Below are 57,671 nucleotides of genomic sequence, written 5' to 3' on the forward strand. Positions count from 1 at the left end.
ATTCCCCTAGGGACTACTAAAAAGCATTCAGATTTGGATGCTTTTTTTATTTTGAAATAGTTTAGTTTATATTGATTTATTGCGATCAATAAAAAAGCGTTTGAGGAAATAAACTTCAAACGCTTTTTGCTTTTATAAAAGATCCTTTTATAGCTTTGGAATAGCTTCTATCAATTCTTTGGTATAGTTTGTTGTCGGATGCGCATAAACCTTGTCTGCATCGTTCAATTCTTTCATTTCTCCGTGTTGCATCACCAATAATTGATCGCTCATATATTTTACAACCGCCAAATCGTGCGAGATAAATATATAGGTAAATCCAAATTCTGTTTTCAAATCATTTAATAAATTCAAAACTTGTGCCTGAACAGAAACATCCAACGCAGAAACAGATTCATCACAAATGATAAATTTAGGATTTAAAACCAAAGCACGAGCAATCCCGATACGTTGACGTTGCCCACCAGAGAATTCGTGCGGATATTTGTTCAAATCTTGATCTGATAAACCCACTTTTTGTAAAAGAGATGAAGCCGTTTTTAATCGCTCAGCTTTATTCAGACCAATTTTATGCACTTGCATTGGTTCTGTAATAATTTGCGCAATGGTTTGGCGAGGATTTAAACTTGAATATGGATCTTGGAAAATAATCTGAATTTCTCTTCTTAATTTACGAATTTGCTCTTTTTTTAGTTTCGTAATATCTATACCATTATAATAAATTTCGCCGGCAGTTGGTTTTTCTAATAACAAAACCGTTCTACTCAAGGTTGTTTTTCCAGAACCCGATTCGCCAACCAAGCCCATTGTTTCACCTGGATATACTTTGAATGAAATATCATCGACAGCTTTTACATTCGGGATTGTAGCGTTTCCAAATAGAGTCGAAGGATAGAAATATTTCTTCAAGTTCTTAACCTCTAAAATTGGAGGATTTACATAAATTTTTTCGTGAAAAGCTTCTCGTTCTTCTTCTGTATAGATTTCAGTTTTGAAATTTGGATTTTCTAAGAAATCTTTCACCGTAGGTAAACGTTTTGCGCGTTCATCCAATCGAGGTCGACAAGCAATTAAACCTTTTGTATAATTTTCTTTCGGATGATTAAAAATAGTTTCCACATTTCCTTGTTCTACAACATCACCACGAAACATCACCAAAACTTCTTCGCAAACATTTGCAATTACGCCCAAATCGTGAGAAATAAACAACATGCTCATGTTATTTTTTTCTTGTAATTCTTTCAATAAATCTAACGTTGCTTTTTGTACCGTAACGTCCAAAGCTGTTGTTGGTTCGTCAGCAATCAATAATTTCGGCTCGCAAGAAATCGCCATTGCAATCATTACACGTTGCTTTTGTCCACCAGATAATTCGTGCGGATAGGCTTTATAAATACGTTCGGGATTTGGTAATTTTACTTGTTCAAAAAGATGAAGAACTTTCTTTTTAGCTTCTTCTTTCGATAAATTTTGATGCAAACGAATCTCTTCTTCCACTTGTTCCCCGCAACGTAAACTTGGATTTAGAGAAGTCATTGGTTCTTGAAAAATCATTCCGATTTCATTTCCTCTTATTTCCTCCAGTTCTTTAGGCGAAAGTTTAAGCAAATCGATCATTTTATCATCTTGACGAAAAAGAATTTCACTTTCGGGATGAATTGTCACATTAGGAGACAATAAACCCATAATTGCCAATGAAGTTAATGACTTTCCAGAGCCGGATTCTCCAACAATTCCTAATGTATCACCTTGTTCTACTTTGAAATTGATGTTATTCAAAACTTGTTTATCTCCAAAAGAAATCGATAATTTTTTGATCTCGATAATATAATGTAAATCTTGCTTTTGCATGGCAAATTGTTGCTTGATAAATGAAGTGGAAATTTAGTGATTTTTTAATCATTTTCTCGAATCAATAATTTCTAAGATTTTGTATTTATAAATTTTGTAATTTTGCTACGAATCAAAACGTTGTGATTTTTATTTTTTTTTATTAATTTAGATGTATTGATTTACTGGCTTATAAAAACTTATAACAAGTCAGTTTTTTAAATTCGAAGAATGGATACATACTCCCAGATTTCGACATTGTTTTTAGTCGCTAATCACAATGTCGCCGATGAAATTTCTGTAGCAAAACTTTTGCTTACAATTTTCCTTGTTTTATTAAATGGTTTTTTCGTTGCAGCCGAGTTTGCAATTGTAAAAGTACGTTCGTCACAAATTGAAGTTAATCAAGATATTAACGAAAGAACTTCAAATGCTGCAAAACGAATCGTTAATCATTTAGATTCTTATCTTGCCGCAACACAATTAGGTATTACATTAGCTTCGCTTGGTCTTGGTTGGGTTGGAGAAAGCTCTTTAACACCTGTAATCGTAAAACTTTTTGAAGTAGTTGGTTTAACTTCTCCTTCTTGGACAGCGATTGCGCATAATGTTGCATTCCCAGCAGCTTTCGTTATCATTACTATTTTGCACATTGTTTTTGGTGAGTTAGCGCCGAAATCTATTGCGATTCAGTATCCAACAAAAACTACTTTTACAGTAGCTTGGCCACTTCGTGCATTTTATTTTGTTTTCAAACCGCTTATTGTGTTAATGAATGGTTTTGCAACTGTTATTTTGCGTGCGGTTGGAATTCATCCTATTCATGGAGGTGAAATTCACACAGAAGAAGAGTTGAAAATGATTATTACAGAAAGTTCTGAAGGTGGAGCAATTGAGGAATCTGAACGTAATTTAATTCAAAATGTGTTTGAGTTTGATGATCGTCGTGTGATGAATATTCAAACTTTACGAAAAAATGTTTCTGCAATTAATATTAATACTTCTGTAAAAGATGCATTAGATTATGCGATTAACGAAGGTTATTCGCGTTATCCAGTTTACGAAGAAGAATTTGATAATATAAAAGGTGTCATATACGCAAAAGATTTAATCAAGCAATTGTTAGAAAATCCAAATCAAACTGAAATTGAAGGATTGTTGCGTGAGCCAATTTTTATTTCAGAAAATGCGTTGATTAAAAATGTAATGAAACAATTTCAGAAAAAACATATGCAAATTGCAATTGTAACAAATGAAGTTGGTGAAGTTGCAGGGATTGTTTCGATGGAAGATATTTTGGAGGAATTGGTTGGAGAAATTCAAGACGAATATGATAACGAAGATCCAATTGTTTCTCGTGTTTCTGAAGGCGTTTATAATATAAACGCACACAATGCGATTAGCGATATTAATCGTTTAGTGCCGTTTAGATTTGAAGAAAGCGAACATTATGATACGTTGGCTGGTTTGATTTCTGAATGTTATCCTGATAAGGAATTAACGGAAGGAGATTTGATTGATTTGGAAGAATATACAGGAACAATTATCAAAATGTACCGAAATTCTGTTGAGCAAGTACAATTGAAAGTGAAAGATGAATTGATTGAAAACTTCCGGGATGAACCAGATTCTGCAGAAGATGATGAAAATTAATCATTAAAAAATATAGAATAAAAAATCCGCTCAATGAGCGGATTTTTTTGTTTTTATAAATCTTCTTTTCGTTGTAAAGGTTGATCGTAGCGCATTTTACGAAAAACGTTAATCAAGGTTACAACATCTTTTTCGCAATAATCTTTGATGCGTTCTACATTGTTTTCATCGTAATAAACTCGTGCAACTTGCGAACCATCAATATCATCTTTTGGTGTTGGTATTTCGAAAACATTTGCCAATAAATCTAACGATGTAAAGTTCTTATAATCGCCAAATTTCCATAATTCCATTGTGTCTAAATGCTGAACTTCCCACGGTTTTTTACCAAATAATTGCAAAATAGCTGGAATTTCAATTTGATTAATCATCATTCGGCGAGCGATGTACGGAAAATCGAATTCTTTTCCGTTGTGTGCACATAAAATATGATCAGGTTTAAAAAAGTTTTCAATCAACATTGAATTAAAATCTTCTAACAATTTCTTTTCATCATGTCCATAAAAACTTTTGATATGAATAAAAGAATCTTTGACCACAATTCCGACCGAAATACAAACTATTTTCCCAAATTCAGCCATAATTCCAGCGCGTTCGTGGTAAAATTCTTCAGGAGAAATTTCATTATTATTGCGTTGATAAGCCGTTTTCTTTTCCCAAAGCGCTTGTGTTCTTTCAGACAAAAGATTCCAATCATCGGTTTGTGGAACCGTTTCGATATCTAAAAATAAAATTTTACTGTAAGGAATTCGTTGGATCATTTTCTTTCACTTTTTGATTAATTCGCATCGCTTCGTTTACCAATCGGTAAACATCGCCATCTGCAATTGGACGATTATTTGGTTGATCATTATGCGTTTTTCCAGTTCGAACAACAACTAATTTTTCTGAAGGAATTACAATGATACGTTGTCCCAAATGTCCTAACATTGCATAAAAAGGCGTTTTGTAATTGTAATCCATCCAAACTGAATAACCATAAATTTGTGGTTCATTTGGTCCAAACGCTTTTTTGTTTGGTAAAACCATTTTCTGAACAAATGCTGAATCCAAAATTTGTTTTCCGTACCAATTTCCATCATTCAATAATAATTGTCCAAGTTTGGCAAAATCTCGCGCTGTCGCATTGAAACAACAATAGGTTTTCTCCATTCCTTTCGGATTATCTTTCGACCATTGCGCATCTAATTCCATCCCCATTGGTTGCCAAAATTCTTCTTGAAAATATTGTGATAATGATTTGTGTTTCAACGCGCGTTCAATCACAATTCCTAATAATTGCGTGTCACTCGATTGATATTTGAAATGTCCGCCAGGTTGAGAAACAAATTTTCGATCTAACATTTGTTTAACGATATCATCGCCATAATACGCTTTAGCAGTAGGATTGAGTGGGAAATAATAATCTTCGTCCCAATCATAACCAGATGTCATTGCAGATAAATCGCCAACGGTACATTCAGCTCCAAATTTATCATCTTTAAATTCAGGAATGAAATCTGTTATTTTTTGATCTAAACCTTTGATATAACCTTGTTCAATCGCTTTTCCCAACATCATTGTCGTGAATGTTTTAGCCATCGAAAAAGAATTGGTAATATCATTTAGTGCATATCCATTAAAATAGTATTCGCTCAAAATTTGATTATCTTTTATAATAACCAGTCCAGCAGTTCCGAAATCGTTCATCTCTTTTTCGAAGTTAGCTGACAACGGAAATTGATTATAATCTAAATGTTGATGCCAAACTCGCGGTGCACCTGCCAAAATTACATTGTTATCAAAATCTTTGTAATCGTTGATATTTGCAGTGCTTTCACCTTTCATATAGGTTAATTTTACGCCACGAAAAATGTAGTCATTCCCTGTTGCATAAAGAATTAGGATTAATACACAAATGATTATGATGAACCATTTTATTATTTTCCAAAGTATTTTCATTTCAAAAATTTAGAATCTTTTACTAAAATAAGCTTTTACTATTAAATAATGTTAAAATTCTATCATTTCGGAATCATATTTGTTGAGTTATTGTGTATCTTTATACAAGAAAATTAAATCTAAAAAATAAATATTATGGCTTTTGAATTAGCAAAATTACCTTATGCATTTGATGCATTAGAACCTCATATTGACGCAAAAACAATGGAAATTCACCATGACAAACACCATGCTGCGTACACAAATAACTTGAATGCTGCTATTGAAGGAACTGATTTAGCAAATGCTACAATCGAAGAAATTTTAGCAAAAGGAACTGACAAACCAGCTGTTCGTAACAATGGTGGTGGTTTCTATAATCACAATTTATTCTGGGAAATTTTAACTCCAGGTGGTGCTAATCAACCAACTGCAGAAGTTGCTGATGCAATTAACGCTGCTTTTGGATCTTTTGAAGCTTTCAAAGATGAGTTTTCTAAAGCTGCTGCAACACGCTTTGGTTCTGGATGGGCTTGGTTAATCGTAAAAGATGGAAAATTAGTTGTAACATCAACTCCAAATCAAGATTCTACTTTGATGCCGGTTGCTGATGTACAAGGATTTCCAGTTTTAGGATTAGATGTTTGGGAACACGCTTATTACTTAAATTACCAAAACCGTCGTCCTGATTATATCGAGGCTTTCTTCTCTGTAATTAACTGGGATAAAGTTGCGGAAAGATTTGCATCTGCTAAATAATAAGGTTTAAAAAAATTAAACAATACAAGACTTGTGTAGAAATACGCAAGTCTTTTTTTATCTTTGAACTATGGGAATAATTATTTTAGAAAATATAAAAATATATTCGAATCACGGATGTTTAGATGAAGAAGCACGTATTGGTTCTGATTATTTGGTTGATTTGGAAGCGCATGCAGACTTTACGAAAGCAACAGAATCGGATGAATTGATAGATGCTTTGGATTATGTTTCGTTAAATAAAATTGTGAAGGAAGAAGTAGGTATTCGTTCAAAACTTTTGGAACATGTTTGTAAAAGAGTCTTAGATCGTATAGGTCAAGAACTTACGAATGTCACGTATGCAAAAGTAAAATTATCTAAGCTGAATCCTCCTATTGGTGGGCATGTAGAAAAAGTGAGTGTTATTTTAGAAAAATCGTATTAAACTTTTTTTTTCTGAAATTATTGCTATATTTGCAATCCAAAACAACGGGAATGGTTCCTTGACCGAGAGGCTAGGTAGCGGTCTGCAAAACCGTCCACAGCGGTTCGAATCCGCTAGGAACCTCAAAAAGCACTAATCAATTTGATTAGTGCTTTTTTTATTTTCGTCCATTTATTTTTCCACAAAAAAACCTCACAATAGGTATCGAAAAGCTTTTAAATCTATCAACTATTAACTGCTTTTGATAGTTATTATCTTATGCAATATTGTGAAAACAACAATATTATATATAAGGATGATTTTAGTTGTTTTGAAGTCTGTTTGATTTTTATATTAAGTCATTTTGTAAGAAGCATAAAAATTTATTTTTTACAATTTTTTTCATCTTCTGAAAATCAGGTTGTGCGTTTTAGTACAATTATTATGTTAAAAATAGTTAAAACGTCATGTTTAAAATTTTACTTAATTATTTCATTAAATAATAAACAAAATCATTCATTATTTATGTTAAGTAAATTCTAATTAAAATTGAATGAAAGTTAAAATAATCTCGAAGTTAAAGATGTCAAATATCATTGTAGCATCAATTTATATTAAACATGAGAAAAAAATTAACTTCATTAAGCTTATTCGCTTTTCTTGGTTTTGCTGCATTTTCGTATGGGCAAACGAAAGGAATTATAAATGATGGCAATGGTTTTCCAGAAGCAGATGTGCAAATTAGAATCAAAGGTTCAGACAAAGTAGCTTACACAGATGAAAATGGAGAATTTGATATTGATGCTAAAATTGGTGATATTTTAATCATTAATGGAAAAGATTATGTTGTTTCGAGCAATCATTTAGGTGTTATTAAATTACAGTCTAATACTACTGTAGATCTTGCAGAAACGGTTGTAACCGCTTTTGGTGTACAGAAAAAGGAAACTGTAGTTGGTTCTGTGGGAACTATAAAAGCTGAAGATATAGAAAACAGACCTTTATCTAATGTGGCAAAAGCTTTAGATGGTGCTGTAGCTGGCGTACAAGTTTCAACTGGTTCTGGTCAGCCTGGTTCTGGATTGGAAGTGCAAGTTCGAGGAGTAGGTTCTTATAACTTATCTAGTTCGCCATTGTATGTTGTAGACGGGGTTATCTACACAGGAAGTTTACAAGATTTGAATCCAAATGATATCGAATCATTGACCGTTTTAAAAGATGCTGCTTCAACTTCTTTATATGGAGCATCAGCTGCAAATGGAGTTGTTATGGTGACAACAAAAAAAGGTAAAAAAGGTAAAGGATCTTTTAGATTATCTTCAAATACAGGAGTTGTAACGAGAGCTATACCAGAATATTCGAGAGTTGGAGCAGGAGATTATTATGTTGCTACTTGGGAATCTATGCGAAATGGCTATTTAGCTTCAAATTCTTCTGCAACATTAGCACAAGCGAATGCTTATGCTTCAACGAATTTAATTACAAATAATCTTAAAAATAATATTTACGGAGTTGCCGATAATCAAGTTGTTGTAGATGGAGTTTTAACTTCATCTGATGCTTTATACAATGATTTTGATTGGCAAGATTATATCTCTCGTGTAGGGTCTTTTCAAAAGTATGATATAGATTATTCGGGTGGTGATGAGAAGACAACATATTTTGCAGGTTTTGGTTATAATAAAGAATCTGGTTATGTGATAAAATCTGATTTCGAACGTTATAATGCACGTGTAAATGTAGATTCTCAAGTTACAGATTGGTTAAAATTAGGAACTAATTTATCAGGAAGTTTAATTAAATCGAATCAAGCTGATTCTAGTGGAGGTTCTTCTTATATCAATCCATTTTATTTTACACGAGCAATGGGGCCAATTTATTCGCCTTATTTGTATGATGCAAATGGACAACGTGTTTATGATACAGAAGGAAATCCTGTTTATGATGGAAACGAATCTCGTGGTAGAGGTTCTAGTGCAAGTTCTGGACGAAATGTGTTGCAAGAAACTTTGTTGAATAATCAATATCAAGATTCTAATTCTATTAATTCAAGATTTAATGCAGAGATTAAACTTGCAAAAGGTTTAACATTTACTTCAAACTTATCATATGATGTAAGAAATTACAAATACAAAGAATATGGTAATAAAGAAATTGGAGATGCGTCTGGTACTGCTGCTTTAGAAATTACGGAATATAAGTATACAGGTACAACATTCAATCAAATCTTAAATTATAGAAAATCATTCGGTTTACACAACTTCGATGCAATCTTAGGTCACGAAAGTTTTGAGAGAAAAACTGATTATTCTAATATTCGTAAAACTGGAGAAACTGTTTCTGGTATTTATGAACTAGTCAATTTCTTGAATACAACAAGTGCAACGGGGTACAATTACATCATTAGAAAAGAAGGATATTTTGCACGCGTTAACTATGATTATGCAAGCAAATATTTGTTGTCTGCTTCTGCTCGTTTAGATAAGTCATCTCGTTTTTCGGATGAAAATAATCAAGGTATTTTCTGGTCTGTAGGTGGTGGATGGAATATCCACAAAGAAGATTTCTTAAAAGATTCATCAGTTATTAATGAATTAAAATTACGTGCTTCTTATGGACAAGTTGGGAATGATGGCGGAATTGGCGAAGAACCAGGTTATGAGGTCGATTTAGATTTATATTCTTTGGGATATAACAATGGGACAGAATCGGGAGTCTTACTTGGTCAAGTTGGTAATTCTAACTTAACATGGGAATCTAAAAATTCGTTTGATGTAGGATTAGATTTTGCATTGTTCAGAAATAGAATTTCAGGATCATTAGAATATTATTTACAAGATGTAAAAGATATGATTTTCGCTGTTCCTGTGCCAAATTCTGCTGGAGTTCCAGGAAATTCTATTTATCAAAATATTGGTAAAATGAGAAATCAAGGAATCGAGCTTTCATTAAACTTTGGGATTGTTAGAAATGATAAATTCTCATGGGATTTAGGTCTGATTGCTGCTCATAACGAAAACGAAATGTTGAAAATGGCTAATGGAAAAGATGATGCAATTATCAATGGAACAAAACGTATTGCAGAAGGTCATTCTTTGTATGATTTCTGGTTGCGTCAATGGTATGGTGTAGACTCTTCGGATGGAGCAGCTTTGTATGTTCAAGATCCAACAAAAGCAGACGATTCTAATACACGTACAGTTAACGGAACTAAAGTAACTACTAATTATGCGAATGCATTGTATGATTATTCAGGATCATCATTACCAGATGTTTATGGTAGTATTACAAATAATTTCAGAGTTGGAAATTTTGATGCTTCAATTATGTTGAATTATCAATTAGGAGGAAAAACATATGATAGTAATTATGCGTTATTAATGAGTTCTTATCCACAAGGACAAGCAATTAGTACAGATATGTTATCAGCTTGGAAAAGTCCAGGAGATGTTACAAATGTGCCAATTATGAGTACTGCGAATACAACAAATGCTTCTGCTGCTTCGTCAAGATGGTTGGTTAGTTCAGATTATTTAACAATCAAAACAGTACAATTAGGTTACAATTTCGATAAACGAGCAATTGAAGGAATTGGTTTAAGCAATTTGAGAGTTTATGTTTCTGGTGAGAATTTATATTCTTGGACCGCAAGACAAGGTTTAGAACCAGCGCAGTCATTCAACGGTACAACAACTTATCGTTACACTCCGTCTCGAACAGTAAGTTTAGGACTAAATGTTTCTTTCTAAAAAAATGAATTTACAATGAAAAAGATAAAATTATTACTAGTAGTTATTGGATTATCATCATTTTCGTTATCATCATGTAATGATGATTATTTAGATGTTGTTCCGACATCCTCAGTAAGTGATCAAACAATTTATTCTACAGCAGATAACTTAATGGCTGCAATAAATGGAATGCATAGAAATATGTATGTTAGACAAAATGAATCTCAAGGTAATAATGGTTATACAGCACAACTGATTATTACAGATGTAATGGGAGAAGATGTTGTATTTCCTTCTACTGGAAATGGCTGGTTTGTAAGTGAATTAAGATGGATTTCTCAAAGCAACAATTCTTCTACAACTTCATCTTATCCTTGGACATTTTGGTACGAAATGATCAAAAATGCTAATAACATTATTACATACGGAGATGATGCATCGGGAGATCAGGATATAAAAGATCAAGCTATTGGAGAAGCCTATGCTTACCGTGCATTTGGATATTTTCAATTAGTTCAGTTGTATGGTAAAAGATATGTAGCAGGTGCCGCAAATTCTGATTTAGGAGTTGTTTTAAGAGATGATCCAAAAGATGTTGATCCAAAAACGCGTGCAACTGTACAAGAAGTTTATACTGAAATTTGGAATGATTTAGCCAAAGCAGAAACTTATTTAACAGGAAAAAAAGCGTCTAATGCTTCACATTTTTCGATCGAAAATGTAAAAGGTATTATGGCAAGAGTTGCTTTGGTTCAGCAAGATTATGCAAAAGCTGCTGAATATGCTAACGAGGTAAAATCACAATTTTCGTTAATGTCACAAACGCAATACAAAGCTGGGTTTAATGATTATTCAAATCCAGAATGGATGTGGGGCGTAACAATTCAAGAAGATCAATCCGACTATTTCGGAAATTTCCATGCTTATATGTCTCGAAATTACAATTCATCTCAAATTCGTACTGCTCCAAAAGTGATGAATACCAATTTGTACAATGCTTTTCCAACAACAGATGTTCGTACGCAAGTTGTGGATCCGACAGGAAAGCATACAAGTTTAGATTTACCGTCTAACTATTCACTATTTGCATATACATCTCAAAAATTTTTAGCACAAAGTACATCAAGTTCTTTAGGAGATGTACCGTTTATGCGTGTGGCAGAAATGTATTTGATAGAAGCAGAAGCGTTATATAAATTAGGAAAAGAAACAGAATCTAAAGCAGTATTAACAACTTTAGAAAAAGCAAGGGATACATCTTTCACAGGATTTACAACTTCTGGGGATGCATATTATCAACAGATTTTACTGAATAGACGAATCGAATTATGGGGAGAAGGATTTAGATTCTTCGATTTAAAACGATTAGGTCAAAAATTAGATCGTACAGGAGCAAATCACAATGCAACTGTTATTAACAACGTTTATACAATAGAGCCAACAGATTTAAAATGGCAATGGATAATTCCTGTCGCTGAAATCAATTCGAATCCGTTGTGTGAACAGAATCCATCGTGATAACATTTTTTATATATATCTTCTCCTCATAGAGAAATATAACATTTTTAGAGGTTTTCCATTTGGAAAGCCTCGATTTTATTTAAAAAAAAATTATGTATACTAAAATATAGTAAACAAAAAAAAACTCAAGTGATTCACTTGAGGGTTTTTGTTATTTTTCTGCTTTTATGGTATTATTTAAGCTATTCTTTTGATTTTTTTGACGCTCTTTTTCTTCGTCAGATAATTTATCTTCAAGATTTATTTTCACATCATTCAGCATTTCTTTGAATTTTTCAGGTTGCATCATATAATATTTGTAACTCTCAGAAAATTGATGAAATGTGATATCATAATTTTTCATAATATCTACCGCATCTTTTGCTAAATCGATACTTTGATCTTGATTTTGAATAGGAAACATCTGCAATCCTTGTTGACTAATATATAAATCAGTAAGAATATCAATCATTTCAGATTTACCGATGAGATCTTTTGGTTTGTCGTAATTTTTTGGTGCGCAACTAAAAATACTCAAAAAAATCAGTGATAAAAAGATCAAGTTTTTCATAATTTGCCAAATATTTTTCTTAATCGTAACGAAATTACACCAAAAACGGCTTCTCCAATAATATCAGAACTAATTTTTGATTCGCCTAAAGTTCTGTCTGTAAATATAATTGGAACTTCTTTTAGTGTAAATTTTTTAATCCAAGTTTTGTACTTCATTTCAATCTGAAATCCATACCCTTTGAATTGTATTTTATCCAAATCCAGAGACTTCAACACGTTTGCTCTATAACCAACAAACCCTGCTGTAGCATCATGAACAGGTAATCGCGTGATGATGCTCACATATTTCGACGCAAAATAAGACAATAAAACTCTGTTCATTGGCCAATTCACAACATTTACACCATTAGAATAGCGTGAGCCAATAGCTAAATCGGCACCATCTGCTAAAGCTTGGTATAAGCGAGGTAAATCATTTGGATTATGCGAAAAATCGGCATCCATTTCGAAAATATATTCGTATTTATTTGCTAAAGCCCACTTAAATCCATGTACATAAGCGCGTCCTAAACCATCTTTTGTGGTACGAATTTCTAAATGCAAACGTCCATTAAACTCAGGAATCAAACGTTTTACAATATCATTCGTTCCGTCTGGAGAACTGTCGTCAACAATAAGCACATCAAATGCTCCGTCAACAGCCAAAGCTGCACGAATAATGGCTTCTATGTTTTCTTTTTCGTTATAGGTCGGGATAATAACTAATTTGTCCGACATAAATATTATTTTGTGGGCATAAAGATAGTTATAAGATTGTTAGTCTTTTGTATTTTTGAAAAAATTATGAAAACAAACGATTTAATCTCGATAGGAAAAAATACACTTGGCAATGATACTGTTCTTATTGCTTTGACGGTGTGTTTGTTATTGGTTTGTGCAGCAAAATACTTGTTTGCGAAAAATTTCAAAACGCTAGATAATAAAACCGAATACATGAGTTTTACAGATGATAATACGACGTTATTTAGTTTTATTGTCAATGGTGTGACGGTTTTACTGATAAGTTTGTTGTTGGTTTCGTATTTTGATATTACGTATAATCATATTCCAAATTTTAAGTTTTATTATCTTTCACGTGTCGGAATTACCTTTGGTTTAATCAGTTTGATTATGCTCTTTAGGTTGATGATTGAGGTAATTTTTTATCGTGTTTTCTACGAATCTAGTTCTGTTTCATATTTTATGAAAAGTTCGAGTTTTGTTAATGCAAAAAATGTTTTACTCTTACTTATTATTTGTTTTTTGTTTTTTTACACACAAATTAACAAAGATTACTTGATGGTGATTGGCTTTATTTTGTTGTTTTTGAATAGAATATTCGAAATTTATCATATATATGCAAAACAAATAAGTGACAATAAATCAGTTTGGTATTATAATATTTTGTACCTTTGCACCCTAGAAATTTTACCTATAATGGTATTAGCAAAACTATTAATTGTAGGTAAAGTAATCTAAAATTACTATGAAAGTTAAATCAATATTAGTATCTCAACCTAAGCCTCAGGCAGAAAACTCGCCATACTACGAGATTGAAAAAAGAAATAAAATCAAAATTGATTTTAGACCATTTATCCAAGTTGTCGGAATAGACGCTAAAGAAGTAAGACAACAAAAAATTGACTTTAGCAAAGTGACTGCTGTAATTTTTACAAGTAGAAACGCTATTGATCATTTTTTTCGTTTAGCAGAAGAAATGCGCTTTACTGTTCCTGACTCTATGAAATATTTTTGCGAATCAGAAGCAATTGCATTCTATTTACAGAAATACATTGTTTACAGAAAACGTAAAATTTATATTGGAGAAAAAGTTTTTGCGGATATGGTGCCTTTATTTAAAAAGCACAAAGACGAAAACTTCTTATTACCAGCATCTGATGTTTTAAAACCAAATGTTCCTACTTTATTAGATAGTTTAGGATTAACTTGGCAAAAAGCAACTTTGTTTAGAACTGTATCGAGTGATTTATCTGATTTGTCTGATGTAAAATACGATATTTTAGTATTCTTTACACCTTCAGGAATCAAATCATTATTTGAAAATTTCCCAGATTTCGTGCAAGAAAATACAAGAATTGCCGTTTTCGGAAAATCGACAGTAGATCAAGCAAAAGAGATGGGATTACGTGTAGACATTGAGGTGCCAACACCACAAACGCCTTCAATGACAATGGCGTTAGATAAATACGTGAAAGAAGCAAATAAATCAAAATAATATTCGCTTTACCCTTCTCTCTAATTAAAAAATATGTAAATTAAAGAGATGGAAAAAAGATGGGAAATAAAAGAACAGCCCAATACTGAAGTTGTTAAGGATTTAAGAGAATCGCTTAACATATCTGAGGTGCTTGCTATTTTATTAGTCCAACGTGGAATTACGAATTTTGCTCAAGCCAAATCGTATTTTAATCCATCCTTAGACGAATTGCATGATCCTTTTTTGATGAAAGGAATGTCTGATGCGGTTTCACGTATCAAAAATGCAATTGATGATGAAGAAAATATCTTAATATTTGGAGACTACGATGTAGATGGAACGACAGCTGTAACTTTGTTTTACGAATTTCTGACTTCTATCTACTCGAAAGTCTTTTTTTATATTCCAGACCGAAATAATGAAGGTTATGGAATCTCTCAACAAAGTATAGAATTCGCTGTACAAAATAATATTTCACTTGTTATTGCTTTAGACTGTGGGATTAAAGCACACGAAGAAATAAAATATGCACAATCAAAAGGCATCGATTATATTATTTGTGATCACCATTTGCCAGATCGTTCTGTGCCAAAAGCCTACGCGGTTTTAGATCCGAAACAAAAGGGTTGTCGTTATCCTTACAAAGATTTGAGCGGTTGTGGCGTTGGGTTTAAATTGGTGCAAGCTTATACAGAGAAATTCAATCTTCCGAAAGAAAATCTTTTACCATTTTTAGATTTAGTTGCAGTAAGTATTGCGGCTGATATAGTTCCGATTACAGGAGAAAATCGTGTGTTGGCATATGCTGGCTTAAAACGATTAAATTCAGATCCTCGTTTGGCTTTTCAGCAATTAATTCCGACTAATATTAAAAATAATGTCAATATTTCGAATGTTGTTTTTTCTATTGCACCAAAAATTAATGCTGCAGGTCGTATCAAACATGGTTCGGAAGCGGTTCGTTTTATGTTGAGTACAGATGAAGAGGATTGCCGTAAATATTTGAATGATATTAATTCATTAAATAACGAACGCAAAACCTTGGATCTTGATATGACGCATGATGCACTTTTTCAATTGGATCAAATCAATACCAAAGAAAAATATTCGACCATTGTTTACGATGCTTCTTGGAATAAAGGAGTAATCGGAATTGTTGCTTCTCGTTTGGTCGATTTGTATTATAAACCAACCATTGTTTGCACGAAGAATAATGAAGGCGAAATTGTATGTTCGGCTCGCTCTATTCAAGAGTTTGACATACATTCGGCAATCGAAAAAAACAAAGATTTGTTAACACAGTTTGGTGGACATATGGCTGCTGCTGGTTTGGCAATGAAAGAAGAAAACTTTGAAGAATTCAAGATTAGATTTGATCAAACAGTGAAAGAAATGTCGAATGGAAAACATTTTACGCCATCAATTTTGATCGATAAAGAGATTTCTTTTAAGGATATGACACGTTCTTTCTTGGAATCGGTGATGCGAATGGCGCCTTTTGGACCAGATAATATGAATCCTGTTTTTATTTCGAAGGATTTATTAGCAACGGATTTCCGATTAGTTGGTAAAGAACACGCGCGTTTGTACGTACATCAGCGAGATACACGTATTACGTTTCCTGCAATTGGTTTCAAATTAGGGAAATTTGGACCAAAATTAGAGAAAGGACAATCGTTTGATATGGTTTACACAATCGGAATGAATTATTGGCAAGGAAAAGGAACTTGGCAATTGAATATCAAAGATATTCGCTTCAACGATTAATGATGTCCTTCTATAACCAAAACCATTTCACCTTTTAAATTTCTTTTTTCAGCTATTTCGGCTAATTCAGTTAATGTTCCGCGTAAAGTTTCTTCAAATTTTTTCGAGATTTCGCGTGATAAACTTGCTTTGCGTTCAGCTCCAAAAGCTTCGGCTAAATCTTTTAATGTGCGTCCAATTTTATGTGGAGATTCGTAGAAAATCATCGTTTTCTTTTCTTCTACTAATGAATCTAATTTCGATTTTCGACCTTTTTTCACAGGTAAAAATCCAACAAAAGTAAATTCATTATTTGGTAATCCAGAAACAACTAATGCAGGAACAAAAGCGGTTGCACCTGGTAAACATTCGATTACGATATTATTTGCCACACATTCTTTTGCTAATAAATAACCTGGATCAGAAATACCTGGAGTTCCGGCATCAGTAATAATCGAAATGATTTGACCATCTTTTAGCTGACGAATAATATCTTCAGTTGCTTGATGCTCATTGTGCATATGGTAGCTACGCATTGGAGTAGAAATTTCGAAATGTTTCAGTAAAATACCACTATTTCGCGTGTCTTCTGCCAAAATCACATCCGATTCTTTTAGCACATCAACCGCTCTAAATGTCATATCTCCCAAATTTCCGATTGGCGTCGGAACCAAATATAATTTTCCACTCATGCGACAAAGTTAAGAAGAATTGTTTTGAGATAAAATTTATCTATCTTTAATGTATAACTCTAATTTCATTATGATAAAAAATTACCGATTTCTTGGATTTATGATTCTACTTTTTATCTCAAATAGCTGTTTGATGGTGAAATTGCCTGAAGCTAAGACAGAAATAATAGTTGTAAAAGACTTTGGGAAATCTTGTTTAAATTATGATGATGAAGATTATTTAGCTGAAAAAACTCGAAAGTCAAAAAAGAATTTCACAACTTCTCTTTATACAAATAAAGGTTGTAAAGATTTATACATTTTAGATGATAGTAAATTAAATATTAAAAAGTTTTATAAGAATACAAAATTATTTATAGATCATCAAGCAATAGTTTACTTTAGAGAATATAATTTTAAAGGAAAAACGATCAAAGTTGTGTATAAAATAAAGCCAGCTAATTAGCTGGCTTCTTATATTATTTCAAAATATCTGCTAAATCTGCAATATCTTCAGCTGAAACTTTGTCCAAAATTTTATCTAAATCTGTTCTTGGAATATCTAATTTAGAATCGATAACCAATACATTTCGCAAACCGTTAATTCCAAAAATCATTTTCTTAACTCGTCCGCCATCTTCTTGTAATGAAATGTTCAAACGGTTATCTTTCGCTTTGAATTTGACTAAGTTCTCATATTTTTCACCACGCATAGATGATTGTAAATCGTTCATGATTCTTTTTTGCTTTCCTTGTCCAGCATCTGAAACAACAAAAACTTTAGCCGATTTTAAATAATTAAATAAATCTGTTCCACCAGCTTTTCCAGCTAATTTCAACGCAAAAGAAGGTAAAGGAATTACAGTAGATTGATTATCATATTTTTTGTAGAATTCTTGCATGTTGCTTGTTGTACCGCAAGATTGCAATGTTAACAATACTGCTATAAAAGATAAACCGATTATTTTTTTCATTGTTCTTGTGTTTATAAATTAGAAAAAGCTATTACAACTCTCGTACCGAAAATTATTAATTTTTAGGATTGTTGAATTTTTAGGTAGGAAAAAATCATTTCTAAAATCGATGAATCATCTAAACCAATCATTTGTTCTAATTCGGTAATCGAAGCGTGTTCGATAAATTCGTCTGGATAACCGTTGATTGTAATATTTCCTTTGTAATGTATTGAATTCAGAAACTCTAAAATTCCACTTCCGAAACCACCTTTTTTTATTCCATCTTCAAAAGTTAGAATGGTAGAATATTTTAATGAAATAGCTTTTAAGCGAGATTCATCCAAAGGCTTGATAAATGGAAAATCAATCAAAGCGACTTTATCTTGAAGATGATTTTGGATGATAATTTCTTCGATTCGAGAACTAATCAATCCAGTTGAAAGAATTGCTAATTGACTTCCTTCAAAAATAATTTCAGATTGACCGATTTCTATTTTTTTGACTTTAGAATTGCTTATTTGGATATTATTTTTTGGATAACGAATAGCAAATGGTTGAGTTGTAAACTGCGCTGTGTACAATAGATTTTTGAAATCTTTTTCGTTTCGAGGCGAAGACACAATCATATTCGGAATTTCGCGCAAATACGCAATATCAAAATAACCATGATGTGTCGCGCCATCTGTACCAACGAATCCTGCACGATCAATACAAAATACAACAGGTAGATTCTGTAACGCTACATCGTGAATGACTTGATCGTATGCGCGTTGTAAAAATGTCGAATAAATCACACAATACGGAATGGTATTTTTCGTCGCCAGACCAGCTGCAAACGTCACCGCATGTTGTTCTGCAATCCCGACATCAAAAACACGTTCAGGAAAATCTTGATGACATTTCACCAAATTACTTCCTGTTAACATTGCAGGCGTTATCGCAACGATTTGTGAGTTATTTTCAAGTAATTGATGCATGGTTTCACCAAAAACATCTTGATACGATTTTTCTTTTTTCTTTGATTTTATTTCGCCCGTTTCTTTATCAAACAAACCTGGAGCATGCCATTTTACTTGATCGATTTCGGCTTTTTCGTAACCTTTTCCTTTTATTGTTTTGATGTGTAAAACTTTCGGACCTTTTATAGAATCAGCTTTATTGAAAGCATTTAATAATTCATCAAAATTGTGTCCATCAATTGTTCCAATAAAATTTAAACCGAAATTGGTAAAGATATTTTCGGATTGATTTTCTAAAGATTTAAAATGTTTTTTCAATCCACCAACCGAAGGATCAATTCCGATATCATTATCATTCAAAATCACTAAAACATCCAAATCTGTTGATCCAAGATGATTTAATGCTTCTAAACTCATTCCAGAAGTAATCGATGCATCACCAATAATTGCAATGTGTTTTCTATTGATTTGATTGATTTTATCTGCTGTTGCCATCCCAACAATTGCTGAAATAGATGTAGAAGAATGTCCCGTTCCAAATGTATCAAACTCACTTTCTATACGCGTTGGAAAACCAGAAATACCATCTTTTTGACGAAGAGAATCGAAAATTTGTTGACGACCAGTCAAAATTTTATGTGGATAACATTGATGACCTACATCCCAAATCAACAAATCTTTAGGTGTATTGTAGTGATAATGTAAAGCAATCGTTAATTCAATCACACCCAAACTAGCACCTAAATGTCCTGGTTTTACACTCAAAGTATCCAAAATAAATTCGCGCATCTCGTGAGCTAAAGCAGTTAATTGAGACGCTTCAAAAGTCCTAAGTTCCTTAGGATGATTGATTTTTGAAAGTAGATTATCCATTATTCTTTTACAAAATTACATTTTTCTGAGGAAAATTCCGTACCTTTGCATGTTACAAAATTTAATGTAACATGTTCCAAATAGGAAAAACCCTTGTATCTGAAGAACTACTAAATGAAGATTTTGTTTGTAATCTGAACAAATGTAAAGGGATTTGTTGTGTAGAAGGTGACGCAGGAGCGCCTTTGAATGATGACGAACTAATTGTATTAGACGATATTTATGAAGATGTAAAACCTTATTTGCGTCCAGAAGGAATTGCGGTGATTGAGCAAGAAGGTAAGTACACAATGGATACTGACGGCGATTGGGTAACTCCATTAGTCAATAATCGTGAATGTGCCTATTTAGTTTTCGAAGAAAATGGTTTTTCAAAATGCGGTATTGAAAAAGCATACGAAGATGGAAAGGTCGATTACAAAAAACCAATTTCTTGTCATTTATATCCAGTTCGTGTTAAGGAATATTCAAATTTCACTTCTGTGAACTATGATGTATGGGATATCTGCTCAGATGCTTGTACCTTAGGAAAAGAATTGAAAGTGAATGTTGCAACATTTGCAAAAGATTCGTTGGTCCGAAAATTTGGACAAGAATGGTACGATGAATTAATGGCCATTCAACAAGAATTGAACAACCAAAAAAAGTAAAAAAAATTATTATGTCAATAACAAGAGCAAGAAGATCTACTGACGCTATTGAAAGATTATATATCTCTATGCGTCATTTATTTCATAGAGGAGTGTACCGTCCATCTGGTGCGCCTGGAAAAATATTAAGAAATTTATTATTCGAAATCAATCCTGAAATTTACGGATCAATGACAGATCCAAACAAAGTAGAATTAAGCGGATTAATGTACGTTTTAGATCGTTTACCAGAAGGAATCGTAGAAACACCTTATGTGTCTTTTACATCTGACGAAGGATATGATCGTTCTATTTTTACGCCAATTATTCCAGCAAAACGTCGTCGTTTTTGCTATAGAATTGATGATGACCAGATGAATATCGAAATTTCTCGCGGTCGTTCTGATATTTATGATGTGTTGACGCACTTAACGTTTTTATACAATGAGGCGGATAAAATCAGAAATAGAGCATTCAGTAACGAAACACTTTCTAAAAGTAGAGCGTGGGAATTTATCGAAAATGTTGTATTCAATGAAGTTGAAATTTCTCGTAAAGAACGCGAAGTTGCTTTGATGCATTTATCGACGATTTTAGGAAGAACGTTTGAAGAAACACAAGAAATTCATCATTATTTCAGTAAAGCAGACGACAAAGATTATTTTTTCCGTGTAGTTTATTGGATGGGATATACTAGCCAACAAGATCGTATCGGAACAAAGAAACGTGAAATTACATTTACGTCTACTTTACGTGAATCGATTGGTCATCACATGATTGGAGAAAAATGGGCGAATGAAATCAAACGTGTATTATTCGAAAATAATCTTCAAGATAAAAACATTCACATCATTTCTGCTAATATGCATAGTGTGTCTAATATGTTGTATGCCTATGATGGATTAAAAAGAAAATACAAAAATGATGGAGTAGAAATTTACGAAGATTTGAGTGCGGCAAACAACAAAATGTTGCGTGATTCGTTAAATGAATACACTCAACAAAATGGTTTAGTTTACATCAAAGATCAATCAGGAACAAATATCGATGTTCAAATTATTGATTTATCTAAAGTAAACATTGCCAATTCTGCGTTTTCTTATGCAAAAGATAAGAACAATGAGGTGATTATTGTGATGGATTATGCTTTTGGTGAGCAAGCATTTGAGGCGATGGATGAGTTGTTGAAACCATACAAAGTAGGAGATGTAAAATTCAAAATGAATGTAAAATCTGTTGCGATTATGGGTAAAGCTGGTATTCTTGAAGGAATAAAAGGTGATATAATGATTGCTACAGCGCATGTTTTCGAAGGAACAACAGATAATTATGTTTTTGATAACGAATTAACCGCTGCAGATTTCGAAGGACAAGGTTTAGGTGTTTACGAAGGACCAATGATTTCGGTTTTAGGAACATCATTACAAAATAAAGACGTTTTAGAGTATTTCAAGAATTCGTCTTTCCAAGCAATTGGATTAGAAATGGAAGGAGCGCATTACCAAAAAGCGATTCAGGTTGCGTCAAAAATTAGACATCACATCGATAAAGATGTTAAAGTAATGTATGCTTATTACGCTTCAGATAATCCATTAGAAACAGGAAGTACATTGGCTTCTGGAGGTTTAGGATTAACAGGTGTAAAACCAACATATCTAATCACACAAAAGATATTAGAAAAAATTATTAAATAAATTCAATGAAGAATTTTTCCATTTTAGGCTACGGTCATATTGGACGTGTACATCAACAAGCGATAGAGGAAACGGAAAACGCACATTTAATTTCGGTGATTGATTTTAATTTACCAGAAGATTTACCTTTCAAAGGTTATTCAACACTTGAAAGTTTTTTGAACGAAGATCAAGAAACTGATGTTGTTGTGATTGCTACGCCAAATGGTTTGCACCGCGAACATGCGATTCGTTGTTTAAAAGCTGGGAAAAATGTTTTGATTGAAAAACCAATTGCATTAACTGTAGAAGATGCAAAGGAAATATTGAAAGTTGCGGAAGAGAAAAATCTTAGAGTTTTTACGTCGATGCAACTTCGTTTTTCTCCAGTTGTGCAATATGTAAAGAATTTGATTGACAATAATTCGTTAGGAAAAGTTTTCATGGTGAATATTAATTGCTATTGGAATCGTAACAAGAATTATTACAAGTTGCGCGAATGGCACGGAAACCAAGAAATGGACGGAGGTGTTTTGTTTACTCAATTTTCACATTTTGTTGATATCATGAATTTTTGGTTTGATGAGGTAATTTGTACAAATTCTAAAAGTTTCAATTTTACACATCAAGAAGTGACAGAATTTGATGATTCGGGTTGTGTTGATTTTACGGCTGATGGAGCAATCGGACATATGATTTATACAACGTCAGTTTTCAATAAAAATTTCGAAAGTAATATCACGCTTATTGCGGAGAAAGGAACAATTAAGATTGGAGATCAATATCTTAATCAAATGATTTATTCTGATTTAAAAAATGTGTGTTGTTCAAACAAAATTTCTACTGAACAAAAGAATTTTCATCCCAACGCCATTACCGAGATTTCTGATGCGTTAATTCGTCACAATGAATCTTTGTTAGATGGAAAATATGCTGTAAATTTAGTTAAGTTTATTTCGGATGCGAATCATTTGGCAACAGAAAATAAACAAGAACTTAAAACAGAGAACTATGAAATTTCACACTCGTAAATGGGTAAAACCCGAAGATCTTAATCCAAATAAAACACTTTTTGGAGGAAAACTTTTGGCTTGGATTGATGAAGAAGCGGCGTTATATAGCATTGTGCAATTAGAAAATTCACATGTTGTAACTAAATATATGTCGGAAATCAACTTTATGGCTTCGGCGCGTGAAGGTGATATTGTAGAAATAGGAATTGAGGTGGTGAAATTTGGAACAACTTCATTGGTTTTACAATGTGAAGTACGTAACAAAATGACGCATGAAACCATTATTACAGTCGATCGAATTACAATGGTAAATTTAGATGCAGAAGGAAAACCAAAACCGCACGGGAAAACACAAATAGAATATGTGGTGGATCGTTTAGCTGGAAAAGGTTAAAAAATTATATCAATAAAAAAGTCGAAACATTGTTTCGACTTTTTTATTTTTATTCTGTAATAAACAACGATTTTAATTCGTGTGCATCAGCAGGATTCATTCTGCCAGCCAAAATCAAACTTAATTGTTTACGACGCAAAGCAGCTTCATAACGCTCGATTTCTTGTTCAGATTCTGGAATTAATTCAGGAACTTGAACAGGTTTATTGTCATTATCAACGGCTACAAATGTGTAAATACCGCTATTTGTTTGGTTATAAACACAATTTTCGTAATCGTAAACATAGACATCAACATACACTTCCATCGATGATTTGAATGCACGAGTTACTTTAGATTCTAACTTCACTGTACTTCCCATCGGAATCGGAATGTTAAACGCAACGTGATTGACACTTGCTGTTACAACCAAAAAACTTCCACCATGCATTTTCGCAGAAATAGAAGAAATTCTGTCCATAGAAGCCAATAATTCGCCTCCGAACATGTTTCCTAAGTTGTTGGTTTCATTCGGTAAAACCAAGTTTGTCATTACTGCTAACGACTCTTTTGCTGTTTTTGCTTTCGCCATAAACTTTTGTTTGTTGGGTGCAAATTTCAACAAAATATTCGAGTTTTGAAACAGTTATTATCGTTGTGTTAAGTATTTGTAATTGAGTTTTTTATTAAATCAATAAAATTTTATAGTTAAAAAATGTTAATATAGATTATTGTATTATTTCAAGTCTTACATTTGGACAGAATTATGAAAATGTTTATCACATACTTGCTGTCTGCTTTATTTCTGCTATTTTTTGCGGAAACTAAAGTGTTTGCGGGTACTCAACATTTTCAAGGAAATTTAACTTCGCAGACAGTTGTTAACGATAATACACATATTTATCACGCAAGTAAAATTGTTGAAACTAAATTTTCTAAAACTTCAAATTCAAATCAATTTCAAGAATTTAATCCAAGTATCGAAACGATTGATGATGATTTTCAGACATCAAACAAAATCGATTTAGAAACTTGTATCAAACTATTAAGTGTTGTTCTGGTTTTAAACTTTATGATTCAAGGTTTAAGAAAGAAGCACATCTTCTACAATAAAACCATCAAATTTTCGAGTTGTAAGTACATTTTGTTACGTACAATCAGAATTTGATTGATTTCTTAAATTTTTAAAATTACACCAAAAATTAGTGTTCAGTTCATGAATAGCTGAATGTTAACCAATTTTTGTATGTAATATTTTTTGGTAAAACTACTTCTGCCAAGAAATCCATTTCATCAAATTTTACATTTAATAGTTAGAAGAATTATGAAAAGAGTCGCATTATTTGTAGCTCTAAGTACTGTATTGTTGACAACAAGTTGTTCATCAAAAAAACAGGAAAAAGAAGAAGTGAAAGATTATCCAATCACAACGCCAATCCAAATGGATACGATTGTAGATAAGGATTATGTAGCCCAAATTCAATCGGTACGAAACATCGAAATTCGTGCGCAAGAAAAAGGTTATTTGCAAAAAGTTTTTGTGGATGAAGGTCAACATGTACAAGCTGGTCAATTGTTGTTTCGCATTATGCCTTCGATGTATCAAGCCGAATATTTAAAATCGAAAGCTGAGGTAAAAGAGGCACAAATTGAATTACAAAATTCAGCAACTTTGGCTGATAATAATGTCGTTTCTAAGAACGAAAAAGCCATTGCGCAAGCACGATTAGAAAAATCGAAAGCAGAAATGCAATTGGCTCAATTACATTTATCATTTACAGATATTCGTGCACCATTTTCTGGTGTTATTGATAGAATTCCTATGAAATTGGGAAGCTTGATTGACGAAGGAATGTTATTAACAAATTTATCTGATAACTCATCAATGTTTGCTTATTTCAACGTTTCTGAACCTGAATATTTAGATTATCAAACAAATATTCAAGATAGAGCGAATAAACAAGTTTCGTTGATTATGGCGAATAATAAACCTTTACCAGAAAAAGGTTTGGTAGAAACGATAGAAGGAGAATTTAACAACGAAACAGGAAATATTGCGTTTCGTGCACGTTTTGCAAATCCAAATCATCTGTTAAGAAATGGTGAAACAGGGAAAGTAAAAATGACAGTTCCGTTACATGATGCTTTATTAATTCCACAAAAAGCAACCTACGAAATTCAAGATAAAACCTATGTTTTTGTAGTAGATAAAAATGGTGTTGTCAAATCGAGAAATATCACGATTGGTCTAGAAATGCCTGATGTTTATGTGGTAGAAAGCGGACTTTCGGAGAAAGATAATATTTTGTTAGAGGGTGTTCAGAAAGTGAAAGATGATGATAAAATCAAAACGAAATTTATTGCACCAAGAAAAGTTCTTTCATCGTTGAAATTAAAATCAAACTAATCTAAAAAATTCAAAGTTATGTTTGATAAATTTATTCGAAGACCCGTTCTATCGATTGTCATTTCGTTGATTATAGTTTTCTTAGGAATTCTATCATTAGTCAAATTACCCGTAACGCAGTTCCCTTCAATTTCGCCACCAAAGGTGAATATTACAGCGGAATATCCGGGTGCAAATAATGAATTATTAATCAAATCGGTGGTAATTCCATTAGAACGTGCGCTAAATGGTGTTCCAGGAATGAAATATATTACATCTGATGCTGGGAATGACGGTGAAGCGTCTATTCAAGTGATATTTGATTTAGGAACTGATCCCAATATTGCAGCTGTAAATGTGCAAAACCGTGTTTCTTCGGTTGTCAATAAACTTCCGCCTTTAGTAGTTCGCGAAGGAGTGAAAATTACACGCGAAGAATCAAACATGTTGATGTACATTAACTTGTACAGTAACGATCCAAAAGCTGACCAACAATTTTTATATAATTATGCAGATATCAATATTTTATCTGAGTTGAAACGTATTAATGGAGTTGGAGATGCAGATATTTTAGGAAACCGAGAATATGCAATGCGTGTTTGGTTAAAACCAGATAGAATGCAAGCCTATAATATTTCTGCGGATGATGTGATGAAAGCGTTGGATGAACAAAGTATTGAAGCTTCGCCAGGGAAAACAGGGGAAAGTTCTGGAAAACGTTCAGAAGCTTTTGAATATGTATTAAAATATTCAGGTCGATATAACACAAAAGAACAATATGGAAACATCATTTTAAGAGCAAATCCTGATGGAGAAATCTTACGTTTAAAAGATGTTGCTGATATAGAATTCGGAAGTTCGATGTATGATATTTACTCAACATTGAACGGAAAACCTTCTGCCGCAATTGTGATAAAACAATCGTACGGAAGTAATGCGAGTGAAGTGATTAAAAATATCAAAGCATTAATGGCTGATCTTAAAGAGAATAATTTACCAAAAGGAATGGATTACGAGATTTCATATGACGTTTCGAAATTCTTAGATGCTTCAATGGAAAAAGTGGTACATACACTTTTTGAAGCTTTCGTTTTAGTTGGGATTGTTGTGTTTTTATTCTTAGGTGACTGGCGTTCTACATTGATTCCTGCGTTGGCGGTTCCTGTTTCTTTGGTCGGAACTTTTGCGTTAATGAGTTTCTTTGGAATTACATTAAACTTGATTTCATTATTTGCCTTAGTTATGGCGATTGGAGTTGTCGTCGATGATGCGATTGTGGTGATAGAGGCTGTCCACGCCAAGATGGAAGAGAAAAATCTCTCGCCTTTACGAGCGACGGAAGAAGCGATGCGCGAAATTAGTGGAGCAATTATAGCAATCACATTTGTAATGGCAGCTGTTTTTATTCCAGTTGCGTTTATGTCTGGTCCAGTTGGAATTTTTTATCGTCAATTTTCGATTACGATGGCAACATCAATTATTTTATCAGGAATTGTTGCCTTAACGCTTACACCAGCTTTGTGTGCAATGATTTTGAAAAATAATCATAATCAACCAAGAAAGAAAACGATGCTAAATAAATTTTTGTTGAAGTTTAATAATTTGTTCAACAAAGGTTCTTTTAAATACGAAAAAGTTTTAACCAAAACAGTTAACAAACGAACTGTTACATTCGGAATTTTACTTGCATTTTGCGCTGGAGTTTTCTTTTTGAATAATAGTTTGCCTTCTGGATTTATTCCAAACGAAGACCAAGGAATGTTTTATGCAATTATTCAAACACCTCCAGGTTCTACGTTAGAAAGAACGAATGAAGTTTCTCAAAAATTACAAAAAATAGCGGAAGGAATTGATGGCGTTTCATCAGTTTCATCTTTGGCTGGTTATGAGATTTTGACAGAAGGTACAGGAGCAAACTCTGGAACTTGTTTAATTAACTTGAAAAGTTGGGACGAACGTTCTAAGTCTGCGGAAGAAATCATCAAAGAATTAGAAGAAAAAGCTGGAAATATTAATGGTGCGAATATCGAATATTTTCAACCACCATCTGTTCCTGGATATGGAGCTGCAGGAGGTTTCGAGTTGAGATTATTGGATAAAGCGGGTAGTGGAGATTATCATAAAATGGAAGAAGTGAGCCGTGATTTTATAAAAGAATTAACTCGTCGTCCAGAATTGAGCTCTGTATTCACATTTTATAGTGCTTCCTTTCCTCAATATGTCTTGAAAATTGATAATGATATTGCCGAATAAAAAGGAGTTTCGATCGAAAATGCGATGGATAATTTATCAACATTAGTTGGTTCTAATTACGAAACAAGTTTCATCAAATTTGACCGACCTTATAAAGTGATGGTACAAGCTTCGCCAGAATATCGTGCGCTACCGGAAGATTTATTGAAATTGTATGTGAAAAATGATCAAGGTGAAATGGTTCCATATTCAGCTTTCATGAAAATTGAAAAAGTATATGGTTTATCAGAAATTACGCGTCACAATATGTATAATGCAGCAGAAATTAGTGGTACGCCAGCTTCTGGTTATAGTAGTGGACAAGCGATTGCAGCGATTAATGAAGTAGCTAAGAATACTTTGCCTCGTGGTTTTGGAATTGATTGGGCAGGAATATCGAAAGATGAGGTTTCTCGTGGAAATGAAGCAGTGATTATTTTCGCCATTTGTTTAATTTTCGTTTACATGATTTTAGCAGCACAATACGAAAGTTTTATTTTGCCTTTACCAGTTATCATTTCACTACCAACAGGGATTTTCGGAGCATTTTTCTTCTTGAAATTATTAGGATTAGAAAATAATATTTATGCACAAGTTGCAATGGTGATGTTGATTGGACTTCTCGGTAAAAATGCGGTGTTGATTATTGAGTTTGCAGTACAAAAACATAACGAAGGTTTATCAATTGTAAAATCAGCGATTGAAGGTGCGGGTGTTCGTTTCCGTCCAATTTTGATGACATCATTTGCGTTTATTGCAGGTATTATTCCGTTGGTTATTGCTTCTGGTCCGGGAGCAGTAGGAAATAGAACAATTGGTACTGCTGCTGCAGGCGGAATGTTGTTCGGAACTATTTTCGGGTTGTTTATTGTACCCGGTTTATATGTTGCGTTTGGCGCTTTGGCGGATAAAATGCAATTGGTGAAATATGAAGATGAAAATCCTTTAACAGAAGAAATCACGGAAGATGAATAAAAATAGTTTAAAAAATATAATTGCAATAAGTCTTTTTGGAACAATGATTTGGAGCTGTAAAGCTCCTGCGGTAAGCAAAGAGATTGAAAATCATCAAGCACCAAAAATTCCAGAAGCTTATCAAAATGTGCAAAATGATGATGCACCAAGTTCTGGGTTGACGCCTTGGAAACAATTTTTTACTGATCCAAATTTGGTCGTTTTGATTGAAGAAGCGTTAAAAAATAACCAAGAATTGATGATTACACTTCAAGAAATTGAGATTTCTAAAAATGAAGTGTTGTACAAAAACGGAAAATTATCGCCAAATGTTTCAGCAAATGCAGGAATTGGAGTTGAGAAAGTTGGTCGTTATACAAGTCAAGGTGCTGGTGATGCTTCGACTGAGATAAAACCCGGGAAAGAAATGCCTGATCCTTTGATGGATTATGCGATTGGATTGAGCGCTGATTGGGAAGTTGATATTTGGAAAAAATTACGTAATTCGAAAGATGCTTCGATTGCGCGATATTTATCAACGGTAGAAGGAAAGAATTTTGTTTTGACAAATTTAATTTCAGAGATCGCATCGTCTTATTATGAATTATTGTCTTTAGATAGTCAATTGGAGTTAATTCATCGAAATATTGAGTTACAGAAAGAATCACTTCGTGTAGTTAAAATTCAAAAGGAAGCAGCGCGTGAAACTGAATTAGCGGTGAAGAAATTTGAAGCAGAATTATTAAAATCAGAAAGCGAAGAGTTTAATATTAAACAAGATATTACGGAAACCGAGAATAGGATTAATGCTTTATTGGGAAGATATCCGCAAAAGATAAAACGTGATGGTTCGTCATTTATGGATTTGATTCCACAAACAGTACATGCAGGAATTCCTTCTGAATTATTATCAAATCGTCCTGATATCAAACAAGCAGAATTAGAGTTAAAAGCTTCTGCTTTAGATGTGAAAGTGGCTCGTGCAGAGTTTTATCCGTCACTTAATATTTCTGCGGCTTTAGGACTAAATGCGTTCAAACCATCTTATTTGGTAAAAATGCCAGAGTCTATTTTATATTCGTTGGCTGGAGAATTAGCTGCGCCTTTAATCAATAAAAGTGCGATAAAAGCGGAGTTTAATACAGCAAATGCTCATCAAATACAAGCGTTGTACGAATATGATAAAACGATTTTAAATGCTTATTTAGAAGTGTCAAATCAAATGTCGAAGATTAATAACTTAGAACAAAGTTATTCGTACAAAGATAAACAGGCGAAAGCACTTGTAGAATCTATTGATATTGCGAATCAGTTGTTCAAAAATAATCGTGCAGATTATCTAGAAGTGTTAACAACTCAACGTGATTTATTGGATGCAAAAATGGAATTAATCGAAACAAAAGAAAAACAATTAAGTACAGTTGTCGCTATATACAAAAGTTTAGGTGGTGGCTGGAAGTAGTTTTCATATTCATTCTAACAAAGAAATAAGCTGCCTTTTGGGCAGCTTATTTCGATTTATATTGTATTAAAAAATGATTTAATTTTCAGTTCTAACCCAAGTTCCAGGAGACTTTTTATTCACATCATTCATATATTTTTGCGCGTCTTCTATGTTATTGAAGCTGCTATATGTAACATAATAATAGCGACCTTTTACATAAGAAACTCCTGCATCTTTGTAACCTTGTTTTTTCAATTCTCGAACCAAACGATCAGCATCTTCTTGACGTTTAAGCGAAGCCGCAATTACTTGATATTTTTTATTGTTAGATTTTGAAGTTGTTTTAGTTGCAACTTCTTTTTTGTCCTCAACTTTCTTTTCAGCTGTTTTAGGAGCTTCAACTTTCGTTAATTTTTTTGTTTCTGTTTTTACAATTTCTTTTGTCGAAGGCTTTTCCTTTACAATTGCCGTAATCTCCTTTTCAGTTTCATTCAGTTTCGTTTCCTTTACAACTGTAATTTCAACTTTTTTAGGCGTTTCAATTGTATCTGTTTTCGTTACCGTTTCGGCAATCTGATATTCAACTAAAGAAGGCTCAGCAATCGTTTGCGGCATATTATACACATCGTATTGCACTGTAGGTTTTTCAGTTTTGGTTGCGTCATCTTTACCAATCATTGGTAAAACCAAACCGCTCCATTGTTCTGTTACGAATTCTTGTACGGGTTGCGGCGTATTAAAATATAGGAAGCCACCAACAATAATGGGAATTAATGAGGCTGCGGCTAAAAATTTTGACATGTGTTTGTTAGAGGTTTTAGTTTTAGACGAATCTAAAATGTAATTGGCTTGTAAATTTGAAAGACCGTAAGCGGCGATGAAATAATTTTGAGCATTTTCTGGTTTGAAGTCAATTTTTCCAGCGTCATTAAATTGTAATGATCCGATATTTTGTAAGGTTAAAACTTTTCCATTTTTCAAATGTTCTTGCCAAAAATAAACTTGTTCATTCAAAAATGTTTGCGCATTTTCAAAAGACATTGGCTCATCTTCTACAATTTTATTCACCAAAACACCATCACTTTTTGTTAAAGTTGTATTGAAAGAAAGCTCTTTTCTTGGTGGAATAAATGTGTTTGTTTGCTCGTCAAACGCCACATTAGCAGTGTTTGAGATAAACGCACCAAAGTTTGGAACGATTACACAATCGTGCTGAAATAATAATTGACTAATATGCTCTTCTAACCTCATACTACGAAATTAACATTTTTTTTAGATTTAGCAAAAAATAAATACTTAAAATTATTCTTAGTTGGTTTAATATTAATAATTTAACAAAATGCAAACCGATTTACCATATATTTTAGCACTTTCTTTCCAGAAAGGAATTGGCGATATCACGGCTCGAAAAATTATTCAATTTTTTGGTTCGGCAGCGGCTGCTTGGAATTGTAAACCAAAAGATTTGATGCAAATTTCGGGAATTGGACAGCAAATAAGCAAAGATTTTGGGAATAAAAAATGGTTAGATTTAGCTTTTAACGAAATAGAATATTGTAAAAATAATCAAATCAATATTTTAACTTTTTATGATGAAGCTTATCCACAATTCTTAAAAGAATGTATTGATGCACCTTTAGTGATTTTTTGCAAAGGAAATTTAGAATTTAATCATCTCAGTAATAAAAAGATTTCGATTGTTGGAACACGAAAAATGACCAATTATGGACGAAATTTTATTACTGAATTAATTGAAGGTTTAGCTGATTTTGATGTTACAATTGTGAGTGGATTGGCGTATGGTTGCGATATTGAAGCACATTCAAATGCGCTTAAAAATAATGTTGTAACATGGTCGGTAATGGGAACAAATTTTGAACGAATTTATCCTGTTGCTCACAAAAAAATTGCGATTGAAATTTTACAAAAAGGAGGTTGGATTACGGAGCAACCAAGTTTTAAAATTGCTTCACCTGAAGCTTTTTTACAACGAAATCGGATTATTGCAGGTTTGTCGGATATTACAATTGTGGTAGAGTCTGCTTTTAAAGGAGGAAGTTTGGTGACTGCAAAATTTGCAAATGAATATAATCGCGAAGTATTTGCTTTACCAGGGAAATCAACCGATGTGTTGAGTATTGGGTGTAATTATTTGATAAAATCTCATCAAGCTTATTTGGTCGAAAATTCGAAAGATATTATTGATTATTTTAACTTCAATTCGAAGAAGAAACCAAAACAAATAGATTTGTTTATTGAGTTTTCTGATGATGAAAATTTAATTGTAAATTATCTCAAAACCAATGGAAAACAACATATTGATAAAATGTCTTTTGACTTAAATTTGAAATCCTACGAATTGATGCCAACTTTATTAGATTTAGAATTGAAGCAAATAATTTCTACTCTTCCAGGTAAATTTTATGATTTATTGTAACAAGCAATACAATTTTTAGCAAGTTATTTTGTTATAAATTACAGTATTTTTGTGCATTATGAAGACAAAATTGTTCATTTTCATCACCATGATTTTCACAAGTTTAAACGCTCAAAATGATAAAGTGCGTTGGACTGATCTTTTTTCTTACAATAATGTGAAATTGTTGGAAGAAGTAAATGGTGTGATTTATTGTGGAACTGAAAACGGAATTTTCTTGTTCAATCCTCAAAATCCAACAAGTGATTGGATTAAACTAAATAAAACCAATTTTTTGAACAATGTTGGGGTTTCTGCAATGGCTTATGATATAGATTCGGATTCGTTTTTAGTTGGGTATGAAAATGGAGGTTTAGATTTATTGAAATCTGGAGAATCGACAATGGTTTTGGATATCAAATGGAATGGTTTTTCGGGTGATAAAAAAGTCAATCATATTTTTATAAATGATGGAATTGCGTTTATTTCTGGAGCTTTTGGAATTGTTTCTTTCGACTTAAAAGAGGAAGAATTTAAAGAAACAACACGTACAAATACAGCTGTTGTAAATGATGCAACAATTAACGGAACAACTCTTTATATTGCAACAGATAAAGGAATCTATTCGAGCGAATTATCGGATAAGAATTTGAATAATCCAGATTTTACAAATAGAAAAATTTGGAAAGAAGAAATTGTTGGTCAAAATGTTACAAATATAGAATTATTTGAAAATGAGATTTATTATTCGGTAAACAATGAATTAAAATTATTAAGAGGAACTTCTACTCCTTTTAATTTGATTAAAGAGTTAAAATCGTCGAATGGTAAATTAATTATTACTCAGAATAATCAAATTTCTGTTTTCAAAGGAGATAATTACCCTTTAATTGATGAAGATGGAAATGAAATAAATTTCAATTCAGGAATTTTTATTAACAATATTTATTTTGGAGGTTCAGTAAATCATGGAATTATTAATTTATCTAATCATAAAGAATTTTATCCCGATGGACCTTTCAATAATAAAGCTTGGTCTGTAACAACAAAAAATGGAAAAGTCTGGATTGCTCCAGGAGAAACTCTAGGTTATGGAAATGTTTTAGATAATAGTGATGGTTTCTATTATTATAATGTAAAACAATGGAACAATTTTCGTTCAAAAGATATTTTTGATATTCGAGATGTTTTAAGAATCGCTCCTCATCCAGATAAAAATAATAATACATTTATAGTTTCATCATTCAATAAGTATGGACGCGATGTAAATGGGCGAACAGATTTATTAGAATTTGATCCAACTAAATTCGAGTTTGTAAATAATTATAAACCTGATCGAATTATTAGTAATCAGTTCCCTAGTTCTAGAATTTCTGGATTAGCCTATGATAAATTAGGAAACTTACATATTGGTGCTTCATTTCCAGATGGAAAATCTCCTGATTATAATTCGGTTTATTACTTAGAACGTAATGCTAATGGGACGTGGAATAATACTTCTGTTGATAAAGCCTCTGCAATAGTGGCTCTAACTCCTGATTTTTCTGATATTTATACCTATTATCCAAGTGGTAGAGAAGGAGGAGGGGTTGCTGTATTAGATAAAAATTATCAAATAGTAACAACTTTAACAACTTCAAACAAGTTGCCTATTAATAACGTTTTGACAGTTGCAAATGATAGATCAAACAACTTGTGGATAGGAACTCAACAAGGTTTAGTGGTTTTGTACGGAGCTGATAATGCTGTAAGTTCTAATAATATAATTGCCGAGCCTGTTGTCATTATTCAAGATGGAATTCCGGAAGCGTTGTTAACCGATGTTGGAATTTATGCTATAAAAGTAGATAACGCAAATAATAAATGGATTGCAACAAATGGAGCAGGAGTTTATTATGTTTCGGATAGTGGAGAATCGACGAAATTGCATTTTACGTCTAAAAATTCACCTTTACCTTCGGATGTTGTGTACGATGTTTCGATTGATGAATCGACAGGAAAAGTATATTTTGCAACGGAAAAAGGTGTGGTTTCGTATAACGGAGATGTATCGACAGAAGCGAATAATTTTAACAATGCAATTGCTTATCCTAATCCTTATCGTCCAGAATATAAGGGGAATGTCACGATAAAAAATCTTCCAAATCGTGCGTTGGTTAAGATTACAGATATTGTTGGAAATTTACTTTTTGAGAAAAAAGCAGAAGGAGGAATTGTAGAATGGAACACAAATAATGCAAAAGGAAAGCCAGTAGCTTCTGGAATTTACTTAGTTTTGATGACAAATGCTGATGGTACAGAAACCAAAACATTAAAAATTGCAGTTGTCCGTTAATGAAAATTTTAGAAACCAAAGCCATTGTACTTTCAAGCTTAAAATATGGTGACACGAGTTTAATTATTCGTTGTTATACACAAGATTTTGGCCTTAAATCATTTATAGCAAAAGGAGTTTTCTCCAAAAAAAAGCGAAATACTTCGTTGTATTTTCCGCTAGCAGAAATAGATTTGAGCTTTCAACCGAAATCAAATGAACAACAATTGGTTTTCTTAAAATCAGCTCAGACGTCGCATTATTATGAATCGTTGCATTTTCATCCCATCAAATCGGCGATTGTTTTTTTCTTAGCTGAAATCCTAAACTTAGTTCTAAAAGAAGAATCAGATAATCCAGAATTATATTTTTACATTGAACATTCGTTAAAAGAATTTGATCAAAAAAAAGATGATTTTGCAGATTTTCATTTGATTTTTTTAATTCAATTATCACATTTTCTTGGTTTTTATCCCAACTTAGAAATTGATGGAAATCTATTCGATTTAGAAAATGGATTTTTCACAAATTCGAATTCATCTATCAATATGTTGAAAGCAGATGAAACTGTTTTGTTCAAAAAATTGTTAGAATTACACTTTTCCGAAGATTCAAAAAATACATTCAACCAATCGCAACGTTCTCTTTTACTCGAAATTCTAGTGAAGTACTATCAAATTCACACCAATAATTTTAAGAAGCCAAAATCATTACAAGTTTTATACGAATTGTTTAGTTAATCTCCCGAAATAAATTCTAACAAATCTTTAAAACAAAGAATAAATAAAACTCCATATATTTGCTATAGTTAAAAGCATTTACAATGAAATTCAATACAAAAGCTATACATGGAGGTCAACAACATGACCCTTCTACAGGAGCCGTAATGACTCCAATTTACCAAACATCAACATTCGCGCAAAGATCACCAGGAGATTACAAAGGATACGAATATTCTCGTGGTGCAAATCCAACAAGAACTGCTTTAGAAAATGCATTAGCATCTATCGAAGGTGGAGTTGCAGGTTTTGCATTTGGTTCTGGTTTGGCAGCAATCGATGGTGTATTAAAATTATTTAAACCAGGTGATGAAATCATCGCGATGGACGATTTATATGGAGGTTCTTACCGTTTGTTTACACGTGTTTATGAAAAATTTGGATTGAAATTCCATTTCGTAGATATGACAAATGTTGAGGCTGTTGTTGTTTTAATCAATGATAATACAAAAATGGTTTGGGTTGAAACACCTACAAATCCATTGATGAAAGTGGTTGATATCAAAGCGGTAAATGATGCTGTAAAAGCAAAAAAAGCAGATATTTTAGTCGCTGTTGATAATACATTTGCTTCACCATATTTACAACGTCCAATTGAGTTGGGAGCAGATATCGTGATGCATTCGGCAACGAAATATTTAGGAGGTCACTCAGATTTAGTTGCTGGAGCAATTGTGGTTAATTCGGAGCAATTGGCAACTGATGTTCACTTCAATTTATTTGCAACAGGAGGAATTTTAGGACCACAAGATTCTTACTTAGTTTTACGTGGAATCAAAACTTTGGCTGTTCGTATGGATCGTCACTGTTCAAACGGAATGAAAATCGCTCAGTTTTTAGAGGCTCATCCAAAAGTTGCGCACACGTATTATCCAGGTTTGGAAAATCATCCGCAACACGAAATTGCGAAAAAGCAAATGAAAGATTTCGGAGGAATGGTTACGTTTACATTAACTTCTGGGAAAAAAGAAGATGCTTTCAAAATTTTAGAAAACTTGAAAGTTTTCACTTTGGCTGAATCTTTAGGTGGTGTTGAATCATTAGCAAATCACCCAGCTACGATGACACATGCGTCTATTCCTGCTGAGAAACGTGCTGAAATTGGTATTACAGATGATTTAATTCGTTTGTCTGTTGGTATCGAAGATATTGATGATTTATTAGAAGATTTAGAACAAGTTTTGAACTTGATTTAATTCTTCTCAAAATAAAAATAATTTAAGAACGACTCAGTATTGAGTCGTTTTTTTATACTTTTAAAGAATGGAAAATATAGCATTAATAGTAGTTTTAATATTTATTTTATTTTTTATTCGATTATTTTTTAAGCGTTTTGATAATGTTTTTAAAAATACTGAACAAATAAAGGAGTTAGAAGCCCAGAACAATGAAATTCTTTCTGAGCTAAAAGAATTGAAAGAAATTTTGAAACAAAGAAGTTGATGAAATTCCTAATTCTCTTTTTACTTTCTACGTTAAGTTTTGCTCAAAAGTTGGATACGATTAATCTCAATCAAGTTGAGGTTATGAATTATTCTAATTACAAACAATTTCGTCCAAAGTTCAAGAAAGTTGAAAGATTAACCGATAACACAAGTTTTGGACTCAAAATATTTTCGAATTTATTGCTTCCAAACGAGAAAGAAATTGAAATTGTAGCAATCGAAATTTTGTTTGAATCAAAAGTAAAGAAGAAAAATTATTGTAACGAATATTATTATTTCAAACCAATAATTCTGAAATCGATTGATGATAAACAAAGTTTAATTGATGAAAAATGGTTTGAAGTGGATAAAGATTATCAAGGAAAATATATTTTTCCAATTCATTTGAAACTCAAACTTTCCGAAGCTGAAAAATATTTTATTGGTTTAGAAACTTCTTACGAAAATCCTTTTTGTCCCGAAGGAAATGGTTATTTTGACTTGATAAATACGAAACAACCAGTTGATTTATATTATGAAATTAATGGTGAAATGATTAAACAAGATATTTTGAAAAATCATTCACTTAACTACAAAATCTATTATAAATAAATTATGAAATTATTTTTCAGGAATGAATTTTCCTAATAACGTTTCTGTTTTATTATTTTTAGTAAGATGAAATAAATAAAAAGTATTACCTTTTATTTCTTCAGATTTTACAATTTTGTAGTTTGTAGTATCTTTTTTAGAAATAATTTGAAAACTTATTGCGAATATTTCATAATTAATTCTTTGCATATCAGAAGTCAATAGATTTGTAGAATTTATATTATTCTTTTTGAAAAAAGATTGATCGATATTTTTAAATTTCACACTCGAATTTTTAATATTATCTAAATAATCTTTTTTTAAATCATTTTTATTTACAAAATAAAGAACAAGTAAAATTAAAAATCCAAATACAACAAAGAAAGAAGCAAATGCATTAATTTTTTTATTAAAAAATAGTCCTATTTTATTTATTTCTTCTTCACTTTCATAATTTATTTTTTCTAATTCAAATGTATTAACCCAACTACAAAATAGAAAGATAACTGTACAGAAAATACAAATGATTAGAATTGTCATATTGAATTTTTTATTAAATATAGGAATTCAATTTTATTTCCACAATAATTTCAATTCCACTTTATATTTCCCAGCGTATGGTTTTGGGTTTGTTGGTTTTTCCGAAATCGAGAATTGATACACGCCACGTGCAGGCAATTCGAAAATAGTTTCTTTACCAAATGGTCCACCTTTTATAGAATCCACAGGTCCTTTGATGTGATTGATTCGGATATTTGCTGTAGAATCTTGCGCCGAAATTTTGATCCAAACTTTTTTAGCAGAATCTGCATTAAAGGTAAACGTATTTGTTTGTCCTGCTATTTTAGTTGGTTCTGCTTTAGCTTTTGCATAACTTACTTCAAGATTTTCGGTTGTGTTATTGGCACTTAAAGGAACAATTTTATCTGTGTTAGATACAACTTTTTGTTGAGGTTTTGCAGTAACTTTCTTCTGAGGAGAAGCCGTTTTTACCACTTCTTCTTTCATTACATCTTCTGTTGTTGGCTTATATTTTTTTACTAAATCTTTGTACGCAGAATCAACTCCAATCTTGCTTGGATAAATGGTTGGCGTAGATTTATCTTCGCAACTATAAAGTGTAATCAATGTAATAAAAGCGATAAAAGTCCATTTCATAACAGAAAAATTCTGCTGTAAAAGTAACTATTTTAACTGCAATTTCAAGGTATATTTTCCTTCAAATGGATCACCTTGCATCAAACTTTCTCCAATTCGGATTTGATACAAGCCTTTTTCGGTTAAATCATAATTGATTTCTCGTCCAAAAGGACCATCTTTCTCGTTATTTGGAGAGATAAGTTGATTAATTCTGATGTTTCCGAGTTTATTTTTAGGAATAATTTGAATAAAAACAGAGGAAGAAGAATCATTCCTAAAACTAAAAGTTTGTTGTTCTTTCGCTTCTTTTTCAATCTCAAATTCGCCTTTTCCATGAATTAATTTCAATTCAGAATTATTCATAGTCTTTGGAGAAGCAAAAGCAATTTCTTGAAAAGAAGAATCTTTTTTGATTACTTTTTGTACAGAATCTCCCATCGTAAGAGGCTCATTTTTTGTCATACAATAAATGATAATAGCTCCAATAGCTATTGATAGTATTATTATGGGACTATATTTTTTCATTATTGTAAATTTGTGCATTAGTTAATTACAAATTCTGAACCAAACTATATGTTGTATTACGAAAATATTGGAAACGGTAAACCCTTGGTGTTTTTACACGGTTTCTTAGAGAGTCATTTAATTTGGAATAATTTACGAAAAAATCTTGAGAAAGAAGCGCAAATTATTACAATTGATTTGCCTGGTCATGGAAATTCTGAAAATTCGCAAAAGGTAAATACGATGGAAGAAATGGCAGAAAAAGTGATTGAGGTTTTGGATGAATTAAATCTAGAAAAAGCAACTTTTATTGGGCATTCGATGGGTGGTTATGTAGCGTGCGCGTTGGCTGACCTTTTTCCAGAGCGTGTAGAAAATATTGTTTTGATTAACTCCTCGACTTTACCAGATGATGAAGCGAAGAAAAATCAACGTTTGAAAGCGTGTGAAACTGCTCGTAAAAATTTCAATGCGTTGGTGAGTTTTAGTATGCCTACTTTATTTGCAGCGCATCATCGAGATCAATTCAAAGATGAGTTGAAATTTGTAAAAGAAATTGCTTTAAAAACTCCAATTGAAGGTGTTTGTGCAGCTTTGAAAGGAATGCGACAGCGTCCAGATCGTTCGTCGATTTTGTATGATTTCAAAGGTGGAATTTATATTATTGTTGGAATGAATGATGAAACAGTTAATCCTGAATTATTTTTAATCTTAATTCCAAATTTACCTAATATTCATTTGTACAAATTTGATGGCGGACACATGGCTTTTATAGAAAATTATGATGAGGTTTTATCGATTTTGAAATCAATTTAGCGCTTACGTTGGAAAAATTCTTTCATCAATTGACCGCATTTCTCTTCCATAATTCCCGAAACAATTTCAGTTTTTGGATGTAATTCGCCAATTTTTGCTTTAAAACCGCGTTTTTCATCCGAAGCACCATAAACCACTTTCGAGATTTGGCTCCAATACAATGCTCCGCCGCACATCACACAAGGTTCTAAGGTTACATACAATGTGCAATCTTGTAAGTACTTTCCACCTAAATAATTTGCTGCAGACGTAATGGCTTGCATTTCTGCGTGCGCTGTAACATCAGTCAATGTTTCCGTTAGATTATGTGCTTTCGCGATAATTTTGTTGTTGCAAACAATCACAGCTCCAACTGGAATTTCGTCTCGCTCGAAAGCTGTAACCGCTTCGTTAAAGGCGATTCGCATAAAATATTCGTCTGTAAAAAGATTTTCCATTTCTATAAAATTTAAGGCAAAAATAATCATTTCCAAATTGGATATTCGATACATTTGTACAAATTGATGCCTCTTTTATGAATCAATCAAAATATATCATTGCAGCCATTATAACCTACTTTATGTGGGGATTTTTTAGTTTCGGATTGAAACCGATCGCCGGTTATCCACCTTTGGATATTCTATTTTTCAGATTGTATGTTTCCGTTTTCTTTTTAGTGGTCATTAATGTTGGATTTCGACGTAATAAGATGAAAGCTGATTATGATTTATTCAAATCATTTGATAAAAAGAAACAGAAAAAATTAGTAAGTTTAATTGTTGGCGGATCATTGATTTTGATGACGAATTGGTTGATGTTTATTATCGTGATGAATCATATTAGCGTACAAGCAGCATCGCTTTCGTACTTGGTTTGCCCGATTATTACTACCGTTTTGGCTTTCATTATTCTGAAAGAACATTTGACCAAAATAAAATGGATTGCAGTTGGTATTAGTCTTTTAGCATGTTTGGTTATTTCTATAGGTCATCTTATAGACTTGGTTTATAGTTTGATTGTAGCTTGTACATTTGCACTCTATATCATTATTCAGAGAAGTTTGAATGTTTTTGATAGTTTCAATTTGTTGATGACACAATTATTAATTGTAGCCATTCTGATGTTACCATTGGTTTTCATCTTTTCAGGACCAATTCCGACCGAAACAATTTTCTATCAATGTATCATGATGATTGTGATTTTGTTCACTATCATTCCAATGTTCTTAAACAATTTTGCTTTAAAAGGAATTGACTCTTCAACTGTTGGAATTTTAATTTATTTGAATCCAATTATGAATTTTGTTTTAGCAATTTTCTATTACAAAGAAGCCGTTTCTCTAATGCAAATGATCGGTTATAGTTTGATTTTACTCGCGATTGTAGGGTTTAATTCACAAACAATTTTCAAAATGAAAAACATAAAAAAATCTGAAGTTTAAACTTCAGATATTTTTATGTTGATTTTTCAGGAAATATTATTTGATGTAAACAGAATTTGGTGAAACTCCAGTTGTAATTGCTGGATTTTTAAGACCTCCTTGTGCATTCTGAATTAATAATCGTCCATTAGAATTGTAATCTTTTGCGTCTAAAACATAAAAAGTATCACCTTTTACATAGAAACCATATACACTATCAGCACCTGTTATGTAATCTGCTTTTGTAGGCAAAGCTGTTGCATTTGTAGCCATAGAATAAACAGAATTATTAACGATGTAATACAATTTACTATTCTCCGCAACTAAGAAATTAGGATGTTGTCCATCAGGAAAATTCATTTCTAATTTATCTTCTGAAGTTAAATTATAACGAACCAATTTTCCTTTTGTAGTAGTTCCCCAATTAACACCTTGAGAAAGCACAAATAAATTTCCGTTTTGAATTGTTAAATCTGTCGGAACATCACCAACATTTATACTTTTTTTATCATTTGTTTTAAGGTCAATAATTGTAACTGTTTTACCTGTTCCCCAGCCACCTTTTTGTGCAACATAAAGTTTGTTATTGTCAAGAATCATTTTTTCTGGACCTTCATCTACTTTATATTTTTCTACAAATGTTAAATCACTGATTTTGTATTTTGCAATAAAATCATCTGTCGTTACATTAGGATCTCCCCAGTTTGAGATATACAAAAATTGATCATCAGAAACGATATAACGAGGGTTGCTCATATTATCTGATGATGGAATTGTACTAATTTTTTTGAAAGTTGTGTTGTCTACAACTTCTACTTTATTAGAAACATTAAGAACAATATAAGCTTTGTTTCCTTTGAAATACATGCTTTGTCCTACAGAACCCAATTGTGCACCAGCGTTCGCAGTCTTGAAAATTTCTTGAATAGGATTTGTTGTACTTACATCTTTTGTTGGATCAAAATAAGTGATTTCTGCGTTAGCTGAATTGAAACCTCCTTCATTCAAAATAAAAACTCCTTTCGAGTAGTTTCCTTTTTCAGGATCATTATTTGGCCCATCATCGTCATTTGAACAAGATTGTAAAAATACTCCTGCCAAGGCTATAAGTGCGATTGATTTAAATTTAGTCATAGTTTTTTAAAATTTTATTTGTATTTGTATGTTATAATTTGTGCCGGGTTGCCAACGATTTTCTTGCGTTTGATATTCTTGGTTAAACACATTATTCACACTCATAGAAACGCTATAAAGTGGTGAAATCGTAAAATTTAAACCTAAATTCGTTAGCCAAAAACCATCAAGTGTTCTTTCTTCTTCCGAATCGGTAAAAACTTTACTTGTATAAATATTTTGTAGAAAAGCAGATAAACGTTTGTAAGTGTATTGTGCGCTCGCCGTCCATTTATGATTTGGGGAATACATCAATTCCTTATTTTTAAATTTATCTTTTGTTTTGGTGTATGCATAAGTTGTATTGAAACTAAATGCATTCCATTTGTAGCTTCCAATCATTTCAAAACCATAGGTTTCAGCTTTGTTGATGTTCACAGGAACCCAATAAGAAGTGTTTTGCGAACTCGGAATCCATTGAATCATATCACTCAACTTATTATAAAAAATATTGGTTTGAATGTTTAAATTTTTGTTGATAAAATCATTTCCAAGTTCAAATTGATAAGCTGATTCTGATTTCAAATCTGGATTTCCACCAGTTTTCCAAAATAAATCATTGTAGGTTGGATTTCTGAAATTTTTCGAAACATTTCCTCTCAATTGATACGAATGAATCGGACGAAAATTAAAACCCAATGAATAAATAAATGGATTTTGGTACGTATCAGAAAAATCTTGACGAATACTCGCTTCGTATTCCAAAACATCTGATAATTTATGCTTCGCGATTAAGGCAAAATTGATTGAGTTTTGATCGCTTTTATTCAAATTATTTCCACTTCCTTGATTATAATTAGCTTCAGATAAAAATGAAAGCTCGAAATTATTAGTCAATTGATGATTCAGATAATATTTTAAAACATAATTATCCACCTGTAAATCGTCCGAATAAGATTTGTGAATATTGTTGAAATAACTGTTTTCTTCTCGGATATATGCCAATTTTAACTGCGATAGCCACTTTTCATTTGGATTGAAATTCCATTCTGTCATCAAACGATAATCCTTATTTTCGTACCCAGAAGGCGTTGAACCAATGTCAACTAAAGGAAATTCGCGCTTCCCAAAATTGATCATTGAATAAAGTTTCAATTCGTTTTCAGGATTAATTTTATAGCCAAAATTTCCATTAATTGTATTGAAATAATATTTTCCGTTCAAATTCTTCTTCATGTGATTCGGAATTTTATAATCATTATCAGATTGATTTCGTTCGTAATCGATTGAAGAACTAAATTTTTCTGTACTATATTTCAATTGATATTTTCCCGACCATGTATCGTAACTTCCGTATCCTAAATTTATTTTTTGCTGTAAACCTTTGTCATACTCAAATTTATTCAACAAATGAATTGTACCGCCGATAGAACCTGTTCCATACGCAATACTTCCGCCTCCTGGTTTCACTAAAATTCCGTCAAACGAATTACTTGCAAATAAATTAAAATCCGTTTGTCCTGTTGTTTGCGAATTGACATTTATTCCGTTCCAAATTACCGCTGTATGCGAAGCTAAAGTTCCACGAAACGAAGGCGAAGAAACCATTCCTCGTCCATTTTCTTTAAAATAAATTGGCGTTTGCGCTTGTAAAACTTGCGTCAGTTGATTAGGATTTTGCTCTAAAATACTATCATTAAGTTTGATAATACTTTGAGATTTGTAATGATTTTTAAGAAAAGCATCGTTCAAAATCAAAGGTTTCAAATTGATGGTATCCGTCTGTGCAAAAGCAATTCCAGCGATAAGATTAAAACAAAGAAAAAGTTTTTTCATATTAAAATCTGTTTTTCCTCCGAAAACATTTTCTATTAATTTGTTAGCAATGGCAGGTTTCCTGACTTATTCTTTTACAAAAAGTATGTTAGAATTTACAGTTGCGGGGACAGTTTTGGAATTGAACCAAATTCCCTTTTAACTCACTCGTTGAGCACCATTTTATGCAAATGTAAAGAAAAGCAATTGATTTTATAAAAAGTAGATTGTTAAATCGTTAACCTTAAATTAAGATCAGATTTATTTTATTTGTACAGTATTCAAAATCATTATATCTAGTGATTTTTAAGAATGATGGACAAATTAAATTTGTAACCAACAAAAACAATTATTATTTAAACTTTAAAAACGATGGAAAACAATCAGCCGTACAAATCAGAGAAAAAAATCATTGCTGGAATTTTAGTAGGATATTTAGGAATTCATAAATTCTATTTAGGATATACAAAAGAAGGAGTTATTCAAATTATTGCCACTTTTGTAACATTTGGATTTGCTGGACTTATTGGATTTATTGAAGGGATTATTTATTTGACTAAATCTGACGAAGAGTTTGATAAAACATATGTAGAAGGTCACAAAGGCTGGTTCTAAAATAGAGATTACATTCTTTTTTAAATATTTTTCGATCCCAAAATAACTTTAGATTATTTTGGGATTTTTTTATTGAATGAATTCGTTTTAAATAATTCGCAAGTTTTTTATTACATTTGCTTTAGGAAAAAATATAATAAAGAACGAAATCGCATAAAATGGCTATAAAAACATTTAGAGAAGTAATCGCAGAGGCAATGAGTGAAGAAATGCGTCGCGATGAATCTATATTTTTAATTGGAGAAGAAGTAGCAGAATACAACGGAGCGTACAAAGCTTCGAAAGGAATGTTAGACGAATTTGGAGCAGAACGTGTAATTGATGCGCCAATCGCAGAGGCTGGTTTTTCTGGAATCGCAATTGGATCTACAATGACGGGATGTCGCCCAATCGTAGAATACATGACATTCAACTTTTCATTAGTGTCTATTGACCAAATTATCAATAACGCTGCAAAAATTTATCAAATGTCAGGAGGACAATTCAACTGTCCAATTGTATTTAGAGGACCTACTGCTTCTGCAGGACAATTAGGTGCAACACACTCACAAGCTTTTGAGAATTGGTATGCAAATGTACCAGGTCTTAAAGTAATTGTTCCTTCAAATCCTTATGATGCAAAAGGTTTATTAAAATCTGCAATTCGTGATAACGATCCAGTAATTTTCATGGAATCTGAACAGATGTATGGAGATAAAATGGAAATGCCAGATGAAGAATACACAATCGAAATTGGTAAAGCAGAAATCAAACGTGAAGGTACAGATGTAACGTTAGTTTCTTTCGGGAAAATCATTAAGCAAGCTTACATTGCTGCTGATGAATTAGCTAAAGAAGGAATTTCTGTAGAAGTAATTGACTTACGTACAGTTCGTCCATTAGATTACGATACAATTTTCAAATCTGTTAAGAAAACAAATCGTTTAGTAGTTTTAGAAGAAGCTTGGCCTTTCGCTTCAGTTGCTTCAGAAATTACGTATATGGTTCAACAAAAAGCATTCGATTATTTAGATGCACCAATCAAACGTATCACAACAAAAGATACATCAGCACCTTATGCTCCAAACTTGTATGAGACTTGGATTCCTAATGCAAAAGATGTAGTTGAAGCTGTAAAAGCTGTGATGTATAAATAATTAAGATTTATAAACTATATTTGTAAAGTCTAGCATACATTTTGCTAGACTTTATTTTTTTTTAACCAAATCTTATTGATGAAAAGTTATATAACAGCTTTTTTTATAGTTGTTTTAGCGTCTGTGCACGCGCAAGTAAAAATTCAAGGAAAGGTAATCGATTCTGAAACTCAGAAGCCTATTCCTTACGCAGATATTCGTTTACCAGAACTTAAAGTAAGTGCAACATCAAACTCTGATGGCACTTTTTATATCGAATCTAGTTCGAATACAAATAAAATTGTTGTATCAAAAAATGGATATGAAACGTCTGATTATGTAATTGAAAATAAAATTGATTATAATTTTATTGCTCAATTATTTTTAGCAGAAGACAATACTTCAGAAGAAGATGACGGAACGGTAGATTTACAAACTGCGGTTGTTTCGGTAAAGAAAAAACGTCTTAAAAAGAAAGAAAATCCAGCTTATGCTATTTTGCGTGAAGTATGGAAACGTAAAAAGAAAAATGGGCTAAAATTAGCACCACATTACCAATATGATGAATACGAAAAGTTGCAATTTGATATTAGTAATATCGATTCTACTTTTATGAAACGTAAGATTTTTAAAGGAATGGAGTTTGTTTTCGAGAAAGTAGATACTTCTTCTATTAATGGAAAAACATATTTACCAGCTTTCTTGAATGAGTCAATTTACAATGTTGCAGGAATTAATAAACCTTCTACAAAAGAACGTCGAGAATTAATTGCAAATAAAACATCAGGTTTCGAGAAAAATGAAGTGGTGGCTTCTACGGTAAAAAATCTTTTCCGTGATATTGATATTTATGATAATCGTGTCAATATTTTAGATATTAAATTTGTGAGTCCAATTGCTACAGATGGTTTCGCGGTTTATGATTACGAATTGAAAGATACTATTGATGTAGATGGAATAGAATCTTATCGAATCAAATATTATCCACGTCGCGAAGGTGAATTGACATTTAAAGGAGAATTATATATTTCGAAAGATGCTTATGCGGTGAAAGAGGTTGTGATGGAAACGACGAAAGAAATGAACGTGAATTTTGTGCGTAATATTTTCATGAATCTAGAATATGATATTCCAAACGATTCTATTTTCTATCCGAAAAAAGAATATGCGATGTTGGATATGTCGTTGTTGAGTAAAAAGGAAAGTGCGAAAGGAATTTTTGCGCATAAAACGGTGAATTATTACAATTACGATTTCGATACAACACATCCCGAAGCTTTTTATTACGAGAAATTAGATCCAGCAAAAGCTGCGCTTAACGAAAAAGATAATCAGTTTTGGACAGAAAATCGTCCTGAAGCTTTAACGAAAGATCAAGAAGGTATTTACGAAACATTAGAGCAATTAAATAAAGTACCAAAATTCAATAATATTGTGAAAGCAATCGAGATTTTTGGTTCTGGATATTACAATGTCGGAAATGCAATTGATATCGGGAATTTATATTCATCTTTTGGATACAACCAAATCGAAGGATTCCGTTTGAGAGCTGGAGCTCGTACATATTTTTCGCAAAATGATATGTGGCGTGCGCAAGGTTTCTTGGCATATGGTTTTCGAGATGATAAATTCAAATATGGAGCAGATTTTCGTTACATGTTCAATAAATATAATCGTTTTCAAGTCGGTATCGGAACAAAACGTGATGTAGAACAATTGGCTGCAACGTTAACGGCTTCTGACGGAATTATGACCCGTAGTTTTGCTTCGTCATCAATCATCAATCAAGGAGATAATACATTTTTGAGTAACAATAATTTGACAAATGTGTATGCGTCGATAGAGCCTTGGAAGAATGTAACGTTTCGTGTTGATGGAAATTATCAATTGATAAAACCAGCTGATGCAGTACATTTTTCGATTGGATATGAAAAAAACGGTCAGATTAAAGAAACTTTAACAAATTCAAGTGTAAGTGTTTCGGTAATTGCTCGTCCAGGTGCAAAATATTCGCAATACGGGATTGATCGTTACGAAATGACAACACTTGCACCCACGTTAATGTTGCGCTATACAAAAGGATTGAAAGGTGTAATTAATTCAGATTTTGAATATGATAAATTACAATTTTTATATACACAACCAATTTTGATTGGATCTTTTGGTAAATCATTGGTAACTGTAGAAGCAGGAAAAACATTTCAAGGTGTTCCTTTATCATTAATGAGTGCGTTACCTGGAAATGAGAGTTACGGACAAGTTTATGGTACATTTTCACAATTAGATTATTATGAATTTGTAACAGACGAATATGTAACGATGAACTGGGAACATCATTTTAACGGTTGGATTTTGAACAAAGTTCCGTTAATCAAAAAATTAAAATTAAGAGAAGTTGGATTCTTGAGAGCGGCTTACGGAGACATTTCTGAGAAAAGTAAAGCTATTAATCGTTCGACAATAGAATATTTTGCACCAAATCAACAAATCTACTACGAATACGGGTTTGGGATCGAAAACATTGGTTTTGGAAACATTAGACCAATACGTGTTGATTTTAATTGGCGCGGAAATTATAATAATTTGCCAGATGTTCGTAAATTTGGCATCACAATCGGTTTAGATTGGAATTTTTAGAAAATACATAATAAAAAAAAGAATATTACAATGACTTTTGATGCAATCATTGAAATCCCAAGAGGATCTCGCAATAAATATGAAATGGATCACGAAACAGGAAGAATCCGTTTTGATCGTGTTTTATACTCTCCAATGTTCTACCCAGCTGATTACGGTTTCGTAGAAAATACATTAGGATTAGACGGAGATCCAATTGACGTATTAGTTTTCTTAACAGAACCTACTGTTCCTGGATGTGTAATCGAAGTAAAAACAATCGGTGTTCTTAAAATGTCTGATGACAAAGGACAAGATGAAAAATTAATTTGTGTACCAGTTGCTGATCCAACATGGAACCAATTAGAAAACATCACTGATATGAATCCTCATACATTGAAAGAAGTTGAGCACTTTTTCAGAGTGTATAAAGACTTAGAAAATAAGACAACAACAATTGAAGGGTACGGTGATAAAGCAGAAGCAGAACAATTGTTGCAAGATGCAAGAGAGCGTTTCGTACCAGCTCACTAAGAAATAATTTATAATTTCATATAAATAGTCCTCATTTTTTGAGGACTATTTTTTTTGATTAAATTTTCCTCCCATTCTATCAACTATTTCCAAAAACATTTTTAAGTTTATAGAAATACTCACACATGAAATCGAAATTTTTATTAACACTAGGTTTAATCTCTACAACCATGAGTTTATCTGCTCAAACTAATCAACAAGTTTTAGAGTTGATTAACAAAGAAGTACAACAGAATTCTGAAGCTTATCAACAATTAAAAAAAGCAACCGAAACAATTGGACATCGCGCTACAGGAACAGAAAATGGACGAATAGCAGAAGAATATGCGGCCAATTTGTTGCGTTCGTATGGTTATGATGTGTCTTTTCAAGAATTTACATTTAGCGGATGGAATCGTAAAAGTTTAGATTTAAAAATCAATAATCAACCTATAAAAGCCGTTGCTTTGGCGCATTCGCCAGCAAATGTTAGTCTTTCGGGAGAATTGATTGATTTGGGAAATGGACTTGAAGAAGATTACAAAAAGATTGGTGATAAAGTAAAAGGAAAAATTGTTTTTGCTACGCTTGGTTTGTTGGATGGAACGCCAAAAGAAATCGAAAATCTACATCGTTCCGAAAAAACAGCTTTAGCAGAAAAGTACGGAGCAAAAGGAATTATCTTGTTTAATCGCCCTGCTGGAGGAATTCTATTGACAGGAACGGCCTCTGTAACGGGAGAAATTATTAAAATTCCTGCAATTAACATCAGTTTAGAAGATGGATTGAAAATCAAAGAAAATCTATCAAAAGGAAAAGAAATTGCTAAAATCGAAATGAAAAATGATGTTGGACAAATGAAAGGTCGCAACATTATTGCAAAGAAAATCGGTTCTAAATTTCCAAATGAGAAAATAATTCTTGGAGGGCATTTAGATAGTTGGGATTTGGCTACAGGAGCGATTGATAATGGTGTTGGAAGCTTTTCTGTGATGGATATTGCGAGAACATATAAGAAGTTAAATCTTCAAAATGATCGAACAATAGAATTTGTTTTATTTATGGGCGAAGAAGTTGGTTTGATAGGTTCTAAATATTACGTCAATCGAGCGCTGAAAGATGGTTCTATCAATCAAATCAAAGCAATGTCGAATATGGATATGACAACAAATCCAAAGTCTTATTATTCGACAATGGAAAGTAATTTACCTATTTTAACTGATTATGCGAATGATGTGCAAAAAGTAATTCCAGATTTTAAATTGAAAACATTTGCGAGTGTAGATTTACATTCAGATCATCAACCGTTTATGTTGCAAGGCGTGCCTATTATTGGGCTTTCGGATAGTCAATTTACAAAAGGAGCGTTAAATTGTTACCACGCGAATTGCGATACATTTGATTATGTAGAAGAAATTGGTTTGAAAAATAATGTGATTTTGGAAACCTATTTGTTGTATCGTTTGAGTAATTTGAAAGAAATTCCTTCAAAACGTTGGAACGAGCAAGAAGTAAAAGAAGCCTTAATCAAAGGAAATTTAGAAACTCCACTTCGTATTTCGGGCGATTGGAGATGGTAATATCAAAAAAATCCTTCAGAATTTCTGAAGGATTTTTTATTTATTTCTTTTTCAATTTTACAGTGAAATGTCTTAAAATTTCAGATTCCCACGAAATTTCATAACCAGAATTAATTTCGTTTCGTCGATCAAAAATATTTTTCAACGCAACCGCGATATAATCCATATGACTTTGGAAATAAGTTCTTCTTGGAATTGCTAAACGCAATAATTCTAATTTTGGATAACGATTTTCACGTGTTTTAGGATCACGATCTGCCAAAATAGTTCCGATTTCTACACCACGAATTCCAGCTTCTTTGTACAATTCGATTCCCAATGTTTGTGCAGGAAATTCTTCGCGCGTTACATTTGGTAAAAACTTTACAGCATCAACAAAAATAGCGTGTCCACCAATTGGCTGCTGAATTGGAATCCCAAATTCAATTAATTTATTCCCTAAATATTCAATTTGTTTGATGCGCGATTGTAAATAAGAATATTCTGTAGATTCTTGTAAACCTTGTGCTAAAGCGGCTAAATCGCGTCCAGCTAAACCGCCATAACTTAAATATCCTTCATAGATAATTCCAAAATTTCCACAAATTTTATATAGCTCTTCATTATTCAGTGCAATAAATCCACCAATATTTACCAAACCATCCTTTTTCGCAGACATCGTCATTCCATCTCCGTAAGAAAACATTTCTAAAACAATTTCTTTAATCGTTTCCGTTTTGAATTCTTCTTCTCTTTCTTTGATGAAATAAGCATTTTCCGCAAAACGAGCGCCATCAAAAAAGACTGGAATTCCATATTGATTAGACAATTCACGAACTTGACGAATATTTTCTATAGACACAGGTTGACCACCAGAAGAATTACACGTAACAGTGATTAATGTGAATGGAATTTGTTCTTTCCCATATTCTTTGTAGACATTTTCTAATTTTTGTAAATCGATATTTCCTTTGAAAGGATGAATCAATTCGCTGTCAAAAGCCTCATCAATAGTACAATCAATTGCGTGCGCTTTTCTAAATTCGATATGACCTTTTGTTGTATCAAAATGCGAATTTCCAGGAACAACATGACCTTCTTTTACAAGAGCTGAAAATAATACGTTTTCTGCTGCACGACCTTGATGCGTTGGTAAAAGAAACTCAAATCCAGTAATGGTATTAATGGTTTCTCTCAGTTTTAAGAAAGATTGAGAACCAGCGTAGCTTTCGTCTCCAGTCATCATTGCAGACCACTGTTTATCAGACATTGCTCCAGTTCCAGAATCAGTTAATAAATCAATAAATACTTTGTGGCTTTCTAGGTTAAATAGGTTGTAATCTTTTTCTTCGATCCACTTTTCGCGTTCTTCTCGAGTAGATTGATAAATTTCTTCGACCATTTTTATACGAAATGGTTCGGCAAAAGGTAATTCCATTTTTCTTGTGTTTAATGTAAAACTAAGAAACCTTTAGAATATTATCAATTATTAATTGAAAATCATAAAAAAATCCTCTATCAAAAAGATAAAGGATTAAAAATTTTCTATAGCTCGTGTTAGTCAATAACAGGAACTGGTCGTTTGTTTTCGTTAATTGCAACTAATGTAAACGTTCCAGAAATCGCTTTATCACGTCCGTCACGATACATACTTTCGATAAAAACGTCAATTTGTACATCCAAACTTGAACGTCCTACACGTACCACTTTTCCTACCATTTCTACGATAGTTCCTGCTGGAATTGAGTGTTTAAAATCAATTTTGTCACTACTTACCGTAACAATAGGTTTGCGACAAAAACGAGTTGCTGTCATAAAAGCAATTTCATCCATCAAATACATTACTGACCCTCCAAACATTGTGTTGTGGTGGTTTGTATCTCCTGGAAAAACAGCTTTGAAAATGCGAGTTTCAGAATTGATGATACGTTGTTCGATCAACTCTTCTCTTGGTGTTTTTTCCACTTCCATTATCATAATATTTACACGTTACTTTTCTTCATTATTTTTTGAGTTGATAATGTTTTTTTGTGGTGGTTTGATGATTTCATAGAACATAATTTTTACTTTTTTCGCGAAAGTTTTTGACTAATTATTAACTCAATTAGTGGCATTCTGACTTATCAAAAATATTGATTCACAGTTGCGCGACAGTTCGTGAATTGCACACGATTCCCCAATAAGTTGAGCACGAATTTGATGCAAATATAAATTAGAAAAATGAAAATTAGCAGATTTATTGTGCCGAATTCGTTGGTTTGGAATAATTCGTGTAAATTCATTTTACGAATTTTTAATGAAGTAAGAAAAAAGAATGAAAATAAAACCAATCAAAGATTTAGTTCATAATCTATCAGAATGGAATGAATTAGTTTCTCAAACCAAAGATTTAACCGATAAAGTAGTTCAAGATATTAATTTTTTGCGTCAAGAAATTAATTGGGAAGAATATAATTTATGCAATACATCGTTTTTGGGTTGTAAGTTTAAACAACACGAAGCGATCTATTTAATTGAAAAAGGAGCATTTGTTTATCCAAAATTTGAATCAGTTCCTTATAATCCTTATCGTGGAAAATTATACACTTGGCAAGAGCTGATGGAAGGTTATAATCCAGATAATGACCAAAGTATCGATCTTAAAATCTATAAACATTTTAAAAAACATAAATATAATCCGTCTGTTTCAGAAGCTTTGGCACAACGCTTACATGATTTGTCTATTGATGATGGTTTGCGTCGAATTTTGAAATATGATGATAATGGAATGACGAAGAAAAAAGTGGTTGGCTTTATGGGGGGACATTCTACTGCGCGTAATTCTGAGTTTTATAATGAAACGGCAAAAGCGGCGAAATTAGCAACTGAAAAAGGGTATTTTGTTGTTTCTGGTGGAGGGCCTGGAATTATGGAGGCTGCTAATCTAGGAGCTTATATGGCAAATTATTCGGATGAAGATTTGATGAATGCAATTCATATTTTGGCTGATTTAGACTTTATTGATGAAGATAAAACTGAATATTTGGCGAAGAATTTTATGACGAATGCTAAAAAAGTTTTAGAAATCTATCCAAATGGTGCTGAAAGTTTGGCAATTCCTACGTGGTTTTATGGTCATGAACCAAGTAATTTATTTGCCACGAATATTGCAAAATATTTTTCAAATAGTATCAGAGAAGATATGTTGTTAACAATTAGCTTGTTCGGTTTGGTTTATGCGCCTGGAAGTGCAGGAACAACCCAAGAAATTTTTCAGGAAGCAGCTCAAAATCATTACGGAACTTCAGGATATTATAGTCCAATGATTTTTTTGAGTAAGAAAAGATATGTAGAAGATACGGCGATTTATTCAGTTTTGCATCAATTGGCAACAGGACGAGCATATAAGGAGTTACTATTTTTAACAGATAATGCAGATTTAGCAATCGATTTTATCGAAAATCATCAACCAATTAAAGTTAATTAAGGAATATTTTTAAAATATTTAAAACTGAATAACTTGCTTTAGTGTAGTGTTTTATGTGGTTTTTATTTGTTTTTTGTCCGAATAAAATAAAATAATTTCGAAAAATGTTTGGTATTTTAAATAATGAACGTATATTTGCAGTCCAATAACGCGAGATGGAGCAGTAGGTAGCTCGTCGGGCTCATAACCCGAAGGTCACAGGTTCGAGTCCTGTTCTCGCTACTAAATCGCGAGGTGGAGCAGTAGGTAGCTCGTCGGGCTCATAACCCGAAGGTCATCGGTTCGAGTCCGGTCCTCGCTACTATAAAGAGAGTTTCTAACAAGAAGCTCTCTTTTTTTATGTCTTTAACTGAGAATTAATATTGGATAAACTATTTTTGCATCATGAATTTAGAAGAATACAAAAAACAATATAAATCAGATCAAGCCGTTGGTGCAATTGCAATCGAAAATCGCTTAAAAGAAGTTTATGGGACTTTAGAGCCTCGTTTTTATTCGCCGCAAGTGATGTCTTTTCAGGGCGGAGATGATCCAATTGACGGTGTTGCGATTTTTGATGTCAATGGTTATTATCATTTGGTAAGTTACGGAATGTCACATTTATACTATTCGGAAGAGAGTGTAGGTGCAGATTTTAGTAAATGGGGATTTGAGTTTTCTTTCCGCGTGAAACCTGTTAAAGATGATAATGGTGAAGACCCTTTTTGGGTAGTTCAATTAATGAATAATTTGGGGCGATTCGTGAACGAAACAAAAGTTTGGTTTGATGAATACCAGTTTTTACCATTAGGAGGTCCAATTCGTACAGATTCGGAAACGGATATTGTTGGTTTGGCTTTTATCAAGGATGATGATTTAGATGAAATTGATACGCCTCATGGTAAAGTGATATTTATACAAATGATTGGTTTGAATTCGGAACAATTGAAAAGATTGGAAGAGAATTCAACCAAAGAAGAAATAATGTCAGTGATAGCTGAAATAAAGTCAGTTAATCCAAAATTTGTGTGTGAATTATAGTAGAAATTTTTAAAATAAAACATATTTGTGTTAGCCTATTTCTTAAATTATGTTAAATGTAAAAAACAGATTGTCAGTATTTTAAAATTGGTATTTGTTTTGATTATATCTAAATGTTAGTAGCACTAACAGTAGAATAAATTTTTCATAGGTTAGGTTAATAATTAGTAAAACTAATTATGAAGCACTTCTTCGGAAGTGCTTTTTTAGTATATTTAAGAAGAAAAAATAAAGATGTTTAAAAATTTATTCAACCGAAATAAAAATCAATCAAATAACCAAGAAGAATCAAAAACGATGACTTTTGAAGAAATTATTAATTCAGATAAACCAGTTTTGTTAGATTTTTTTGCAACTTGGTGTGGTCCTTGTCAAATGATGGGGCCAATTTTGCAACAAGTGAAAGAAGAATTGGGAGGTGATGTCAAAATCCTAAAAGTGGATGTTGATAAATATCAAGATTTAGCTGCACGACATCAAGTGCAAGGAGTTCCGACTTTTGCTATTTTCAAAAATGGTGAATTATTATGGAAACAAAGTGGAGCAAGGCCAAAAGAACAATTGGTGGCAGAAATCAAAAAATATATTTAAAAATAGGTTTGCTTTGCAGCCAAAGTCGATTAAAAAATCCGCTCATTGAGCGGATTTTTTTGCTTATGTAAATTTACTTAAAATTAGGTTTTCTTTTCTCAACAAAAGCAGTTGTTCCTTCTTTGAAATCTTCTTCGTCAAATAAATTTCCGAAACTTTCAATTTCAACTTCAAAACCATTGTCTTTATCTGACGCATTAATCGCTCGAATCGCGTGACGAATCGCTACAGAAGAATTTTTTGAAATTTTAGTCGCAATTTCTTTTGCTCGATCAATTAATTCAGCTTGCTCAACAACTTCATTCACTAAACCAATTTCATACGCGCGTTCAGCTGTAAACATATCTGCTGTCATAATTGCCTGCATTGCACGACCTTTTCCAATTAATTTTGGCAAACGTTGCGTTCCTCCATAACCTGGAATCAAACCTAATGTAACCTCTGGTAATCCTAATTTTGCATTGGTTGATGCTATACGAAAATGAGACGCCATCGCTAATTCTAAACCACCTCCTAAAGCAAAACCATTCACTGCGGCGATTACAGGTTTTTTAGAATTTTCAATTTTATCAAAAACATTTTCTTGTCCTTTTGCAGCTAATTTTTCACCTTGACGACCATCAAAACTTGCAAATTCTTTGATATCAGCACCAGCAACGAAAGATTTTTCACCAGAACCTGTTAAAATAATTACTCGAATAGCGGGATCAGAATCTGCGTCTGTAAAAAAGTTTGAAATATCATCTAATAAATCTTTGTTCAATGCATTTAATGCTTGCGGACGATTTAAGGTAACTAATGCAATTTTATTTTCTACTTCAACAATCAGATTGTTATAATTATATTCCATTTTGTTTGTGTTTTTATTATTCACTCAAAAATATCAATTGTTCACTCAACTAAAAAATTTATCAAAAAATAATTTGTACAATTCAAAATCCTTCCTAAATTTGTCCCAATGAAAACATTATTTACAAATAACTGGTGGTGGAATATCGAACAACAAAACGTTGGTTCGTAAGACCTCTATGCAGTTATATGTAGAAAAGGCTTGTCGTAACCGACAAGCCTTTTTTTGTGCTCTAAACCTAAATATTTAACAAATGAATTTAACTTTTAACATACAGAAAGAAACTGTTTTAGCCGATTTAACAACTCCTGTTCAGCTTTATTTGAAATTGCGAGATATTTATCCGAATGCCTTATTATTAGAGAGTTCTGACTATCATTCTAAGACAGATGCTAACTCTTTTATTTGTCTAAATCCGATCGCAACTTTTAAGGTTACAAACGGAATTGTGAATGAAACGTATGCGAATGGAGAAACAAAAGAATATGCGTTGAATGGTCAAGAATTGACAGAGAAATTCAAAAAATTTACAAGTCA

General features: G+C 32.3%; 52 protein-coding genes, 3 tRNA genes, 1 pseudogene and 2 riboswitches (1 of these 58 running past the window's edge). Of the genes and pseudogenes, 37 read left to right on the forward strand and 19 right to left on the reverse strand.

Annotated elements, in window-relative coordinates; genetic code table 11:
• Window positions 1-147 precede the first annotated feature (147 nt).
• Window positions 148-1,869, reverse strand: coding sequence for an ABC transporter ATP-binding protein (locus B4E59_RS06445; protein ID WP_291052213.1), 1,722 nt, complete (start codon window positions 1,867-1,869; stop codon window positions 148-150).
• Window positions 1,870-2,061: 192 nt separating this feature from the next.
• Between B4E59_RS06445 and B4E59_RS06450 the strand changes: the two genes are divergently transcribed.
• Entirely contained in the window at window positions 2,062-3,483 is a 1,422-nt protein-coding gene (locus tag B4E59_RS06450; protein WP_038334979.1) for a hemolysin family protein, read from the forward strand.
• Between the two features lie 53 nt (window positions 3,484-3,536).
• Here the strand turns inward: B4E59_RS06450 and B4E59_RS06455 are convergent, their stop codons facing one another.
• Together B4E59_RS06455 and B4E59_RS06460 are read right to left on the reverse strand one after the other, a co-directional pair.
• Complete coding sequence (locus B4E59_RS06455; protein ID WP_038334981.1) at window positions 3,537-4,244, reverse strand: 3'-5' exonuclease; 708 nt, start codon at window positions 4,242-4,244, stop codon at window positions 3,537-3,539.
• Window positions 4,219-5,424: a serine hydrolase domain-containing protein gene (locus tag B4E59_RS06460; protein WP_291052132.1), complete on the reverse strand. Its 1,206-nt coding sequence runs from the start codon at window positions 5,422-5,424 to the stop codon at window positions 4,219-4,221. Before B4E59_RS06460 ends, B4E59_RS06455 begins: the two co-directional genes overlap by 26 nt.
• A 135-nt stretch (window positions 5,425-5,559) precedes the next feature.
• On the opposite strand from B4E59_RS06460, the gene B4E59_RS06465 reads away from it, so the two are divergent.
• The 5 genes from B4E59_RS06465 to B4E59_RS06485 all read left to right on the forward strand — a co-directional run bounded on the left by B4E59_RS06465 (window position 5,560) and on the right by B4E59_RS06485 (window position 11,817).
• On the forward strand, window positions 5,560-6,162 hold the full coding sequence (locus B4E59_RS06465; RefSeq protein ID WP_038334988.1) for a superoxide dismutase: 603 nt from the start codon (window positions 5,560-5,562) through the stop codon (window positions 6,160-6,162).
• Between the two features lie 70 nt (window positions 6,163-6,232).
• The gene (gene folB / locus B4E59_RS06470) at window positions 6,233-6,589 is read left to right on the forward strand and encodes a dihydroneopterin aldolase (RefSeq protein WP_219034030.1); all 357 of its coding nucleotides are present in this window, start codon (window positions 6,233-6,235) and stop codon (window positions 6,587-6,589) included.
• A 52-nt stretch (window positions 6,590-6,641) separates the two neighbouring features.
• Window positions 6,642-6,712 (forward strand) — tRNA-Cys (locus B4E59_RS06475).
• A 476-nt stretch (window positions 6,713-7,188) separates the two neighbouring features.
• Window positions 7,189-10,317, forward strand: a complete 3,129-nt coding sequence (locus tag B4E59_RS06480; protein ID WP_291047984.1) for a SusC/RagA family TonB-linked outer membrane protein — start codon at window positions 7,189-7,191, stop codon at window positions 10,315-10,317.
• 15 nt (window positions 10,318-10,332) lie between these two features.
• A complete protein-coding gene (locus tag B4E59_RS06485; protein WP_286494932.1) occupies window positions 10,333-11,817 on the forward strand; it encodes a RagB/SusD family nutrient uptake outer membrane protein in 1,485 nt (494 codons plus the stop codon).
• A 154-nt stretch (window positions 11,818-11,971) separates the two neighbouring features.
• Here B4E59_RS06485 and B4E59_RS06490 read toward each other — a convergent pair whose 3' ends face one another.
• Window positions 11,972-12,370 (reverse strand): DUF4296 domain-containing protein, encoded by a 399-nt coding sequence (locus B4E59_RS06490; RefSeq protein WP_286495291.1) that lies wholly within the window; start codon window positions 12,368-12,370, stop codon window positions 11,972-11,974.
• A complete protein-coding gene (locus tag B4E59_RS06495; protein WP_280037302.1) occupies window positions 12,367-13,089 on the reverse strand; it encodes a polyprenol monophosphomannose synthase in 723 nt (240 codons plus the stop codon). Before B4E59_RS06495 ends, B4E59_RS06490 begins: the two co-directional genes overlap by 4 nt.
• Window positions 13,090-13,155: 66 nt before the next feature.
• On the opposite strand from B4E59_RS06495, the gene B4E59_RS06500 reads away from it, so the two are divergent.
• Genes B4E59_RS06500 through recJ form a run of 3 tightly spaced genes read left to right on the forward strand, consistent with a single transcriptional unit; the run spans window position 13,156 to window position 16,336 of the window.
• Window positions 13,156-13,830, forward strand: coding sequence for a DUF4271 domain-containing protein (locus B4E59_RS06500; protein WP_221854394.1), 675 nt, complete (start codon window positions 13,156-13,158; stop codon window positions 13,828-13,830).
• Window positions 13,831-13,837: 7 nt separating this feature from the next.
• Window positions 13,838-14,587, forward strand: coding sequence for a uroporphyrinogen-III synthase (locus tag B4E59_RS06505; protein WP_019974792.1), 750 nt, complete (start codon window positions 13,838-13,840; stop codon window positions 14,585-14,587).
• A 48-nt stretch (window positions 14,588-14,635) separates the two neighbouring features.
• The gene (gene recJ / locus B4E59_RS06510; RefSeq protein WP_291052137.1) at window positions 14,636-16,336 is read left to right on the forward strand and encodes a single-stranded-DNA-specific exonuclease RecJ; all 1,701 of its coding nucleotides are present in this window, start codon (window positions 14,636-14,638) and stop codon (window positions 16,334-16,336) included.
• Here the strand turns inward: recJ and rsmI are convergent.
• Complete coding sequence (gene rsmI, locus B4E59_RS06515; protein ID WP_221854392.1) at window positions 16,333-17,007, reverse strand: 16S rRNA (cytidine(1402)-2'-O)-methyltransferase; 675 nt, start codon at window positions 17,005-17,007, stop codon at window positions 16,333-16,335. The two genes, recJ and rsmI, sit on opposite strands and share 4 nt — an antisense overlap.
• Before the next feature lie 136 nt (window positions 17,008-17,143).
• Between rsmI and B4E59_RS06520 the strand changes: the two genes are divergently transcribed.
• Window positions 17,144-17,452 carry a hypothetical protein gene (locus tag B4E59_RS06520; RefSeq protein ID WP_291052140.1) on the forward strand — a complete coding sequence of 103 codons (309 nt, stop codon included), beginning with the start codon at window positions 17,144-17,146 and terminating at the stop codon, window positions 17,450-17,452.
• Window positions 17,453-17,465: 13 nt separating this feature from the next.
• Here the strand turns inward: B4E59_RS06520 and B4E59_RS06525 are convergent, their stop codons facing one another.
• On the reverse strand, window positions 17,466-17,960 hold the full coding sequence (locus B4E59_RS06525; protein WP_221854390.1) for a DUF4252 domain-containing protein: 495 nt from the start codon (window positions 17,958-17,960) through the stop codon (window positions 17,466-17,468).
• Between the two features lie 62 nt (window positions 17,961-18,022).
• Complete coding sequence (locus B4E59_RS06530; protein ID WP_291052144.1) at window positions 18,023-19,774, reverse strand: 1-deoxy-D-xylulose-5-phosphate synthase; 1,752 nt, start codon at window positions 19,772-19,774, stop codon at window positions 18,023-18,025.
• Between the two features lie 71 nt (window positions 19,775-19,845).
• On the opposite strand from B4E59_RS06530, the gene B4E59_RS06535 reads away from it, so the two are divergent.
• From B4E59_RS06535 to B4E59_RS06550, 4 genes are read left to right on the forward strand one after another with little or no spacing between them, the layout of a single operon-like run.
• Complete coding sequence (locus B4E59_RS06535; RefSeq protein ID WP_280037310.1) at window positions 19,846-20,424, forward strand: DUF3109 family protein; 579 nt, start codon at window positions 19,846-19,848, stop codon at window positions 20,422-20,424.
• A gap of 11 nt (window positions 20,425-20,435) precedes the next feature.
• Entirely contained in the window at window positions 20,436-22,097 is a 1,662-nt protein-coding gene (locus tag B4E59_RS06540; RefSeq protein ID WP_114998180.1) for a DUF6909 family protein, read from the forward strand.
• Window positions 22,098-22,102: 5 nt separating this feature from the next.
• Window positions 22,103-23,107: a Gfo/Idh/MocA family protein gene (locus B4E59_RS06545; protein ID WP_291052149.1), complete on the forward strand. Its 1,005-nt coding sequence runs from the start codon at window positions 22,103-22,105 to the stop codon at window positions 23,105-23,107.
• Window positions 23,088-23,483, forward strand: a complete 396-nt coding sequence (locus B4E59_RS06550; RefSeq protein ID WP_038336752.1) for an acyl-CoA thioesterase — start codon at window positions 23,088-23,090, stop codon at window positions 23,481-23,483. The genes B4E59_RS06545 and B4E59_RS06550 overlap by 20 nt, the downstream gene beginning before the upstream one ends.
• 49 nt (window positions 23,484-23,532) lie before the next feature.
• On the opposite strand, the gene B4E59_RS06555 is transcribed toward B4E59_RS06550, so the two are convergent.
• Window positions 23,533-24,054, reverse strand: coding sequence for an acyl-CoA thioesterase (locus B4E59_RS06555; RefSeq protein ID WP_219034046.1), 522 nt, complete (start codon window positions 24,052-24,054; stop codon window positions 23,533-23,535).
• 180 nt (window positions 24,055-24,234) lie between these two features.
• Between B4E59_RS06555 and B4E59_RS06560 the strand changes: the two genes are divergently transcribed.
• The 4 genes and pseudogenes from B4E59_RS06560 (at window position 24,235) to B4E59_RS06575 (ending at window position 30,496) form a co-directional block, all read left to right on the forward strand.
• The gene (locus B4E59_RS06560; RefSeq protein ID WP_125349977.1) at window positions 24,235-24,630 is read left to right on the forward strand and encodes a hypothetical protein; all 396 of its coding nucleotides are present in this window, start codon (window positions 24,235-24,237) and stop codon (window positions 24,628-24,630) included.
• Window positions 24,631-24,786: 156 nt separating this feature from the next.
• Window positions 24,787-25,869, forward strand: coding sequence for an efflux RND transporter periplasmic adaptor subunit (locus tag B4E59_RS06565; RefSeq protein ID WP_291052153.1), 1,083 nt, complete (start codon window positions 24,787-24,789; stop codon window positions 25,867-25,869).
• An 18-nt stretch (window positions 25,870-25,887) separates the two neighbouring features.
• Window positions 25,888-29,055: pseudogene (locus B4E59_RS06570) on the forward strand (efflux RND transporter permease subunit).
• Window positions 29,048-30,496 carry a TolC family protein gene (locus tag B4E59_RS06575; protein WP_286495286.1) on the forward strand — a complete coding sequence of 483 codons (1,449 nt, stop codon included), beginning with the start codon at window positions 29,048-29,050 and terminating at the stop codon, window positions 30,494-30,496. Before B4E59_RS06570 ends, B4E59_RS06575 begins: the two are co-directional and overlap by 8 nt.
• 78 nt (window positions 30,497-30,574) lie before the next feature.
• On the opposite strand, the gene B4E59_RS06580 is transcribed toward B4E59_RS06575, so the two are convergent.
• Entirely contained in the window at window positions 30,575-31,729 is a 1,155-nt protein-coding gene (locus B4E59_RS06580; RefSeq protein ID WP_291047954.1) for an HU domain-containing protein, read from the reverse strand.
• An 88-nt stretch (window positions 31,730-31,817) separates the two neighbouring features.
• On the opposite strand from B4E59_RS06580, the gene dprA reads away from it, so the two are divergent.
• From dprA to B4E59_RS06610, 6 genes are all read left to right on the forward strand, one after another.
• Complete coding sequence (dprA, locus tag B4E59_RS06585) at window positions 31,818-32,915, forward strand: DNA-processing protein DprA (protein WP_219034050.1); 1,098 nt, start codon at window positions 31,818-31,820, stop codon at window positions 32,913-32,915.
• A gap of 58 nt (window positions 32,916-32,973) precedes the next feature.
• Window positions 32,974-35,229, forward strand: a complete 2,256-nt coding sequence (gene porZ, locus B4E59_RS06590; RefSeq protein WP_291052157.1) for a type IX secretion system anionic LPS delivery protein PorZ — start codon at window positions 32,974-32,976, stop codon at window positions 35,227-35,229.
• Complete coding sequence (gene recO, locus B4E59_RS06595; RefSeq protein WP_125349971.1) at window positions 35,229-35,948, forward strand: DNA repair protein RecO; 720 nt, start codon at window positions 35,229-35,231, stop codon at window positions 35,946-35,948. The genes porZ and recO overlap by 1 nt, the downstream gene beginning before the upstream one ends.
• Window positions 35,949-36,031: 83 nt before the next feature.
• A complete protein-coding gene (locus B4E59_RS06600; protein ID WP_291052161.1) occupies window positions 36,032-37,183 on the forward strand; it encodes a cystathionine gamma-synthase in 1,152 nt (383 codons plus the stop codon).
• Between the two features lie 67 nt (window positions 37,184-37,250).
• Window positions 37,251-37,430, forward strand: coding sequence for a hypothetical protein (locus B4E59_RS06605; protein WP_280050645.1), 180 nt, complete (start codon window positions 37,251-37,253; stop codon window positions 37,428-37,430).
• Window positions 37,430-38,023, forward strand: a complete 594-nt coding sequence (locus B4E59_RS06610; protein ID WP_291052167.1) for a hypothetical protein — start codon at window positions 37,430-37,432, stop codon at window positions 38,021-38,023. Before B4E59_RS06605 ends, B4E59_RS06610 begins: the two co-directional genes overlap by 1 nt.
• Window positions 38,024-38,032: 9 nt before the next feature.
• Here B4E59_RS06610 and B4E59_RS06615 read toward each other — a convergent pair whose 3' ends face one another.
• Genes B4E59_RS06615 through B4E59_RS06625 form a run of 3 tightly spaced genes read right to left on the reverse strand, consistent with a single transcriptional unit; the run spans window position 38,033 to window position 39,667 of the window.
• Window positions 38,033-38,542: a hypothetical protein gene (locus tag B4E59_RS06615; RefSeq protein WP_291052170.1), complete on the reverse strand. Its 510-nt coding sequence runs from the start codon at window positions 38,540-38,542 to the stop codon at window positions 38,033-38,035.
• A 33-nt stretch (window positions 38,543-38,575) separates the two neighbouring features.
• Window positions 38,576-39,160 carry a hypothetical protein gene (locus B4E59_RS06620; protein WP_291052173.1) on the reverse strand — a complete coding sequence of 195 codons (585 nt, stop codon included), beginning with the start codon at window positions 39,158-39,160 and terminating at the stop codon, window positions 38,576-38,578.
• Between the two features lie 27 nt (window positions 39,161-39,187).
• Window positions 39,188-39,667, reverse strand: a complete 480-nt coding sequence (locus tag B4E59_RS06625) for a hypothetical protein (RefSeq protein ID WP_180905731.1) — start codon at window positions 39,665-39,667, stop codon at window positions 39,188-39,190.
• Window positions 39,668-39,715: 48 nt separating this feature from the next.
• Here B4E59_RS06625 and B4E59_RS06630 point away from each other — a divergent pair, with 48 nt between their 5' ends.
• Complete coding sequence (locus B4E59_RS06630) at window positions 39,716-40,462, forward strand: alpha/beta fold hydrolase (RefSeq protein WP_291052177.1); 747 nt, start codon at window positions 39,716-39,718, stop codon at window positions 40,460-40,462.
• Here B4E59_RS06630 and B4E59_RS06635 read toward each other — a convergent pair.
• Window positions 40,459-40,899 carry a nucleoside deaminase gene (locus tag B4E59_RS06635; RefSeq protein WP_115001927.1) on the reverse strand — a complete coding sequence of 147 codons (441 nt, stop codon included), beginning with the start codon at window positions 40,897-40,899 and terminating at the stop codon, window positions 40,459-40,461. The genes B4E59_RS06630 and B4E59_RS06635 overlap by 4 nt on opposite strands.
• A gap of 77 nt (window positions 40,900-40,976) precedes the next feature.
• Between B4E59_RS06635 and B4E59_RS06640 the strand changes: the two genes are divergently transcribed.
• On the forward strand, window positions 40,977-41,882 hold the full coding sequence (locus B4E59_RS06640) for an EamA family transporter (RefSeq protein ID WP_291047932.1): 906 nt from the start codon (window positions 40,977-40,979) through the stop codon (window positions 41,880-41,882).
• Between the two features lie 36 nt (window positions 41,883-41,918).
• On the opposite strand, the gene B4E59_RS06645 is transcribed toward B4E59_RS06640, so the two are convergent.
• Both B4E59_RS06645 and B4E59_RS06650 read right to left on the reverse strand, forming a co-directional pair.
• Window positions 41,919-42,995: a DUF5074 domain-containing protein gene (locus B4E59_RS06645; protein WP_280049930.1), complete on the reverse strand. Its 1,077-nt coding sequence runs from the start codon at window positions 42,993-42,995 to the stop codon at window positions 41,919-41,921.
• Window positions 42,996-43,001: 6 nt separating this feature from the next.
• Window positions 43,002-44,810, reverse strand: a complete 1,809-nt coding sequence (locus B4E59_RS06650) for a TonB-dependent receptor plug domain-containing protein (RefSeq protein ID WP_291047928.1) — start codon at window positions 44,808-44,810, stop codon at window positions 43,002-43,004.
• Between the two features lie 34 nt (window positions 44,811-44,844).
• A riboswitch (cobalamin riboswitch) is annotated at window positions 44,845-44,987 on the reverse strand.
• Window positions 44,988-45,161: 174 nt separating this feature from the next.
• On the opposite strand from B4E59_RS06650, the gene B4E59_RS06655 reads away from it, so the two are divergent.
• The 5 genes from B4E59_RS06655 to B4E59_RS06675 all read left to right on the forward strand — a co-directional run bounded on the left by B4E59_RS06655 (window position 45,162) and on the right by B4E59_RS06675 (window position 51,228).
• The gene (locus tag B4E59_RS06655) at window positions 45,162-45,404 is read left to right on the forward strand and encodes a TM2 domain-containing protein (RefSeq protein WP_291047924.1); all 243 of its coding nucleotides are present in this window, start codon (window positions 45,162-45,164) and stop codon (window positions 45,402-45,404) included.
• 158 nt (window positions 45,405-45,562) lie between these two features.
• The gene (locus B4E59_RS06660; RefSeq protein ID WP_114998120.1) at window positions 45,563-46,540 is read left to right on the forward strand and encodes a pyruvate dehydrogenase complex E1 component subunit beta; all 978 of its coding nucleotides are present in this window, start codon (window positions 45,563-45,565) and stop codon (window positions 46,538-46,540) included.
• A gap of 78 nt (window positions 46,541-46,618) precedes the next feature.
• The gene (locus tag B4E59_RS06665; protein ID WP_291052180.1) at window positions 46,619-49,156 is read left to right on the forward strand and encodes a DUF5686 family protein; all 2,538 of its coding nucleotides are present in this window, start codon (window positions 46,619-46,621) and stop codon (window positions 49,154-49,156) included.
• A 30-nt stretch (window positions 49,157-49,186) separates the two neighbouring features.
• Entirely contained in the window at window positions 49,187-49,669 is a 483-nt protein-coding gene (locus B4E59_RS06670) for an inorganic diphosphatase (protein WP_038336778.1), read from the forward strand.
• Between the two features lie 125 nt (window positions 49,670-49,794).
• Window positions 49,795-51,228: a M28 family peptidase gene (locus B4E59_RS06675; RefSeq protein WP_291052185.1), complete on the forward strand. Its 1,434-nt coding sequence runs from the start codon at window positions 49,795-49,797 to the stop codon at window positions 51,226-51,228.
• Window positions 51,229-51,268: 40 nt separating this feature from the next.
• On the opposite strand, the gene tnaA is transcribed toward B4E59_RS06675, so the two are convergent.
• Complete coding sequence (gene tnaA / locus B4E59_RS06680) at window positions 51,269-52,645, reverse strand: tryptophanase TnaA (RefSeq protein ID WP_114998113.1); 1,377 nt, start codon at window positions 52,643-52,645, stop codon at window positions 51,269-51,271.
• Window positions 52,646-52,764: 119 nt separating this feature from the next.
• Window positions 52,765-53,178, reverse strand: coding sequence for an acyl-CoA thioesterase (locus B4E59_RS06685; protein WP_114998110.1), 414 nt, complete (start codon window positions 53,176-53,178; stop codon window positions 52,765-52,767).
• A gap of 129 nt (window positions 53,179-53,307) precedes the next feature.
• Window positions 53,308-53,395, reverse strand: a riboswitch (adenosylcobalamin-variant (AdoCbl-variant) riboswitch).
• A gap of 126 nt (window positions 53,396-53,521) precedes the next feature.
• Here B4E59_RS06685 and B4E59_RS06690 point away from each other — a divergent pair.
• The 5 genes from B4E59_RS06690 to trxA all read left to right on the forward strand — a co-directional run bounded on the left by B4E59_RS06690 (window position 53,522) and on the right by trxA (window position 56,284).
• Window positions 53,522-54,673, forward strand: coding sequence for an LOG family protein (locus B4E59_RS06690; RefSeq protein WP_291052190.1), 1,152 nt, complete (start codon window positions 53,522-53,524; stop codon window positions 54,671-54,673).
• 149 nt (window positions 54,674-54,822) lie between these two features.
• Window positions 54,823-54,895, forward strand: a tRNA-Met gene (locus tag B4E59_RS06695).
• A 6-nt stretch (window positions 54,896-54,901) separates the two neighbouring features.
• Window positions 54,902-54,974, forward strand: a tRNA-Met gene (locus B4E59_RS06700).
• Window positions 54,975-55,057: 83 nt separating this feature from the next.
• The gene (locus B4E59_RS06705; RefSeq protein WP_291047902.1) at window positions 55,058-55,693 is read left to right on the forward strand and encodes a suppressor of fused domain protein; all 636 of its coding nucleotides are present in this window, start codon (window positions 55,058-55,060) and stop codon (window positions 55,691-55,693) included.
• 234 nt (window positions 55,694-55,927) lie between these two features.
• Window positions 55,928-56,284 carry a thioredoxin gene (trxA, locus tag B4E59_RS06710; RefSeq protein ID WP_291047899.1) on the forward strand — a complete coding sequence of 119 codons (357 nt, stop codon included), beginning with the start codon at window positions 55,928-55,930 and terminating at the stop codon, window positions 56,282-56,284.
• Between the two features lie 73 nt (window positions 56,285-56,357).
• Here trxA and B4E59_RS06715 read toward each other — a convergent pair whose 3' ends face one another.
• Entirely contained in the window at window positions 56,358-57,134 is a 777-nt protein-coding gene (locus B4E59_RS06715) for an enoyl-CoA hydratase/isomerase family protein (RefSeq protein ID WP_219033920.1), read from the reverse strand.
• Window positions 57,135-57,387: 253 nt separating this feature from the next.
• Between B4E59_RS06715 and B4E59_RS06720 the strand changes: the two genes are divergently transcribed.
• Window positions 57,388-57,671 carry the 5' portion of an anthranilate synthase component I family protein gene (locus B4E59_RS06720; RefSeq protein WP_219033919.1) on the forward strand. The gene runs 1,111 nt beyond the window's last position, so the window shows 284 of its 1,395 coding nt (coding positions 1-284); it begins with the start codon at window positions 57,388-57,390; the stop codon falls past the right edge of the window.

Source organism: Empedobacter sp. UBA2044, assembly GCF_002333005.1.
Lineage (GTDB): Bacteria > Bacteroidota > Bacteroidia > Flavobacteriales > Weeksellaceae > Empedobacter > Empedobacter falsenii_B.

What these genes read in the sequence shown, in the direction of transcription:
- B4E59_RS06565 (WP_291052153.1), top strand. Translation starts at nt 24,787, where the DNA reads ATGAAAAGAGTCGCATTATTTGTAGCTCTAAGTACTGTATTGTTGACA.
- B4E59_RS06645 (WP_280049930.1), bottom strand. Translation starts at nt 42,995, where the DNA reads ATGACTAAATTTAAATCAATCGCACTTATAGCCTTGGCAGGAGTATTT.
- recJ (WP_291052137.1), top strand. Translation starts at nt 14,636, where the DNA reads ATGGAAAAAAGATGGGAAATAAAAGAACAGCCCAATACTGAAGTTGTT.
- B4E59_RS06560 (WP_125349977.1), top strand. Translation starts at nt 24,235, where the DNA reads ATGTTTATCACATACTTGCTGTCTGCTTTATTTCTGCTATTTTTTGCG.
- B4E59_RS06450 (WP_038334979.1), top strand. Translation starts at nt 2,062, where the DNA reads ATGGATACATACTCCCAGATTTCGACATTGTTTTTAGTCGCTAATCAC.
- B4E59_RS06600 (WP_291052161.1), top strand. Translation starts at nt 36,032, where the DNA reads ATGAAATTCAATACAAAAGCTATACATGGAGGTCAACAACATGACCCT.
- B4E59_RS06640 (WP_291047932.1), top strand. Translation starts at nt 40,977, where the DNA reads ATGAATCAATCAAAATATATCATTGCAGCCATTATAACCTACTTTATG.
- B4E59_RS06535 (WP_280037310.1), top strand. Translation starts at nt 19,846, where the DNA reads ATGTTCCAAATAGGAAAAACCCTTGTATCTGAAGAACTACTAAATGAA.
- B4E59_RS06530 (WP_291052144.1), bottom strand. Translation starts at nt 19,774, where the DNA reads ATGGATAATCTACTTTCAAAAATCAATCATCCTAAGGAACTTAGGACT.
- porZ (WP_291052157.1), top strand. Translation starts at nt 32,974, where the DNA reads ATGAAGACAAAATTGTTCATTTTCATCACCATGATTTTCACAAGTTTA.
- B4E59_RS06615 (WP_291052170.1), bottom strand. Translation starts at nt 38,542, where the DNA reads ATGACAATTCTAATCATTTGTATTTTCTGTACAGTTATCTTTCTATTT.
- B4E59_RS06545 (WP_291052149.1), top strand. Translation starts at nt 22,103, where the DNA reads ATGAAGAATTTTTCCATTTTAGGCTACGGTCATATTGGACGTGTACAT.
- dprA (WP_219034050.1), top strand. Translation starts at nt 31,818, where the DNA reads ATGCAAACCGATTTACCATATATTTTAGCACTTTCTTTCCAGAAAGGA.
- folB (WP_219034030.1), top strand. Translation starts at nt 6,233, where the DNA reads ATGGGAATAATTATTTTAGAAAATATAAAAATATATTCGAATCACGGA.
- B4E59_RS06705 (WP_291047902.1), top strand. Translation starts at nt 55,058, where the DNA reads ATGAATTTAGAAGAATACAAAAAACAATATAAATCAGATCAAGCCGTT.
- B4E59_RS06610 (WP_291052167.1), top strand. Translation starts at nt 37,430, where the DNA reads ATGAAATTCCTAATTCTCTTTTTACTTTCTACGTTAAGTTTTGCTCAA.
- trxA (WP_291047899.1), top strand. Translation starts at nt 55,928, where the DNA reads ATGTTTAAAAATTTATTCAACCGAAATAAAAATCAATCAAATAACCAA.
- B4E59_RS06635 (WP_115001927.1), bottom strand. Translation starts at nt 40,899, where the DNA reads ATGGAAAATCTTTTTACAGACGAATATTTTATGCGAATCGCCTTTAAC.
- B4E59_RS06455 (WP_038334981.1), bottom strand. Translation starts at nt 4,244, where the DNA reads ATGATCCAACGAATTCCTTACAGTAAAATTTTATTTTTAGATATCGAA.
- B4E59_RS06525 (WP_221854390.1), bottom strand. Translation starts at nt 17,960, where the DNA reads ATGAAAAAAATAATCGGTTTATCTTTTATAGCAGTATTGTTAACATTG.
- B4E59_RS06620 (WP_291052173.1), bottom strand. Translation starts at nt 39,160, where the DNA reads ATGAAATGGACTTTTATCGCTTTTATTACATTGATTACACTTTATAGT.
- B4E59_RS06485 (WP_286494932.1), top strand. Translation starts at nt 10,333, where the DNA reads ATGAAAAAGATAAAATTATTACTAGTAGTTATTGGATTATCATCATTT.
- recO (WP_125349971.1), top strand. Translation starts at nt 35,229, where the DNA reads ATGAAAATTTTAGAAACCAAAGCCATTGTACTTTCAAGCTTAAAATAT.
- B4E59_RS06480 (WP_291047984.1), top strand. Translation starts at nt 7,189, where the DNA reads ATGAGAAAAAAATTAACTTCATTAAGCTTATTCGCTTTTCTTGGTTTT.
- B4E59_RS06660 (WP_114998120.1), top strand. Translation starts at nt 45,563, where the DNA reads ATGGCTATAAAAACATTTAGAGAAGTAATCGCAGAGGCAATGAGTGAA.
- B4E59_RS06575 (WP_286495286.1), top strand. Translation starts at nt 29,048, where the DNA reads ATGAATAAAAATAGTTTAAAAAATATAATTGCAATAAGTCTTTTTGGA.
- B4E59_RS06505 (WP_019974792.1), top strand. Translation starts at nt 13,838, where the DNA reads ATGAAAGTTAAATCAATATTAGTATCTCAACCTAAGCCTCAGGCAGAA.
- B4E59_RS06625 (WP_180905731.1), bottom strand. Translation starts at nt 39,667, where the DNA reads ATGAAAAAATATAGTCCCATAATAATACTATCAATAGCTATTGGAGCT.
- B4E59_RS06715 (WP_219033920.1), bottom strand. Translation starts at nt 57,134, where the DNA reads ATGGAATATAATTATAACAATCTGATTGTTGAAGTAGAAAATAAAATT.
- B4E59_RS06540 (WP_114998180.1), top strand. Translation starts at nt 20,436, where the DNA reads ATGTCAATAACAAGAGCAAGAAGATCTACTGACGCTATTGAAAGATTA.
- rsmI (WP_221854392.1), bottom strand. Translation starts at nt 17,007, where the DNA reads ATGAGTGGAAAATTATATTTGGTTCCGACGCCAATCGGAAATTTGGGA.
- B4E59_RS06495 (WP_280037302.1), bottom strand. Translation starts at nt 13,089, where the DNA reads ATGTCGGACAAATTAGTTATTATCCCGACCTATAACGAAAAAGAAAAC.
- B4E59_RS06675 (WP_291052185.1), top strand. Translation starts at nt 49,795, where the DNA reads ATGAAATCGAAATTTTTATTAACACTAGGTTTAATCTCTACAACCATG.
- B4E59_RS06655 (WP_291047924.1), top strand. Translation starts at nt 45,162, where the DNA reads ATGGAAAACAATCAGCCGTACAAATCAGAGAAAAAAATCATTGCTGGA.
- B4E59_RS06490 (WP_286495291.1), bottom strand. Translation starts at nt 12,370, where the DNA reads ATGAAAAACTTGATCTTTTTATCACTGATTTTTTTGAGTATTTTTAGT.
- B4E59_RS06580 (WP_291047954.1), bottom strand. Translation starts at nt 31,729, where the DNA reads ATGAGGTTAGAAGAGCATATTAGTCAATTATTATTTCAGCACGATTGT.
- B4E59_RS06650 (WP_291047928.1), bottom strand. Translation starts at nt 44,810, where the DNA reads ATGAAAAAACTTTTTCTTTGTTTTAATCTTATCGCTGGAATTGCTTTT.
- B4E59_RS06500 (WP_221854394.1), top strand. Translation starts at nt 13,156, where the DNA reads ATGAAAACAAACGATTTAATCTCGATAGGAAAAAATACACTTGGCAAT.
- B4E59_RS06605 (WP_280050645.1), top strand. Translation starts at nt 37,251, where the DNA reads ATGGAAAATATAGCATTAATAGTAGTTTTAATATTTATTTTATTTTTT.
- B4E59_RS06460 (WP_291052132.1), bottom strand. Translation starts at nt 5,424, where the DNA reads ATGAAAATACTTTGGAAAATAATAAAATGGTTCATCATAATCATTTGT.
- B4E59_RS06690 (WP_291052190.1), top strand. Translation starts at nt 53,522, where the DNA reads ATGAAAATAAAACCAATCAAAGATTTAGTTCATAATCTATCAGAATGG.
- tnaA (WP_114998113.1), bottom strand. Translation starts at nt 52,645, where the DNA reads ATGGAATTACCTTTTGCCGAACCATTTCGTATAAAAATGGTCGAAGAA.
- B4E59_RS06665 (WP_291052180.1), top strand. Translation starts at nt 46,619, where the DNA reads ATGAAAAGTTATATAACAGCTTTTTTTATAGTTGTTTTAGCGTCTGTG.
- B4E59_RS06550 (WP_038336752.1), top strand. Translation starts at nt 23,088, where the DNA reads ATGAAATTTCACACTCGTAAATGGGTAAAACCCGAAGATCTTAATCCA.
- B4E59_RS06670 (WP_038336778.1), top strand. Translation starts at nt 49,187, where the DNA reads ATGACTTTTGATGCAATCATTGAAATCCCAAGAGGATCTCGCAATAAA.
- B4E59_RS06685 (WP_114998110.1), bottom strand. Translation starts at nt 53,178, where the DNA reads ATGGAAGTGGAAAAAACACCAAGAGAAGAGTTGATCGAACAACGTATC.
- B4E59_RS06630 (WP_291052177.1), top strand. Translation starts at nt 39,716, where the DNA reads ATGTTGTATTACGAAAATATTGGAAACGGTAAACCCTTGGTGTTTTTA.
- B4E59_RS06465 (WP_038334988.1), top strand. Translation starts at nt 5,560, where the DNA reads ATGGCTTTTGAATTAGCAAAATTACCTTATGCATTTGATGCATTAGAA.
- B4E59_RS06555 (WP_219034046.1), bottom strand. Translation starts at nt 24,054, where the DNA reads ATGGCGAAAGCAAAAACAGCAAAAGAGTCGTTAGCAGTAATGACAAAC.